This window comes from Bradyrhizobium hipponense (assembly GCF_008123965.1).
Taxonomy (GTDB): domain Bacteria; phylum Pseudomonadota; class Alphaproteobacteria; order Rhizobiales; family Xanthobacteraceae; genus Bradyrhizobium; species Bradyrhizobium hipponense.
Map to the genome: position 1 here is coordinate 1 of NZ_VSTH01000094.1, position 57,671 is coordinate 57,671.

A 57,671-nucleotide genomic window follows, 5' to 3' on the forward strand; every position below is an offset into this window, starting at 1 on the left:
CGTCATGCCCGGGCTCGTCCCGGGCATCCACGTTCTTGGGGCAGCGAACGAAGGCGTGGATGGCCGGGACGAGCCCGGCCATGATGGGTTCGCTGCGTAAAACGGCCAAATCGGGCCCCGCCGACCTGTCCGCCGAAGCTTCAGCAAACGCGGATTGACAGCCCCCGATCCCCTTCCTTATATGCCGCGCATTCGCGAGATCGGCCATTGCGCCCCCGCGAGCCCTGTGGCGGGGTAGCTCAGCTGGTTAGAGCACGGGAATCATAATCCTGGGGTCGGGGGTTCGAGTCCCTCTCCCGCTACCACCTTTCCCCACACTCCTTTGACCTGATTTGGATAAGCCTTTTCCCCGAGCAGGGCATTTAGTCGGCCTGCTATCTCCACGGCTACACCACCTCGGCGCCCCGGATCACGGAAAACAGTGACCGTCTCGACCAGGTCTCTGATGGCCTCTGCGGCCTCACCGTCTCCCGAACTCACACCTTTCCCTAGTGCTTCTTCAATCCGACCGAGTTGCTCCTCATAGCGCTTGAGGATGGCCGGATGCAGCGCGACTTCCTTCGGAGCGGGCGGTTGACTTTGCAACTCCTCAAATATCCGCTTGCGTTCAGCATTTAAGGCAGTTGATCTCGGTCCGAGAACGGATGGATCGCCATGTCCTTTTGCGATCGCATCCACCAGTCGTTCGATCTCCCGGCTTAATTGCCCAAGCTGCTGCTCAAGGCGCTGCCGTTTTGCATTTGATGTAGCTGCCAGGCGCTTCCGCTCCTCGAGATACGTGCGTACGTACTCCGAAATGACCTTCGGCGCGCGCAATTCGGCCTTTAGCCCGCTGAGGACTGCGCTCTCGACGGCGTCTAAATAAAAAGTCTTGGCGTCAGGACACGTGCCGCTCTCCGTGGCCGCCGAGCAGCGAATGCGAACGCGCCCCGATTTGTCCCTCCCATTAGTTGCCATGCCGGAGCCGCATGAACCGCAACGGAGCAGGCCAGATAGCATCCGACGAGGACGACGTTCATGGCTTGGGTGGACGTGACCGCGCTTCTCTTTGCGCTGCTGAGCGGCTGTGAACAGCTCTGGACTGACAATTGCTAGATGCGGCACTTCAGCAACCTGCCAATCACTCTTTGGATTTGGTCGAGACAGACGCTTTCCCGAATCGGGATCTTTCACCATTCTGACTTTGTTCCAGACGAGGCGCCCTACATAAAGCTCGTTCTGCAGAATGCCGGCACCCCTCTCGAGGTTGCCATTAATTGTTGAGGCGTTCCATGTCCGCCCTCGGGGAGGTGATATCTTCTCTTTGTTGAGATCGTGCGCGATTTCACGAGGCGTTCGACCGTTGACGTATTCCTGAAAGATGCGCCGGATCACTTGTGCCTCGGCCTCGACGATGACTCGTTCGCCGCTCCTCCCGGCGACCGCGGTATATCCGTATGTCAGGCCACCTCCAGCCAAGCCCTGCTTGACCCGCCCTGCTTGGCCACGACGCACCTTGTGCGCGTTGTCCTCACGATAGAGTTGTCCGACTAGGCCGCGAAGGCCGACCAGCACGGTATTAACGACGCCTTCGTGGACCGCCCGGATCTCGATCCCGAGAAAAGATAGCCGCTTATGGATGCCTGCGAGATCCTCCATGTCGCGAGAGAGGCGATCAAGCGCTTCAACGATCACGACGTCGAAGGATCTCGCCCGCGCTTGGTCCAACATCCGGAGAAGGCCTTCGCGTCCCATCACCGAGGCGCCTGAACGAGCCCGATCTTCATAGGTGCTGATAACGGTTAAGCCTTCACGCTCGGCATAGCTTTGGCAAAGTGAAAGCTGATCTTCGATCGATCGCTCATTCTGAAGATCGGTGGAGAAACGAGCATAGATCGTCGCTCTCTTCCCTGTCGGTTCGGTTGGCGAGCTCACTTTCATGATCTTCCCTCGCGGCTAGACGAGCAAGTACGCGCGCGAGGCGTAAGATCGCCTTGTCTGGATTCGTCTGCAAGGACAATTTGTGATGCGCGTCCCGCAACGATCGAACCTCTAGGTCATGGCGCAAGTCAACGACCTGCACGCACCTGCGCTGGCGACAATCCACAAAATGTCAGCGGTGGTGATCATACCGAGCATTATGCTCGAGTGGTGCGTAAGCGGAACGGCCGCTATGAGCTCGTCGTGCAATCGGATGCCGCGGCGAAGAAACCGATGGAGCCTGAAGGGCTTCGCTCGCTGAAGTGCTAGTGCTAGGAAGCGGTCGGCCGGCTCGTTAGCAACTGATACTGGGGCCAGCTTCCGGGACTATTACCAAAGAGATTCTGACCATCTATCGATTCCGTGGCTAGTTTGACCTGAAACGAACCTGCAGCCCGACCTTATGAACCATAATCCTTAGGTCCAAGGCTGTTGGTCTGCGAAACCATCCGGAATGGGACATCGGCTGGAACTCCGCTTTTTCGCGTCCTGGCCGAAAATTGGCCGCGGCTAATGTCAACCGGGATATGACAGTTGGCGCCCTTTCAGCACGCTGCCTTCGGCGAGGTTGCACCGCAATGTCAAAGAAGTCTCTCTTCCTTCCAATGCGGCCCGAGAACGAGTTGCATCCGCAATTTCGTGGTCTCGCGACCAGCTCCTGGTCGGGCGATGATGCAGGCGGTCTTCGCTGACTTCCATGACGCCGACGGAAATTTCGTGGAACAATTCCAGACGATTGGATTCGACGCTCGCATTTTTGAGCTCTACCTGCATGCTCTGGAAGAGCTAACCGAAGCTTGGCAAGCTTTTGTGCCAGTGTGAAACGCCGGTTCGCGCTTGTGCCCTCGCCATCCGGAATAGGTAGGCTGGAAGTGATAGAGGCGGTTATCGAGCGACACGCGCAGATAGTGTGGACGCGCCGACGCCGGGCGCGATCGATGAACTGCGCCCGGCAATGGGGAACCCACGGCGGTCGACAGCGCGGCCGGACCCAGGCTGATCGAGCAGAAAGACGGCGCATCACAAGGGTCAAACGCTGCCAATCGCCATGGTTGCAATGCTAAAAGTCCCTCGCCGACTGACGGGGGCAACATGGTTAAGGCATTTCGCAACACAGTCATGGCACTTACTTTTGTAGGAGTTGCCGGCTGCAACATTTTATGGAACTTCATGAATGACTATGTAGTCTGCGGCCTTGCGCTGGCGGCTTCAGTTACAGCCGGCTTTTGCGTTGAGCGCATATTCATCGTGCGTTCCCGTCGGGAGATGATCCGCCTCCACGGCGCGGACTGGCATTCGGCGGAGAACCGACAGCTCGACTCATGAACGTCACCCGTCGCACGCTCGTCATTTTCATCATCCGATTGTTCGCATTCGAGCCGAGGCGCTTGGTCCGATGGTCAAACCGGTCCATCCATTCCGGTTCGCTCGCATTGAGCGCCTGCGAGAGCTGCTTGAATGAGACTACGGAATGGCAGTTGATCCGAATGCGGGCGTGAGCACCACGAAACTGGTGAGACCCGATCCGCAGCTGCTCGATGCAGGTTTGGTACTCGGTCCTGATCCAGGAGGGTGCGAGCGGGTCCTTCGTTGCGATGCCGAAAGCGAACTCCCGGCTCCGTGGTCCTTACCGCTTTACGATGTTGCCATACGGATCTCATCGTAGTCGGTCACCATCGCGGCCAGCGAGGTAGTCAAGAGGGGCGATCCGAACCAACTCAAACGCGAGGCTAAACGGCAACAGCTGGCCGAGAAGCGGTGCACGAGCTAGCAACCGGATCATTGAAGGCTAGTCGCGCACCGCATCGACGCGATAGAGCGGGCGGCCATCCACGTAACGCCATTTCAGCGGGCGGTTCGGATCGCGCCGCCACTGCTACAGCGCTCCGGGCGTGCGCCGGATAACCGTGGCCGCCTCTAATGCGGTGAAATTAGAGCTCCCCGGCAGCGTTTCGATATCGAAGGACGCGGGTGGCGGCATGCCAAGGTTCTTGCGACGGCGCTTGGTTGCAAGAGGCGTTTTCCGATCACTTGGAGACGCTAGCGCCTCGATCGGAGGCGTTTCGTCCTTGCCGCTCATGCCTCCGCCCCAACTATGATCGGTGTGAGGCAATAAGGCGTAAGCTGCTGCAGCAAGAAAGAAAGAGGCGAATGCAGCGCGTCTCATGATTGGATTGGGACGGCTCTCGGTCGGATCGGTCGGCCGTCGTGATGTCGCATATGCATGAAATTCCGTTTGTTGCTGCGTGCAGTTGAGGCATTCGAGGCCGACCATGCGGTTCGGACAAGGCGGGAGACCTGATGCGCTATATCCGCTCGAAGACCGCAACGCTGCTCTGGTTGGAGAGCTTTGTCGCGCGCATGACGCCGGGGGGCCACTCACTCTAGGATCCGTTCGCCGGCACATGCACCGTGTCCAGGCATTTCAAGCGACTGGGCTATCGCATCTTCACCGGGGACGCTTCGAGTCTGTCCCACGCTATGCAGGTAGCAACCGTCCGTCTGAACAGGCGGCCCCGACTTCCGCTGATTTTGTCGACGCTTCGCGCCATCCGCTCACGTCGCGAGCCCACGACGCTCCAGCGCGTCTTCGCCTATCCGCCGCTGGCGTACCATTTCAGCTCTCGTTTTGAATTCAACGCTGGTTCGGCCCGGCGTGAAGTTGTGCGTGCGTTCGAGGCCTGCCGATCGCGAAACCTTCACGTCCTTGTCAGCTACAGTGGCATGGGATTATTCCGATCGCAGATCCCGCGGGACGCATGAAGGAAGTCTTCGCGGAGGTGACGGTTTTGACTAAGCGCATTCGACATCATTCCCAATGAGTGAGTGTGGGCGATCAGGGGCAAGTGACTGAAATTGTGCTCGTTGCGCGTCCATAGACCTTCACTGGATTATCCGGGCTCTCAATCCTCATTTGGTCATGTGGGGTCATCCTGGCCAGTGAGCCGCTTCTCGTAAAAGATCACTGCATATCCGTGCAACATCCCTTCCCTGCAGCGAACATAGCCAGCGGTCTCATAAAGTCTTTGAGCCCCCACTTGGATCGTTGTTGTGTCGAGCACTATCCACTTGAAACCGAGAGCAACAGCTCGCGACTCCAATTCACGAAGGACCCTCCTTCCAAGCCCTCGCCGCTGAAAGACGGGATCGACCCGCATACGTTTGAGTTCTGCGACATCATCATCAACAGGTTTCAGCCCACCCATGGCACCGAGTCGGGCACCAATATGCGCAACGACGAAGTCTCCGCCCGACCCGACGTACACTTCCTCGATATGGCGTAAATCATCCTCCCAGGCCCCTTCGGGGCCACACACACCAACATCCTGCGATGCGGTTCTGTGCAGATGCCATACACCATCGCTATCCCCGGACTCGAAGCGACGAAGGATCAGTTCGTCTTGAGACATCGACTAACACCTCTCGACCGATGTCGGACGCCTGCGCCTCTGGCATCGTTGGCTGCTTTTAGCCAGGCAGAGACCACCGTCAGTTCACCGACGCTCCTCTGTCAACAGCCGCTGAGAAAGGACAGCCTCAACATTCTCCGATACTTCAACTCCGACGATTGGACGACCCGGCTCAACGGTATACTTTAACGCCGTACTACGGTGCATTCGGGTAAACCGATCCCGTGCACAAATACAGGACGTGCGCAGCATTCCGATTTCGCCGCCATGATGCTCCATGACTGGCGAAATGGTCGCAATCCTAGGAAAGTCCGCTTTCCCTTCCAGCCAACCCGGCTTGAGCGGTGCACTCCCCTTGTCGGACGATAGCCAGCGGAATACCTCGCGGATGCATCTCTGCGGATAATATTCGGAAAGTCGATATAGATCCCTATAAAATTGCGGTTTCTGGTGGAAGAGTTGTTCACCGATCAGTAGCACCGAGACTGCCACGATACGTGCCGAGAAGCGGCCGCTTGGACCAAGCGTATTCTTGTAGGGATTCTTTCCGTAAAACACACGAAATTGGCCAAATAAGTCCGGCGACATATGTTCATAAAAGCGCGTCAGAACATAGTTTGCTGACTCAAGGCGCGCCAGGCATAGCGCAAGACATTGCCCCGCATCCGCGTCGGCCACATCACGCAAATTAAGCAGAGCGTCCATTGCTGACTGCAATTCGCTCTCGATGATCTGATGGCCCAAGCAAAAATCTCGCTCCTCGACCCCGGCCGCGCCGAGGCAGTATACGCGCGGATCGTTCTTCGAGGAACAGCTGGTAGGTCGCGTCGATTCCTGCGATCCGTTTGATGTCTGCGCCAGACACTGACGAGCGGTCAGTCTCGAACTTTCTTTCATTAACGAAGAAGTGAAGCCATTTTGCCACGTTCGACAAGTCCCAGAGAGGACTGTCGGATGTCACTCGGGGTTTGCCTCGCTTGCCTTGCGATTAGTTCGTCACAGCAGCGCGGGTGAGACCCGTACGCGAGGCTACCCGAGCTACTCCATTGCCGTTCAGAAAGTGAAGGCGGCATTCCGAGCGCATATTCGGTCTTCGACAAGATCGCGTTCTTTCTCAATGACTACGCGAAGCTAAATATCAATCCGAAGCAGATCTATTTCAAACGATTTGGTACAGCAACCAGGATTGGAAGCGAGGCATCCGCAAGGAATTCCTAAACTCCCGGAATTGGCCGCTGCATGGGCTCTGCTGGTTTTCCAGGGATCTCTTCGATCCGGAGCTTCAAGCGACGGCCGAACCCTAACGCAAGAGCTTTACATTGTTCGGAATTGCCTCGAACACAGCTGCCTCAAGGTCTATGAAACACTGATTTCGCCACCTCGCGCGGCTCTACTGCTGCGATGATGCGCAGCGCTAGAACTTTGGCGCTGGCAAGCTTTCGTCGGATGAGGCGAGCCGCATCGGTAAGGCAATCGCCCGAATTGCTGATGCGCCGAGGCTTCTATCGGGGGCGTGATGGATGCCGTGATGCGAGCGCAGAGGCGGTGGCCGTACGCCGGCTACTGAGCGCTTCGCCATCAATCATTGCGCGCGGCCGGCCAGTTGCGCCGTCGAACAGCATGTAAAGTGAGGAAACGGCAGGATTCGTCACGCCGTTCCCTGGAAAACGGTGACCAGCTTCACGCCGAGTGCCTTGCCCCGCTGCCAGGCCGGCATGGCCAAGAGGTGACCAGGCAATGCAACTGGACCGACGTCGTAGCTGTGCCGAACTCCGCCGCACCGCAATGTCTCGCTTAGGGCATCGATCAGCTTGGGATAATTAATGCCGACGTTAACCCTCCGCGGCAGAGAAGGACTGTCACATAATTTCCTCGTTCGTTCGGTCGGTCAAACATACATGTCGTCGATGGCTTCGGTCCTCAGACCAGGGCATCGTTCCATACTGCTGCGAACAAAGAGTGCCAACCGAGTTGCTCGGGTGATCAGAACCAGGAATCCATCAGGTGAACAAGCTGGGAGCCCGCCGTATAAAAGGCTTCCTGCGCTGCACGAAAACGCTGGCGTTCAACGGCAGTGACCGGCAACGGCAGACCGTTCTCCGGTATCTGCCCCAATACGTACGAAGCCAAAACACTGCCAAACACTGTGCCTGGTGCGATTCCGCGGCCGTTATAGCCACTGAAGCTGATGACGTTGCGGTCCAGCTTGTGAAGCCGGGGCAAGTTGTCCGAGGTCATTCCAATCATGCCAAACCAACCGGTTTCAAACTGGACGCCCCGAAGTCCTGGAAAAAACTTGTGCAACGATCTTTGGGCCCAGGCCTGGTGAATAGATTGCCCAATCCCCTCAAGCGCACCAACACTGCCAAACACGAGTCGGCCGGAGCGATCGAGGCGAAATGAAGAGAGGACCTCTCGAGTGTCCCAGACACCTTGCCGCTCAGGCAGGATCGACTTTCTCAGATCGTCGGGCAGAGAAGGCGTGGCAAAGTTGAAATAGGGCAGTCGAACTTGTTCCTGCCGTACCTCAGACCAAAGTCCTTTGCTATAAGCATCCGTCGCGACGACCACCCAGTCGGCCTCTACAGATCCGCTTTCGGTGCCGACTCTCCAGCGCAAACCGTTGTGTTGCGCCATGACTGCCTCGCTTTGCGTAAATATCCTGGCTCCCATCGCAAGCGCGGCCCGCGCTAACCCTCGCACATAGGCCAATGGCTGTATGGTGCCGGCGCGTTTATCGAGCAGCGCGCCGGTGTAGTCGCCACCGCCTACTTTCCTGCGTGTTGCCTCCGCATTTAGCACCAAAACGGGCGCTCCACGCTTCTGCCACTGTTCGGCACGGGTCTCAATCTCCTCCAAGCCCTTACGTCCGACCGCACAATGCAAGGTGCCGGCTCGTTCCACTTCACATTCGATGTCGTGCTTTTCGATGAGTTCAAACACCTTCTGCGGTCCGTTGCCGAGTTGTTCAAGCAACCGTTCTCCAAACGGCGCGCGGAGCGCGTCCGCAAGCGCGTCAGGCATGAGCCACATGCCCGCATTCACGAGCCCAACGTTCCGCCCGGAGCCGCCGAATCCTATTTCAGACGCCTCCAACAGCGCGACACGCGCTCCTCCTTCAGCAAGATGAAGGGCCGCCGAGAACCCGGTATATCCACCGCCAATCACGACGATATCCACTGCAGTTTCACCGGTGAGGGGAGCCGTTTCTGGCGCTGGTGGCGCAGTCAGCGCCCACAATCCGTGTGATCGTCGATTGTTTCGCATCCGCCAATCCCCTTACAACTAGCTTTTTGATCGGCCCGAGGTCCAGCGGTAGTCGCCAATACCGGTACGCTCTAGCGGACCTCTCTAGTCTGCAAGACTGACGCCGGCCAATCGCTTGTTGCTCATTACATCATGCTCGGGCGCGATGAATAGCCGACATCCGGCCAAATCGCGGAGGAGAAACGTCGGTGGGGAGAAAGCGGTCAGGCGTCGAGATTGTGCAGACGCTGGCGGTTGCGCAGCACGATCTGGCGGGCGCCGGAGAAGCCTAAGATGCCTTGCGCGTGAAGCTGTGACAGTGCGCGCGACACGGTCTCCAGCGTGAGGCCGAGATAGTCGCCGATGTCGCGCCGGCACATCGGCAGCGCCATCATGCTGGCGACGGCCAAGCGGCGGTCCATTTCGAGCAGGAAGGTTGCAACGCGCTCCATTGCGGTCTTGCGTCCGAGCAGAAGCATGTGATCCTCGGCATGGCGCAGCTCACCGGCCGTCATGGTCCACAGCTTGCGAGCGACCAGGACGTCGGTGCCTGCTGCCTTCTCGAGGCTCGAACGCTTTACCAGCCGTACGGTGGTGTCGATGATGGCTTCGGCTGCAAGGCGGTGAGCAGGGCCGGATTCGAGGCCGAACACGTCGCCGGGAAGATGGAAGGAGCCGATCTGGCGGCGGCCGTCGGAGAGGAGCTTGTAGCTGCGCACGGCGCCGGAGACCACCTGGTAGACATACTCTGCCGGCTCGTCCTCGCCGTAAATCTCCTCGTCCTTGCGATAGGAGAATTCGGTGGCGATGAGACCGACATAGCCGGCGATCTCGCCGAACTGGTCGGAGACGGGATGGACCGGGGCGATCTTGCTGCCGTTGATCTGGGTCTTGATCGCCCGGGTGTTGAACGTCTGGGTCAGCATCTGCGCCATCTCCGTTGTGATGGCGCATTGCTACGCGGGATTGTGGGGCCTGAAAATTTCGAGCGATATCTTAGGGAGGTGCCCTTACGGAGAATCCCGTAGGTCAGTTTTCGTGCCGGTCCTGGATCGCGCGGCGGATGCGCTTGATCAGGTTTTCATCGAGAAGCGGCTTTAAAATCACGTCTTTCACGCCTGCCGCCGCCGCCCGGGTGGAGATATTCCCGTGGGGATAGCCGGTGATCAGGATCACGGGCGTGTCGCCGTCGGATTGGCGCAGACGGCGGGCCAACTCGATGCCGTTGATGTCGGGCATCTTGTAGTCGATCACGTAACAGTCGGCGCGGGGCGGGCTCGCCGCATTGAGCAGCGCCGTGGCATTCCTGAAGGTCCGCACGACAAAACCGTCGGTTTCCAACAGGAACCGCAGGGAGCCCAGCACGGCGGCATCGTCATCGACCACGTAGACGGTTGGCTTTGCCGACGACGCCGTTGCGAGCTGCTGATGCTGCGAGCCGATCTCGATCATGCTGACTGGCTAGCACAGGCCGGCGCAAGGGCTTTGACCTGTCTCAAAGGGCTCTAACCTGTCTCAATCCTTGATCAGGCCGGCGAGCATCGCGAGCCGCACCAGCTCCGAAAGGCTGCTCGCCTGCATCTTGGTCATCACATTGGCCCGGTAGACCTCGATCGTGCGCGGGCTGATATCGTATTCGCGGGCGATCAGCTTGTTGGAGAGACCTGCGACCAGCCCCTCCATGACCTGGTGCTCGCGCGGGCTCAACGAGGCGACACGGGCGGCAATATCCTGGGCGATGGCCTCGTTCTTGGCGACCGGTTCGGCTTGGCGGATCGCGGCTTCGATCATAGTGACGAGGCCGTCGTCCTCGAACGGCTTTTCCAGGAAGTCGACCGCACCAAGCTTCATCGCCTCGACTGCAAGCGGCACGTCGCCGTGACCAGTCATGATCAGGATCGGAAACGGACTGTTCTGCGCCTTCATGCGCTTGAGAAGCTCGATTCCATCAAGGCCCGGCATGCGGATGTCCGAGACGACGCAGCCGAAGGCGAGGCCGCGCAGGGCGTTGAGGAAGCCTTGCGCGTCGTCGAACAGCGTGACGCCAAAGCCGGACGAATCCAGCAGGAAGTTCAGCGAGTCCCGCATCGCCTCGTCGTCGTCGATGACGTAGATCATTCCCTTGGTCGTCATGGATCAGTTCTCGTCGGCTGCCGGCAGGGTGAAGCGGAATGTCGCGCCGCCCGATGCGTTGCTCTCGGCCCACATGCGGCCGCCGTGAGCCTCGATGATCGAGCGGCTGATCGACAGTCCCACACCCATGCCGGTGTCCTTGGTGGTGAAGAAGGTTTGAAACAGGTTTGGAATCACGTCGTCCTGGAAACCGGACCCGGTGTCTGACACCTCGACCTCGATCATGTCGTCGGCGACGGGCATGTTGGTGAGGATCAGTTCGCGTCGCGGCGACTGCGCCATCGCTTCCAGCGCGTTGCGGAACAGATTGACCAGCACCTGCTGGATCTGCACCCGGTCGGCGAGCACGAGGTCGGCGTTCGGATTGAGGCTGAAGCGGAGCTGCACGTTCTGATCGCGCGCGCCGGCAAGCCCGAGCGCGCCGGCCTCCTCGATCAGCTTGGAGAGGCTCTCGACCCGCTTCTCCGATTCGCCGCGGGAGACGAAGTCGCGCAGGCGCCGGATGATCTGGCCGGCGCGCAACGCCTGCTCGGCGGCGCGGTCCAGTGCACTCTCGATCTTCGCCGTGTTCGGATCGCTGCTGCCCGCGAGCAGCCGCCGCGATCCTTTCATGTAATTGCTGATCGCCGCCAGCGGCTGGTTGAGCTCGTGGGCGAGCGCGGAGGCCATTTCGCCCATGGCGGTCAGCCGCGAGACGTGAACGAGCTCGGACTGCAATTCCTGGAGCCGCGCCTGGGTCTGTTGATGCTCGGTGAGGTCGCGGATGAAGCCGGTGAAGTAAGGCTCGCCGCCTGACTGCATCTCGCCGATCGCCAGATGCATCGGGAAAGTGGTTCCGTCGCGGCGCTTGCCGGTCACGATGCGTCCGATGCCGATGATGTGCGGATCGCCGGTGGTGCGGTAGCGGGCGATGTAGCTGTCATGGCGGGATCGGTCCGGCTCCGGCATCATGATGCTGACATTCTGGCCGATGGCCTCATGCTCAGGCCAGCCGAACAGGCGCTCAGCCGCCGTGCTGAAGAGTTGGATGATGCCGCGGCCGTCGATGACGATCATCGCATCGGGAATCGTCTGGAGGATCGACTGGAGGTGCGTCTCGCGGGTGCGCAGCGCTTCCTCGACCTGTTTCTCCTCGTTGACGTCGAGAAAAATGCCACTGAGATGGCGGGCGGTACCGGCCTCGTCCCGGATGAGACCTGCCCGGCCGCGAATCCAGCTCCACACGCCTGAGGCATTGACAACTCTGAAGGAGACGTCGAAGCCGCCGCCGCGCTCGACGACGTGCTTGATCGCGCTCTCCACTCGCTCGCGCTCCGCAGGACCAAGACGCGAGAGAAGGAGTTCATAGCTTGCCGGTTGATCCCCTTCGATGCCGAGCAACATTCTGGCGGTGGCCGACCACTCCAGCTCGCGGGTCCTGAGGTCGAGATCCCAGGTGCCGACGCCAAAGCCTTCAATCCGGAAGCGAAAATGCTCGTCGCGAGCGTCGTCTGGCGGATGCGTTACGCGGCTCGGCGACAAGCTATTGCACCCATTCTCCCGCAGCGGGTCCCCGTGCCACGAGGGTGGCGGCAATTTCGCCCAAGGCCGGGCCGGAGGCAAGTTCGGATGTCCGACTCCATTGGCGGATTTCTCGCAGCATGGTGCGAGGACATTTGATCTATCTCATCCTGCCTTGCGTCGGTGCGGCTAGATTTCCATAGCAACGCACTGCCCGGAGGCTACCGATGACATACGCGACCGTGACGGTCAGCCTGGCGCTCGATCAGCCCAACGAGGCGCGTCTTCAGGTCGCGAGCGAGTTCGCCGAGCGGTTCGAGGCGAGCATCGTCGGCATCGCCGCGGCGCAGTTCGCGCCGCCGATCTATTTCACCGACGGCGCCGAGGCCCAGAGCCTGATCGACCAGGGTGAGGCCTCCGTCAAGCGGCGCCTTGCCGATCTGGAAGCGCAATTCCGCGCCGCGACGAGGGCGCGCGGCGGACATGCGCAATGGCGCAGCGCCATGGATTTTCCCACGCGGTTTGTCCTGGCGCAGCTGCGGTGCGCCGATATCGTCGTCAGCGGCGGGCACAGCCGGCCTTTTCCAATGCCTTTTTGCTCGCAAGCCCGAAGGATCTGGTGATGCAGGCCGGCCGGCCGCTCCTGATCGTGCCCGACGGGGCCAACTGGCTCGATCTGCGCAGCGTGCTCGTGGCCTGGAAAGGCGCGCCCGAGGCGCGGCGGGCGCTCGCCGATGCATTGCCGATGCTGCGCAAGGCGAGGGACATCACCATCATCGAGATTCCGGAAGGCGATGACGACGGCTCGGCGGCGACGGCGCGCGCCACGGATGTTGCCGCATGGCTCGCTCGTCACGGCGTCGCTGCGACCGCGCGCATCCCCGAGGCCGCGACAGACCAAACCGCCGCCGCGCAATTGGAGAAGATCGCCGATGAGGCAGGCGCCGGCCTCATCGTCGCCGGCGCCTACGGTCATTTGCGCTTCCGCGAGCTGATCCTCGGCGACGTCACGCAGCATCTGGTGACGCAATCCGCCCGCTGCGTGTTGCTGTCGCATTGACGGCCGGGCCGCCACAGAACCAATCGATGAGGACGCGCCATGTACAAGTTTCTTGAGCAGACCGTCGACAGCTACATGACGCGCAACGTCCGGACGGTGAAGCGCGATCTCGACATGCTCGAACTCAGCGAGATGTTCGAGCAGGACGATTTCAACAGCTATCCAGTCGAGGACGACGAGCAAGTCGTCGGCATCGTCACCAAATTCGACATCCTGAAGAGCTTCGCCTTCACGCCGAGCCAGATGCTGCCGCGTTATCACGAACTGATGAGGCGCAAGGTCGGCGATGTCATGACGCCCGAGTTCATCTATGTCAGTCCCGAGACCAGGTTGACGCGCGTGCTCCAGATCATGGTCGATCACCGCATCAGGAGCGTCATCGTGCTCAACAGCCGCCAGAAGCTGGTCGGCATCATCGCCCGCGAGGACGTCATCGCGCCCCTCAAGGCGACCGCGCGCGACTGACAGGGCGTCCGCAAATCCGTCGACTTGAGCTCCGTGATTTCACGAAAGCGGTGGTTGCCGCGCGCACTGCGCGGAGCGCGAGCGCTCCGATTAGTGACCGCTTCACATTAACAGAAACTCACTCACCTTGATTTCAATCAAGTCCCCGCGAGGTCGATGCGCCCGGCTTTGCCTTCGTTGTGGGCTCCATGACCAATCGATTTTCTAAAACCGGCGGTCTTGGATGACCTTCTTGACGTCGTCACAGTCCCGCAAGAGGTGAGGGGCGCGTCGATTGCCTTGCTGCAGGAATGCAGGCGCGGAGACCCTTGTCGCGGCGCGTGTAGTCGCCCACGCCCTCGCTCTGCCGCGCGGTCGCGACAAGGGCGTGAGCTGGTTGCCGATGTACCATGAGATGGGCCTGATCGGGTTTGTCCTGACGCCGCTGATCGGCGGCGTCACGGCCGTGTTCTTGCCGACACGGCGGTTCGTCTCGGAGCCCGGCTCGTGGCTAGCAACGATTAGCCGTCAAGCGCGACGATCACGTTTGCGCCGAACTTCGCACTGGCGCTTGCGACGAAGTGGACGCCAGCGACCATCGCGCAGCGCCTCGATCTGTCTTGTTTGCGCGTCGTGGGCTGTGGTGCCGACCCGCTCGACGCCCTCGCCGCCGTCCCGCGACGGGTCCAGCCGGTCGACCGGCGATCTTGCCCGGACTAGCGCGATGTCCGAACCCTTCCGGGTCGCGTACCACCAGTCTATCCAGTAGTCGGATGCGCTCAGTGTTCGACGGCCTCTTTGCATGGCGCATCGGGCCCCAATGTCCCCGCACGACCGTCCACGTCGGTTCAATACCTCCGCCGCGTCGGCGAACCCAAAGGCTGCCGAGCTTTTTGTGCAAGCTTTCCGACCGAGCCAGACGCCTCCCGAATTTCCACACCGCCTGCGCCAGGTCACTCTGGCGCGCGCCGCAGGCGATTCGAGCAGCAGGTTCTCGTCCTCTGATAGCCGGCGAGACAGTCGCGCAGAAGGATTCACGAAACCGACCAGCGTGCCCGGTATGGTGACGGAGTCGTCCTCCGGCAGCGGCAGCGACTCTTCGAAGTCCTTCGGTCCGTCGCTCTCGCCCGTATTTGGCGCAGAGTGGCGATGCATTCCGGCCGATTTAGAACATGGCTACCTTTTTGGACATCCTTGCAGTTGCATCGCACCATTTAGCTTGACTTTGGCGTGGGTGAGTGCTTACTCACTCGCATGAGCTCACTGCGAATGACCAGCGACCTGAGGCGTCAATTGATCCTCAGTGCCGCAAAGCGCTGCTTTGCCCGACACGGCTATACCGGCACCACGACCAAGAGCGTGGCGGCCGCCGCTGCCATTTCCGAGGCGCTGCTGTTCAAGCATTTCCCGTCCAAGGCGGCGCTCTACGCTGAGATTCTCAGCGACGAGTGCGAGGCCGACCCGGCGCTGATGGAGCTGCTGGAACGGGAGCCCTCGACCGTCACCTTGGTCGAGCTGATCCGCGGCATGGTCCAGCATTTCCTTCATATCGCCGACGGCCCCGACCAGGAAGAGGCCCAGCGCCTGCGACTAACGGCCACGAGCCAGTTGGATGATGGCGAATTCGCGCGTTTGCTATATGCAAAGGTCGAGAAGCTGATCGGAGCGGCCTTCGTCGCCTCGCACGAGCGCGCGGTCGCCGCCGGCGACGCGCGGCCGTGCACCGGCGACCCGCTCAATCTGTTCTGGTTTGCGCATCATTCGCTGGTGATGGCGGCGCTGACCAGGCTGCCGGCCACGCCCTGCCTCGACTACGGCAAGGCAAGCGATCTGGAGCGCCAGCTCTGTGAGTTTCTCCTGAGAGGTATCGGACTTAACGACGCCGCAATTGCTCCGCATCTGGGCCGCGCCCCGGATCTCGGCAAGACGGCGAGTGCAGAAAGTGCATGACATGAACATCGTAACCGAACACAAGATATCGGGCGAACCGATCGACAAGGCGCCGGAGCGCCCGGTTCGGCCGCTGCTGTGGTTCATCATCGTCGGCTCGCTGCTGGCTGTGCTCGTCGGTGGTCTCGTCTGGTTCAATTATTTTCGCGGCCAGATGATCAAGCAGTTCTTCGCCAACAACAAGCCGCCGCCGGTTGCGGTGAGCGTGGCCGAGGCGAAGTCGGAGGTAGTGCCGAACCTATTGACCGCGGTCGGCGGGCTTGCCGCCGTGCACCAGGTCGACGTCACCACCGACGTCAACGGCCGCGTCACCGAGATCAAGTTCGAGCCGGGCACGCATGTCGAGGCCGGCACGCCGCTGGTGCAGCTGTTCGACGCGCCGGAGCAGGGCGACCTCGCCAATTTCAAGGCGCAGGCAACCGTCGCGCAGCTGTCGCTCGACCGCGCCAAGCAGTTGGCGTCGCGCCAATTCGGTCCGCAGGCAACCGTCGACCAGGCACAGGCGGCCTACGACCAGGCGCAGGCCGGCATCGCCAAGACCGAGGCGCTGATCTCGCAGAAGCTGGTGCGCGCGCCGTTCTCCGGCGATCTCGGCGTCCGCAAGGTCGAGGTCGGGCAGTATCTGACGGCCGGCACGGCCATCGTATCGCTGACCGATCTGTCGGAGCTGTGGGCCAACTTCACGGTGACGGAAAAGGATTCGGGCAACCTCAAGGTCGGCCAATCGGTTCGGCTGAGGGTCGACGCCTATCCGGGCCGCACCTTCGACGCCAAGATCACCACGATCGAGCCGCAGATTTCGGCCGACACCCGCAACATCCGCGTGCAGGCCACCGTCGCCAATCCGGAGAAGATCCTGAAGCCCGGCATGTTCGTGACCACCACTGTGGTGCTGCCGGATAAGCCCGCGGTGATCACCGTGCCGGAGACGGCGGTCGATTACACGCTGTACGGCGACTCGGTGTTCGTGATCACCGAGAAGAAGGAAGAAGACGGCAAGACCAGTCTGAGTGCGGTGCGCACCTTCGTGCAGACCGGCAGCCGGGTCGAGGGTCGCGTTGAAATCCTCAAAGGTGTGAAGCCGGGCGACAAGGTCGTCGCCGTCGGCCAGCTCAAGCTGCAATCGGGCGCGCCGGTGTCGATTTCCGCCGATCCGGCCCCGCAGATCCCGGCGCAACCGCCGCGCTACTAACCATACAATTGCGTGATCCGGCCCGGCCGGATCACGCTTCTTGAGACATAGAAATCGAGATCGCCGCGATGGCCCTTACCGATATTTTCATCAAGCGTCCGGTCCTGTCGGTCGTCGTCAGCCTGCTGATCCTGCTGATCGGCCTGCGCGCTGCGATGGTGCTGCCGATCCGGCAATATCCGAAGCTTTCGAACACGGTCATCAACATCACGACCGTCTATCCCGGCGCGTCGGCCGACCTGATCCAGGGCTTCATCACCACGCCGATCGAGCAGGCGGTCGCTTCCGCCGAGGGCGTCGACTACATCACCTCGTCCTCCGTGCTCGGCACCTCGACGATCCAGGTCTACATCAAGCTGAACTTCGATCCGAACCAGGCACTCACCGAGGTGCTGGCCAAGACGAACTCGGTCAAATATCTGATCCCGAAGGAATCCAACGACCCGATCGTCACCAAGACGACGGGCCAGACCACGGCCGTGATGTATCTCGGCTTCTCCTCGGAGGAGCTGTCGGGCTCGGCGATCTCCGACTATCTGACGCGCGTGGTGCAGCCGGTGCTGTCGACCGTCGACGGCGTTGCGTCGGCCGACATCCTCGGCGGCCAGACCTTTGCGATGCGGCTGTGGCTCGACCCGACGAAGATGGCGGGCCGCAACGTATCCCCGGCTGACGTCTCGGCCGCGATCGCCGCCAACAACTTCCAGTCCGCCGCGGGCCAGACCAAGGGCTACCTCATCGTCTCGAACATCTCGACGAACACGGGTCTCACCGACGTCAACCAGTTCAAGAAGTTGATCGTCAAAGCCAAGGACGGCGGCTTCGTGCGGATGGAGGACATCGCCACCGTCGAGCTTGCCGCCCAAAGCACGGATGCGAGCGTTGCCTTCAACGGCGAGCACGCGATCTTCATCGGCGTGCAGGCGACCCCGCAGGGCAACCCGCTGACGCTGGTCAAGGGCGTGCGCGCGCTGTTCCCCGAACTCGAGCGCAATTTGCCGCCGTCGATGAAGATGAAGGTCGCCTACGATTCGACCAAGTTCATCCAATCGTCGATCGACGAGGTGGAGAAGACGCTGGGCGAGGCCGTGATCATCGTGATCGTGGTGATCTTCCTGTTCCTGGCGTCGTTCCGTTCGGTCATCATTCCCGTCGTCACCATCCCGTTGTCGATGATCGGCGTCTGCACGCTGATGCTGGCGCTGGGCTTCAGTTTCAACCTGCTGACCCTGCTCGCCATGGTGCTCGCGATCGGTCTCGTCGTCGACGACGCCATCGTCGTGGTGGAGAACATCCATCGGCATCTGGAAGAGGGCAAGACGCCGGTCCAGGCATCGCTGCAGGGCGCGCGCGAAATCGTCGGTCCCGTCATTTCGATGACGATTACGCTGGCCGCCGTGTATGCCCCGATCGGCTTCCTCGGCGGCCTCACCGGCTCGCTGTTCCGCGAATTCGCCTTCACCCTCGCGGGTTCGGTGATCGTGTCCGGCGTGATCGCGCTGACGCTGTCCCCGATGATGTGCTCGGTGCTGCTGAAGAACACCGAGGAGGGCCGGTTCGCCAAGCTCGTCAATAAAGTGTTCGGCGCGCTGACGCGCTGGTACGGCCGCAGGCTCGACCGCTCGCTCGACTACAAGGCCATCACCGGTTTGTTCGCGGTGACGATCCTCGGGCTGGTTGGATTCCTCTACATGCACACCTCGAAGGAGCTGGCGCCGGAGGAAGACCAGGGCATCGTGTTCGCGGTGACCAAGGCGCCGAAATACGCCAACATCGACTATGTAGATTTCTACGGTGAGAAGCTCGACAAGGAATTCGAGAAGTTCCCCGAAACCGATCTGCGCTTCGTGCTGAACGGCATCAGTGGCCCGCAGGGCGGCATCGCCGGCATGCTGCTCAAGCCCTGGGACGAAAGGAAGCGCTCCTCTATTCAGCTGAAGCCGCTGGTGCAGGCCGAGCTCTCCAAGATCGAGGGCGTGCAGGCCTTCGCGTTCAACCTGCCGCCGCTGCCCGGCGGACCGGGCGGCCTGCCTGTGCAGATGGTGATCAATTCCACCGCGGGATTCCAGACGGTGTATGAGCAGATGGAGAAGCTGAAGGACGCGGCGCGCAAGAGCGGCATGTTCATCGTCTCCGACAGCGATCTCGCCTACAATCAGCCGACAGTGACGGTGAAGGTCGACCGCACCAAGGCCCAGGATCTCGGTATCAACATGCAGAACGTCGGCAGCGCGCTCGCGGTGCTGCTCGGCGGCAACTATGTCAACCGCTTCAACCTCGAGGGCCGTTCCTACCAGGTGATCCCGCAGGTGCCGCGCGGCAAGCGGCTCTCGCCGGAATCGCTCGGCGGCTTCTACGTGACGACCAACACCGGCCAGCAGCTTCCGCTGTCGACGGTGGTATCGATCGAGACGAAGACTGCCCCGAATTCGCTGACCCGCTACAATCAGCTCAATTCGGCGACCTTCTCGGCGGTGCCGATGCCCGGCGTGACCGTCGGTGCGGCGGTCGACTTCCTCGAAGGCGAGGCCAAGAAGCTGCCGCAGGGCTTCAGCCACGACTATCTCGCCGACAGCAGGCAGTATGTTCAGGAAGGCAACCAGCTCGCGGTCACCTTCGGCTTCGCACTGGTCATCATCTTCCTGGTGCTGGCGGCCCAGTTCGAGAGCCTGCGCGACCCGCTCGTGATCATGATCTCGGTGCCGATGGCGATCGTGGGTGCCCTGATCCCGCTGTTCTTCGGCATGGCGACGATGAACATCTATACCCAGGTCGGTCTCCTCACCCTCGTCGGCCTGATCACCAAACATGGCATCCTGATGGTGGAGTTCGCCAACGAGCTCCAGGTCAACGAGCGGCTCGACCGCCGCTCGGCCATCGAGATGTCCGCACGCATCCGCCTGCGGCCGATCCTGATGACCACGGCGGCGATGGTGACAGGCCTGATCCCGCTCCTGACCGCGACCGGTGCGGGCGCGGCCAGCCGCTTCTCGATCGGCCTCGTGGTCGTCGCCGGCATGTCGATCGGCACGCTGTTCACGCTGTTCGTGCTGCCCGCGGTCTACGTGGTGCTGGCGACCGACCATCGCGCGGTTGCCGATTCCGAGCGGAACACGCAGGTCGCCGACCTCGACATCGCCGGCAAGGCGCTGCGGCCGACCTAGATTTTGGCGAAATTCTAACGCTTTACTAGGCGGGCCTTGTCCAAGTCCAGCGACGCGGCGACAGTCGCCATCGGCAATTGCTCCGCGTCGCTTGATGGACGCCGGTATCGCGTCTCCTTCGAGAAATCTACTCCGACAATGTGATTTTCCTCAAGCCAGCAGGTACTAGATGTCTTCCGCCTTGCCGAGCATTCGGCGACGGAAAATTGGAGCGCCGGGCCGTCAGCTACTTTCCGGCGCAAAATTCGGCGGCCTTGTGAGGCAGCCAGAATCGCTTGGTGTGGCGAAAACTGCAAGGTCGAACGGATTGGCGTTGACTTGAAGCGGCAGCATTGATTCATTCTTATGAATGATTCGTGAGCGAGCCCTTCAAACGCGCGAGAAGCTTGTCGGCAAGCTGCCGGTCACCGGCGAGCTGCTGCGCGGCTCGCTGCTGGAGCGCACCGTTCGTCACAAGAGCGGCTGCCCGAAATGCGCGCGCGGCGAAGGGCACCAGGTGCATGTCCTGACGGTGAGCTATGCGGGTGGACGCGTGCGCCAGTTCAGTGTGCGGCGTGAGCGCGTTGCCGAGGTGCGCCGCTGGCTGGAGAATTACCAGAAGCTGAAAGACGCGATCGAGGCGATCTGCGAGTTCAATCACGACCTGTTGCGCCCTGATGCGGCTGTGCCGCGGGGGAGGAAGAAACGTGATTGAGATGCGCAGAGCGCAACTGAGCTTCGGCGACGGCTTGATCGCCGGGGAAGTGAGCGATCTTCGCGAAGGTTGGATGACCCATGCTGACCGGGTTCTGGCGGATGAACAGATCGTCCGTGCGGTGTACGAGGCGCTGGCGAGACGACATCCCAAGAGCCGCAGTCGTGGTCGGCTGGGCGCGCCGGCCGAGGTGGTGTTGCGGTTGTTGATCCTGAAGCATGTTCGCAACTGGAGCTATCACGTGCTGGAACGCGCGTGAAGCGGGCCAGGGGCATCTTGAAACGGCTGGCGCTGCAAGGCTTGCGGCAGGAGCTGGAAGCGATGATGCCGCTGGTGCGGCAGGTGATGCGGCAGACCCGGCAACGCATCTTCCACGGCAACACGCGGACAGAGGACAAGCTCTTCAGCGTGTTCGAGCCCTCGACGGAGATCATTCGCAAGGGCAAGGCCGGCAAGCCCAACGAGTTCGGCAAGATGGTCAAGCTGCAGGAAGCCGAAAACCAGATCGTGATCGACTACGAAGTCTATGATCGGCGGCCGAGCGATTCGGACCTGTTGATCCCTGGCCATCGAAATCCATCAAGCCAAGCTCGGTCGCACGCCACGTCTGGTCGCGGCAGATGCCGGGTTCTATTCCGCCAGGAATGAAGCCGCGGCGAAGGCGAGCGGCGTCAAGCGCGTCTGCATCCCCAATCGTTCCACCAAGAGCGTCGCCCGCAAGCGCGAGCAGAAGAAGCGTTGGTTCCGCAACGGCCAGAAATGGCGGACCGGATGCGAGGGGCGCATCAGCGTCGCCAAACGGCGGCACGGGCTCGATCGCTGCCGCTACAAAGGCAGCGCCGGAATGAAGCGCTGGGTCGGGCTCGGCGTTGTCGCCGACAACCTCATCAGCATCGGTCGCATGATGGAACAGCAGTCACTCCAAAGGTAGTCCACTTCCAGCGCAATCTTGGCCTCACATCGCCCCGCCGCCCCCCGCGGGGGCTTCTTATTGTCTTGCATGGTTGACCGCGTCCTTCAAAACCGCGATTTTGCGCCGGAAAGTAGCTAGGGGCGCGCTCGGCTCCGTCCGGCGGTCGTTTTCCAGGCGGGTCCGCAGGCGCTTGGATGTCCGGATGGCGCCGAAACATCACCCCAGGCCGCTCTCGGGCAGCGACCGCAAGGCTCTGACAAAGGGGCTTGGTAAATCCAGTCGCTGTCTATATGGGCTACTCGCCGGCATCGCGCAGCGTCACCATCCTGCGGCCGTCGACCTCAATCGGGTCCTCGAAAGGCCGCACCCAGCCCGCCTTCATCACGTTCGCTTCACACGGTCCGCAATTACGCGTTCAACTGCGAGATCCGTCAGGTGATCGGCCAACCTCGTGAAAAGCTCTCGTTTCTGCGGGTCGGTGGCCAAGTCGCGGATGAGGGCGCACTCGGCCGCATCCGTGCGGAGCTTTTCCAACTGAGCCTGCATGTCTTTCATTGCGGCTACTCCGTTCCTTGAGCGGAACCGTATAGCCAAGGTGTGGATGCGAGCTGAGTGTCGAATTTTCTAGGCTCAGGTCGCCGGACCTACGCAAGGTCCGAACGCCTCCAGCGGCCCCGGCCTCTAAGACTCTAAAAGCCCCCATGGCCGGGGCCGTTCTTAAAGGTCCTTCGATAGACCCATGCCATCGATAGACCCTTCGACGTTCCAATTGAAATTCGGCCGAACCCCCGCCCTGCCAAACGAACCGCGGCTCCATTCCGACATGGTCCTCACTTAAGAACTGCGATCAACTGAGCCACAAGCTTTTCGCGATCTGCGGCACGCAGCTTATCAAGATTGATCTGCTTCCATCGGACTGCGGGAAGCTCTGCCGCTCCATCGACGCCCAACAGAGCCCAATCTGGCTTCCCGCACTTGAATCCGATCAGAAATTCCCGATGCTCCTTCGGCATCTTTCCAGATACCGCGGCGATCAAGTCCTCGCGGGCCTTCAATAGCTCATCGAGCGAGACCGGATCTGCAGTCATACCCTCGAAGCCGTGCTCGAATTCCTGGCGGATATCCTTTCGCCGCGGCACCACAACCTCCGAAATGGGCCGGTCATGGCTGATGAGATAGACGATGAAAGCGCGCCTCAGGTCGTCGCTAATGCCCTCGTTCGCCAGAAGATCGCGGATGTCAAAAAGATCGCGAGGATGTTGGCGGTCAAGGGCGGCGACGATTTTTCCCGCGTAGAGGTCGGAAAACGAGACGACTTGTGTCTCCGCAAAACCAAAGCTCTCCTCGACGTTCGAAAGCACGGATCGCATCTCGGGATCGAAGACGCAGCCGCGAAGGACGGGAGTGACTTCGATCTTGATCTGGGTGTCGGTCCTCTGAAGTATCAGCTTGGTAACGATGCCTTCCGCGCGGTTCACGACCTCATTCACCTTGACCCCCGGAATTCCCTTGCCAATGGCGACAGCCATTCTTTTCATGCCCGCATCGATCGCGGCCAGCGATTCCGGTCGGCCGGCGACGGGCAGGTAGGTCAGGTCGATGTCGACTGACAAACGCGGCATATCGCGCACGAATAGATTGATCGCAGTCCCGCCTTTGAGAGCGAAGTCCGTTTCCGCCGCAACGAATGGCAAGGTCTCGATCAGCAGCGCAACCTGATGCCGATAGCGTTCAGATAGGGGCACTGAGATCCTCCGGCACGGTGATCAAATATTTCGGATCGAGCCTTCCACCTTTCACCAGCATGCGCTTTCCTTTCCCCAAATCGACCTTGTCACGGTTTATTTGCTTCAGCCATGAATGGTTGTGCCGGTCGGCAAACCAGAAGAGCAGCCTTTTGACTTTTACGCTTCTGCAATCGTCCAGCAGCTTTTGCAGCTTGCGGGGACTGAGGTTGCGCAAGCCCTCAACAAGCATGTCGACCTGGTGGAAGCTCTCGCTATGCGGCAGCTCGTCGAGCAGTTCAAGCAACGCCCGTTCGGGCGATGAGATGGTGAGTGGCCATTCGCCCTCGCCCCATATCTGCTTGAATGGTCCTGCCTGGAATTCATCGGCAGCTGCGCCGGTATTGTTCTGGACATTCCACGCGTCGTTCTTGAGCTCCTTCGTCACTGGATCGGCTTTGAAGAGCGTTGTGCTCTTGCGGAAGGTGAAACGCTCTTTGAGCGGAAGCTTGGAGAGCCATCCGGGCGGAGCATCGGGACCATACAGATAGACGACGGGCGGCCCTTCAGCCCGGAGGTAGTGCGAAAAACCTTGCAATTCGAGCGCGGTTCGCCCTCCGACGACCAGTGGGTGCTCAAGCAGCGTCTGAAGCGATATGACCGCCTTCTGCCATGTCAGGGTGCCGAGCGGGCGTTTGAAAGTTCCACGCGTTGGCTGAACCAGCCAGCCAGCCGAGACATATTGGCTGCGCAAGCCTGTCGAATAGCCGTGCTTCGTCATCCACCCGGCATCGACCAACAGACCTTCCGGGAGGGTGTGTTCAAGGAAGTTTAGCTTTCCGCCAGAATACTTAGCCATACTGAGCAATATAGCACTATGTCAAACCCCCCTACAAGTTTATAGATTGGTAAATTTGCTAAGCCAGACTATGTAGAAAGCTCATAATCAAAACCTGCCCGCCAGGTCACGCCAATCACATTCGATCTCCAATCCGCCACCATGGGTGAAGCGAAGCGAAACAGGGAAGCCGTCTTAAACGGGCCGTGTCCATGCGGTTCGCAGAAGACGTCGCGTCTCTGTTGCTTCAACGGGCAGGGCTGGCACAAGCCGCCCGCTGCCCTCGGACTTAAAGCGCTGCCTGCCACGGGACAGGTCGAAAAATGCTACATGAAGGAGCTGGGATCCTGCGTTGCACCCATCTCGGCCGAACACATCATTTCGGATTCCGTCTGTCGCGTATTGATGGGTGACGGTGAGTTTTCGATCTCGGGCGTTCCGTGGCTGGAGGCGGGCGAAACGAAGATCATGGCGCCACCTCAGGCAAAATGCCTTTGTACCAAGCACAACAGCGTACTGAGCCCGCTCGATGCCTCCGCCCATTACTTCTTTGTGTCGCTCAAATCGTATTTCGACCATGATGCCGGTTCACGACACGCCATTCTATCCGGGCATGACCTCGAACGCTGGGTTTTGAGAACCGCCAAAGCAGCAGCCGTGTCCCGGAACCTGGCACGCGGAAGACAACGACTGTCGGGTGCGTTCTCGCGGGATGAGGCAATTCTCGACATGCTTGACGACCACCCGGCATTGGCCGGAAGGGGCAGGGCTCTACTGCACCATGAACACGGGCGACATCGCGGAAAACATACCGCGCTTTCAGTTCCAGCCCGCTGACAGATGACCGTGACGAAATCAAAGCCTTGGCGATTAACATCATGGGCTTTCGCTTCGAGTTGCTGCTCGAAGCGCCTGATCTGAGCAAGCATCCATCCTTGATCGGTGCAAGATATCGACCGAGCCGAATCCTGATCTCGTATCCAACATCAACAAATTGGGTGACACTGAGCTGGGAGGACGGCAAAAAACATGAGGAATTGACCGTCCGATGGCTTCAACGGCGCCGCGAGCCGCAGACCCGACACTTGGCCGAGAAGGTCGCCGAGAGATGATGTGCTTCTTGCAATTCGTCGGTCAAAAGCTCATTCACGACGCTTGGCTATAGGATGACTGCTTCCCCGCGAGCATGAGGATGAAGAGCTCGTCGAACGTGTTGTAATACGCCCGGTCCATGAACTGCCGGACCGTGAACTTCACCTTCTCGAGCGTCGTCGACGACGTCACCTGGAACGCCACTCGGTCGTGGTCGTCGCCGAGATCAATACCGGGAAAGTTCTTCTGCTTCCGATTCGGATTGGTAAGGTGCGCGAGGTTGTAGACTGATTTCAGGATGGGGATGAAGGCGTCCTCCAGCGCCAGGTTGATGTCAGTCCGCCCCTGGGAGGTCGCAAGCTCAACCTGAAAGATGATTCGGCTGACCACGTCCCGGAGCTCGTTCTCAACCTCGAGCTGCCTCATTCGCGCACCCCATCTGCAAACGGCCGTCTTTAGTGATGGGAACGCAGGGGGAACATTTCAGGGGCCACGGGCCAGCCATCCCGTCGACAAGTTCTCTTCGCTGGCAGTATTCCCCCTCAGACGCGGCCCTTGTGCACGAACGTGCGGAATTGGTCGAACTATGCTGCCAGCCTCTGTATCCGGTTCTCTATCAATTTCAGGAACGCGCCAAACCCGAGCGGCGACATCGTCCTGGGAATAGGTGCGACGGCGCGCGGCAACGAACGCGGTGCGTTTGGAGATAGGCACGATCGGTTCGTTGCCACCGCTGAGGCTACGATTGATCATGAATCCTGAGCACACAAGCGACGCTGACGGTACCCTACTGCAAGAATGCAGGCGCAGAGACGATCTTTTGGTAACAGCCCGGGTACGCGTGGCATTTATCTCGGGTAGAAAGGCGCAGCGCGTTCCCAAGTCCCTGCGGCTCGCTATAAAGGGGCATAGGCAATATAACTCTCGTCACGCTGCAGCTTTCCAGCGCCCCAATGGAATCAATCGGTTAGTCTCCTGCTGCTGCGATATCGTCAAATCAGAGTTCCCCGCGCTTTCATACGACGCGGCATTCTGCTTTGTCCCATAGCGACCGGGCCTACTCCACGGCCCCACCATCCAAGTGCTTTCAGTCAGGCGGAAGATGAAGAACCGCTGATTGGCCATCAGGTCCTTATGGATTTGACCCGTGCGCTCCGTAGCCGTCGCAGTCTGAGCGCGGCCTCTGATCTATTAGGCCCGCAGAACGATAAACGTCGAGGTCAGCCGTCCGGAAGAGTTATCGAAACAGCAAGAGCTGCACCGATAGGTCCAGTTCTTCGTTCAAGAAAATAGCGCACCTGTTCGTCTCGGGAAGTGTCGAATTGCTCTCCGACCTGGCATGTGAGCAAGAGATCGGCCGCCCAAGTTTCCAACCGCCAATGCCGCTTGCGCTCTTCACTTCGGCGACTGGCTGCGCAGTGAAGGCGCTGAAGCAGGTGGCATAGACGAGGCACGGATAGATCGCTTCCTCACCGGTCACCTGCCTAATTAGCGCTGAGAACCGGATTCGCAGCAATGTCGAGGCTCTCCCGCATTGCCCACTTGAGCATTGAGGATAGGGCTGTACGGGCAGCGGGCTGCTGGGACCGCTCCATGAGCTGATGCGAGGTCAGCGATACGAGCCGAGATATGGCGGCGGGTGATCTGGAAAACTGAGACGGGATGCAGGGGTCTCCAACTGGCCAACAAATAGCGTTCTATTTCCGAATTGGTCGGGGCTTCAGCCTTTGTTTGGGGTTCCGGAGATATTGATCCGCGATTGCCGGAGTGGGTCGGCCGCCTGCAGGCGCGCCTTGGCTTTCTCGTCGACCGGGTCTTTGCCATTGGCAACCAGGCCCAAAAGCCGCTTGGCCTCCTTGCGTGCAAGCTCTGGTGTCCAAGGGGCGCCGTGAGGACCGATGGTGACGAAGCGCTGCCGACCGAACACTCGGTACTTGAGAACGTATGTCGCTTTTGTCGCGTTGACGTTTACGGCGGGAAACAGCACGCCTTGATCATCCGCATGGGGCAATACCGGATACGGTTGATGACGAAGACCAAAGGCATGTCTAAAGTCTGGACGTATATGCGTCGTACGATGCTGTTGGGCAGTAGCTTCTTGGGTAGCGCGTTGTTCGGGGGCGTTACGCTGCCTACACCCAATCGGCCGCAGCGCAAGGTTGCCATGGTGTTGAAGGCGGCCGACTCTTCCTTCGTCGTTGGGTGCACACAAGACGGCATTACCTCGTTGCGTTATCGTAACGATACGTATGACACGGATTATATCCTGCCTGGAGCCGTGCTGGGGAGGGCTCACGCTAGAGTTCGGCGTGCCGGATCCGAGTGGCATACGCTTCGAACCGGCGTTGATGCAACGAAGCCGATGCATAGCGCGGCCCTTGAACTAGCAGCCCGCGATGCCGGCGTCCTTCTCACGACCCGCCTCGCAGTCGACGAGGCTGGATTGACGTGGGAGATCCTGCTGCGGAACGACGGCATGGCGAGCGTGGAGGTTGGCGACCTCTATTTGCCTATGCCGATGAACACCGAATTTCCGGCAGGGCAACCGGTGTCGGTGGCTGTTTTGAAGCACAGCTTCGTCTCGGGGCATGGATCGCACATCTTCTGGATTCGCGGCAACAGCGCCGGTCCCTTCCTCATGCTCTTACCGGAAGCGGACACGTCACTGGAATATTGGAATGTCCACAAGGATTCGGCCGAAGCCAGTGGGACGTGGTGCGCCTACATCTTGGGCGGGGCGGCCGCCGGCGACGCAGTGGCGGGCGGGACTCGCTGGCGACAGCCGACCCATTTCCTGTCCCTGTCGCCGGCCGAGGAACGGCGTTACCGTCTCCGCTTCCAGTGGGTTGCCGATTATGAGGCGGCGCGCAGGGCTATCGCGGACGCCGGTCTGGTGGACGTGGAGGTAATGCCGGGCATGACGGTTCCCAACGACCTGCATGTCGACATCGCGCTCGCGTCCTCCATTCCGGTGGAGCGAATCGAAGCGGAATTTACCGGCGACACGATGGCGCAACGGTTGCCGGATCGGGCTGGCAGGCGACTATGGCGGGTCCGGTTTTCGCGATTGGGCGAGAACCGGCTGACCCTGCACCAGCCGGGTGCGCGCCAGACCTTTCTTGAATTCTTCGCTACCGAACCCGTCGAGACGATGATGAAGAAGCGCGCAGCCTTCATCGTGAAGCGGCAGCATCGTGACCCGTCCAAATGGTACGACGGTTTGTTCGGCGAGTGGAACATGGAGACGCAGGTCCTGCTTGGCCCGGACAATTACGACCGGATCAAGGGCGGGCGCATCTACGAGGTGACGTGCGACGATCCCGGGCTGAGCAAGCCCGCTTACCTCGCGACCAAGAATGCCGAGCATCCTGATGCGGCGGAAGTGGCGGCGCTGGACCGGTATATCGATACGTTCGTCTGGGGCGGGCTGCAACGTACCACACAGGAGGCACACCCCTACGGCCTCTACGGCATACCCGATTGGAAGCAGAACCGGGAAAGCAGCAATCCCGGCCCAAAGGGCCGCCTGCATATCTGGCGGCCTTATGACTATCCGCACATCTTCGCGATGTATTTGGCCATGCACCGCATCGCGCGTGACCATCCCGCGATACCCACCCGCCAGAGCGCACGAGATTATTTGGTACGCGCCTACGGTACGGCGCTGGCCATGTTCACGGTGCCGATGCGCGTGATGATGTGGTCTGCCTACCGCACCGGCTTCTACAACGAATGTGTGATCCCCGAACTTCTTTCGGCGCTCACGACGGCGGGCTTGATGCGCGAGGCGGCGACGCTGGAGGCGCACTGGGCGCGTAAGGTGCGCGCCTTCGTCGATCCGAAGGCGGACCTGTTCGGGTCGGAATATCCGTTCGATTCCACAGGCTTCGAATCAACGCAGGCACTGGCGCGCTCGGCCCTTGACGACCCTGTCGCCATGGGGGTTTCGAAGGCGGCAGCCCGTGCCTTCGCGGAGCGTCAGATCGCTGCAAACCTGTTCTGCCGTGGCTGGCTGGAACCTGCTTATTACTACCTGGGCAGCGATTATCGCGGGACTGCGGGCGACGCCTATACGCTGACCTACATGGCGCAGATGGGCGGCTGGGCGCTGCTTGATCATGCGCTGAACGATGCAGACGACCCGCATCCGCTCCTTCGTCTGGGCTATGCGTCACAACTCAGCGCGTGGGCCTTGCTGAACAGCGGCCCTGCGTCGGCCGGTCATGGCTATTGGTATCCGGGCGAGGAGAATGACGGCGCGGCCGGTGGCGGCTTCGAGCCGGCGCCGAGCGGGACCACATGGCTCGGTCAGCCGCATCACCGTGGAACGTGGTATTACTCGTGCGAGATCGACCTGGGATTTTGTGGGGCGGTCCGCGCTGCTGCGACGATCGTTGCCGACGATCCCATCTTTGGGCAGGTTTGTCAGGGTGGCATCGTGGAGACGTTCGCTCACACCCTGCGTATCTGGCCACGTGATGGCGTGCGGCGACGGCTCAACGTGCGGCTCCAGTCTCTCCGATTGGACCTGGTGCTGCTTGACGCCCGATTCCGGGCGGATGGACCGATCATTCTGAATTTGGGGGAGGGGTGGATCAGCCTTACGCCTGAGCCCTTTGCCCCATCTGCATCGGGAGTGACGTTCGAATTGCGGTACGATGACGGGAGGAAGCGCAAGGAAGTCGTCGACATCACGGACAGCCAGATTGTCGTCCGCTTGCCTGCGGCGCGCTTACCGCGGGTTCAGGTTCGCTAGTGTTGCCGATTATCGGGTGCGATCGGCACTTATGGCCTGCTGTTCCACGCGGCTTCCGAGGCGATGACGATCATCGCCGCAAATCCCGGGCATCTCGGCGCACGTATCCGCGTCACCGCGGTGCTGCATACCTCGGGTTCGGCGATGACCCACCATCCGCACATCCACATGATCGTGCCGGGTGGGCATCGGCGGCAAATTCAATAATCGTTGAAATATGGAAAAAGTGAATGCCGTGGCCGCGCTGGCCGCGCTCTCCCGGGAGAATCGCCTCTAGCGCGACGACGGCAAGCGAATAGAGGCCCGTCTCACCGTTGGCAGAGGCCGAAAAGCCAAAGAGGTGAATCTGGAGCCTTTGCGCCGAGGGCATAGGATATCTCCTTGCCGGGCGCATGAGATCACCCGGCGGTTTTACGCCCTAGGGCGATCTCTGGTTACGCAGTCATTCTACCGCTGCTATGGGCGATTAGTCCGCCCCTCAGGAATCGTATGTAACTCCAAATAGCCCGGACTCACGGCTCTGTTTGCGAACTACTCGAACTCGCATGGGTGAAGGCCTACGGAGAAAGCTCACGCGCCTGGCAATGAACTCGACGACAGATAGCGGAAGCAGCACCGCCGCGACGACCATCACTGCAAAATCGCATTGGCCGGTGCGACCTGCCCCGCGTGGCATAGCGTGTCAGCCGCGTTCGCTACGGCCAGCCCTTTAGGCAACTGGAAACTGGGATTCAGGCAATACAGCTTTCACCATGGTCATCGAAGCGCGGCAAGGGCCAGGCGTTCCGTCTGAATCATCCGGTGCCGATTCCCGCTTGACCGCCAAGATCATGGTTCGCCTGGTTTCGAGAACCGACCGGGTAGCTTTTTCCAGCTCGGCGGATTGGAGGATGGTCGTGCCAACCCAGGAGTTGGTTAAGAGGGCGCCCGGGAACGTGGCAGTGATAGCGACGCCGGCAAAATTTCATTGACGGCGGGCTACTTTGCCGAGTGCCCCCGGCGAGGAGCTCCGCATCCTTCTGCGCGAGGGATCGAAGCCGGATGGCGTGCGCCGTTGTGGCGTGGAGAAGAAGGGAGTGTTCGAAAGAATGGAGCCTGCTGGTTATGGCTCTTACTTGCCCGGCTTACTGGTGTCGGAAACGACTGAGACTCCGAAAGGAGAACGGGAGCAGAGCATGCCGGGAAACGCCTCGAAGTCGGGCGCCGGAGGCCGGTGGAGAGCACAGAGTAAGGTGTGACGGTTTTTGGAGAAAAGCGTCATGCCTAAAAGGGCGGCGCTGTTCAGGTAGGGCGTATACTCTACGTCCGCGATGAGTACCGAACACCACGTCTGCAGTTCGATCAATGAAGAATTTTCAGATCAGGAGAAACCGATTCGTGCAGTTGGGAGGGTGTGGGCTGAACGTGTAGCGGGGCAAGATGCTCGGCGAAGTGTCGCTCCTGGAGGATGGAACGCCACAGGAGGGGTGCGCCTGAGATCTGGACGAGGCTTCCGAAAGAACTATGCCAGACTACGTCGTGGACTTCCGTATCTTCATTCTATCAGCGCCGCGCGCAAGCGTTCTTGGTTTGGGCTGCTTGGCTCTCGATCGCTTGGCCCGGGGGCGCCGGGGGAAGAACAGTCTCTTCCAATTACTCGCATGGTGATCGCCCGTGCCAAAGTGTCAGGGGTTTCGAAGCGAGCTATTCCACGGCGAATGCGAGCCCTCTCAGAAAACGACATGGTTCGTTTTACTTTCCCGTCGGTCGACAGTAGCACGTAATCGAGCACCGACCTGTTATGCTCAGACAACCTGGTAGCGGCAATCCAGCCGTGAGGCAGGCGTGCCTCACGCTTGATGGACCAGTACGGCGCGCGGTTTTGTCTTCCGCACCAGAGCGCCACTCGAATTGAGATCTTGATGGATCCATTCACGCGCAAGTAAGCCGTGCCGTCGCAAGAGGCAGTGCGGCCACCGGCCTTCCTGATAGCCATGGCAATTTGCAAGCCGAGCTTGGCATTTTGCTCGGCCCACTGCGGGCGCGAGTCAAGAAACTCATAACTTCGCTTGGGAGTGTAGCCGATCAGCCGATACACGTTCCTCAGACTGCCAAAGTGATTTTGATAGGTCGACGTGCAGGGGAGGCCAATAGTGCCGTCTACGATAGCGGAGGTAATGTGTCCTTCCTTGAGGAGCGTTCGGCGCAGACGCGAAAGCATCTCCTCGTCAGTGAGGTCGACACGTCGCTCCTCAATGATCCTGTTAACCTTCAGGAAAGCGTCACGTTCGATGATCGGCTCGATACATCCCTCGCTGGTAATCCAAACCTCGGGCGGATTGTCGGTGTAAGTCTGGCGCAACTTACGGGATCGCCGGTTAAAGGTGAGGTTCCCAACGTAATTCTCGTTTCTCAGGACTCTGTTAACTGCGGCGCGCGTCCATCGTATCCCAGTGCTCGTCGGTACGTCCTTCCGGTTCAGCTCCCCAGCGATCACGGCTTCGGACCTTACCTCCAGGAACCGCTGAAAGACCAACCTCACTACGGCGACTTCCTCGGGAATGCCGGGCCGTACTCGGATGTGATCGCTGGTGAGATACTTCCGATCGCCCTTCTTCAGCACGCCTCGCGACTGCTGCCTCGCATCGATAAGCTCGCGCAACAGGGCGTAACCAGGGCGTCCTCCGAGCTTGAAGCCAAGTCGCGCGAGGCGGCACTGCCCAGCGTGAACTTTGGCCGAAAGCTCACGACTGTATTCCGCAGCCATTACTCGCTTGATGTTTTTGATCATGCTGGAGATCATGCTGCCATCATTGTCAAATTGCTCGGCACAATACGCAACTTTGATGCCTGCCTTCTTACAGACAAACTCGTAATGCGCGCTCTCATCGATATCCTGAAAGCGGCCCCACCGGCTTACGTCATAAACCAGGACGTGAGCAAAATCGGCTTCTCCGGTTTGGACATCCTCGATAAGCTGCATGAGACCGGCCCTGTTCTTGATCAGCAGACCGCTCTCACCTTCATCGCAATAGGTGCGAACGATCGTCAAATTATGGGCGTGGGCGTATGCCGCAATCACCGCAGCTTGGTTTTGTATCGAGTATTGCTGCCGAACTGTCGACATACGGAGATATTGTGCCGCTCGGATCGCAAGCTGCGATTTCAGTTGATGAGGGTGGTAGGCGACGGGTAGGTTGGCCATCGATCGAACTCCGATGCTATACGGGAGTGACAAATCAAGCCGTGTAGGAGCGGCCCCTCATGTCGGCTGACTTGACGTCCCGAGTGCCACGCAAGGCACAGGAGAGCGACTATTGGTACTAAATTTGGACGGCTCGATCAGCGGCGGCCACCACCATATGCAGGTCCGGGTCTATTTTGAAGATACGGACTTAGTGGTTTTATCGCACTTGGCCAGATAGTCACGGACCGCATCGACACGATAGAGCGGCCGGCCATCGACGTAGCGCCATTTCAGCGGGTGGGTTGGATCGCGCCGCCACTGCTCCAGCGCTCCGGGCGTGCGCCGAATGACAGCGGCCGCCTCCAATGGCGTCAAATTCGAGCTGCCTGGCAGCGTATCGATGTCGAATGTCGCGGGCGGCGGGATGCCGCGGTTCTTGCGAGGGCGCTTCGTGGCGCGAGGCATTTTCCGACCACTAGGCGAAGCTAATGCTTCGATTGGAGTCTTTTCGTCCTTACCGCTCATACCTCCGCCCCGCACCATGATCCGACTGAGACAATAAGATCGTACTTCGGCAACAAAGAAGCCGGTATGGCTGCTGGGTAGCTGTGGCGTACAAATAGGACGAACCGTTCGAATGGCCGCGGCGCGCCAGGAACAGGCTTTCAGTCCGACCTTCAGCCTCACAACCTGAAGGTCATGTCAAAAATCGTATTCCCGCAACCGCCGATGCTTGCGATAGCAAGCCATCCAGAGCCCAGGCCTCCGATATTGGGATCTCGGTCGAGACCTTGGCCTTGTTCGTTCGCCCTGGCTGACGACGACACCACCACTCCCCGAGCCGGCTGCAAAGGCGGCGAGGGCGCAGGCGGCCGTGCGCTACGACAATTTCGTCGCGGCACTAGGGCGACGGCTCAGCCAAGTGCCGAAGCTGCGACAGGAGATCCCGGACGATATTCAGGAGGCCGAGCCGACGTGAGGGTAGGGCTTAAGAGTCTGATGATCGCTCACCGCGTGGACGAAAATCCAGCCGCGGCGGAGATTCAAGACCGTGCATCGCAAGCAGTTCCTGAGCAAGAACCGACAGCGCACAGCCGATCTCTTCAACGCACGGGGATGCATCGTTCTCAACATCGGCTGGAGAGAATGCAAGGACAGGAATCCCAGAGACGATCATTGTCCGGGCTCGAACTCGGGTGTGAAGATCCTCGGGCAGCGTGCGATTGGGGCATGGCACTCAGCTGCCAGCCACCGGTAATCACCCTTCACGCATGCAAGGAGCGGATCATCCGCTTGCTCGGTTGCGAGGAAAAGGTCGTCACCGAATCGCTCAAGAAACCGTCGCGCGACCCGAATATTCGCAATCACAGTGTCGGTATCGTCGTGGCCTGCGGCAATTGCTTCCGAAATATGCTCGGTGGACTGCCACATCGCAGGCGGACACTAGCGGACATTCAACGGCGCAGGTAGGCATGTCGCCCTCCTGGCCGAGTATGTGGATATCGCGCGTTGCCTTTGTCCAAACGGGCCAGGCGTGGAAACAAGATGGCCACTCGCCGGGGTACCATGCATGGAAAACTCGAAACAGGCCTGTAAAGCAGCACTACGTGACACCTCTCCGGAAGCTGCGAACGTCAGACCGTTCGGGCTGAAAGGCCTCAACTAGAACTGGCACGGCGCTCGCAGGATCGCCTTCGCCACATACGAAAACATCAGCGGCCGCGTAGGACCTCTCAGGCCAAGTATGCAAGGTAATGTGCGATTCAGCCAACAATGCGATTGCGGAGACGCCGTGACCCGGACAAAACTTATGAACATGAAGGTGGAGTAATGTCGCACTCGCCGCACGGATGGCTTTTCGAATTGCGTCTTCCGCAATGGCCGGATCGTCGAGATTCTTCGCTCCCCATAGTTCGATGAGTATATGCGTCGCACCGGTGGACAGAGCCGGTGGGGCTTCCTTCTCGTTATCAATAGTCATTAAGAAATCTCCATTGAATTATCGGCCCAATAAGCTGAGCTAATCGGGATTTAGGTGACGACGTGATCAGGCGCTTGGTTTGCCGGCACTTGGATGATCTCAATGCTGCCGTTGAATCCGACAATTGCGACGACCTGCGGCAATTGTGCCTTTGAGCCGCCGCCAGATCCTTGATGCGGCGATCACCAGCTTGAACACCATCGGCCTGGCGGTGTTGGCGACAAGGAGCCCTTTCGTCCGCACGGTCCCGTATCGCCCGGTGGCGAACACGCGCTCGATGGGATTTGTGGTGCGCAAGTGATCCCCAACGTTCGGCCAAGAAAATCGTAGAAGGCCAGCGGTGCTTCGCGATCCTTGACCAGGCATTCGACCGCCCGGCCGTACTTGGCGCAATACTTCTCGCCGAAGACGTCGGTCGCCGCTTCGGCGGACGCTCGGTTCGCGCCCGCTAGACCTCGCGCAAATCCTTCATGGTGGCCTGCACCGAGAGTCGGACCTTGTCCGGGACGTTCACGGTCTTGTGCACCCAGCATCATGGTGGCGTGTGCCGGGAAAGACCTCGTCGAGCACCTTGTAGAAGTCGAGCGCGCCGTCGCCGACATTGGCCAAACTCCTTGCTAATGGTCACGGCGCCTCAATTGTTTTGCCAAGCCACGCCTCTCTTGAAGTAGGCGAGCGTGTGGCCCTGCGCGCCAAAGGCGTAACCGAGGCGACCGGCTCCGCGGACAAAGTCGCTTGGACTCGCCTTGCAGTTTGCGCTCAGTACTATGCCGGAGGCGGCGAGGCGGGTATTTGTACCGTTGGACACAGCACTGCTGGCCTCGAGTTTGAGGCCAAACACCCAGCTATTCTTCTGCCAGTTGTAGTCGATCTGGCCGCCTGCCAGGAACACAGGAGTATCGACGCCGCCGCCATAGACTGACGGACCGCAGGGATTACTGAAGGATTTTTGGCCGTAACCACCGCCGGCGTGCCCGCCAATATATCCTCCGGACCAGATCCACAGAGCCGGTGGCAGTTGTACTGCTGGCTCAAGGTCCGCCGAATTGGCTGCACCGCTTGCGACCAGCGTAATCGTTGTCGCTCCCCAAAAACGAACTCCAGATCGCATCAAATACTCCGCGGCGCTTTCCCGATCCACAACCGAGCGCCTTCGAGCTGGCATCGGTGATGGCACCGCGAATGAAGCAAGCAGCGTGCCGCTTGGAAATTGAGGGGGCTCCAATTGCTTCGTACCGGGTGCATGCGTCAAGTTGTGGACAATGGTCTTAAAGCTGACATCGCGGCTGTAGCGTCCGACAGTATGCTGCGCAGCAGGAATTGTTGGCCTGGACAGATTTTCGATCTATCGAGGCACATGCGAAACGGTGAAACGCAACGGATATTGCCGGCGAGCGAAGCCGGCCATAGCGCTGGACCCGTCTACCCCACACAGGGATCGCACCGGCTACGCTGCGGTTATCGAAATCCGGCTCGTGGGAAAAATCGTGACGAGCGATCAGTCACGCAACGCGGCACGCGCAGGAAAGGCTCATCATCAGCGTCTTCCAGCTTACCACGAATACCCGCGCGATAATAACAGTCCGGCTCCGGCTTCGCCGTAGTGCTAAGCGGCTTTGTCGCAACATTATTCGTATCGGTTCTGCTGTAGGCGCCGAGACGGAAGCTTCTTTGACGCGTGAAGAGAAGTTGCCGAGCATGCATCTCGTGAAGGCTAAGCGAAGGCGCTACCCGCAATTTCAATTCCGGTTCGGAAAGCCGTATCGGAACGCCCTTTGGCGTAGACTGGACGTCGCCTGCGCGTCCACAGCAAACGTTTCTGAGCGCGTTTTCGTGTGCACCAAGGCGGACCACTGCGAACATCAGCAGACCAAGGACTTCGCGGCGGATGGTTCTGTACGCTCACGGCTCGTTACGCTGCCCATAGCTATCTCGTTATAGCCACGAACGTCAAAATGTATGAGCGCTCAACGACTGTCCTTCAGCGGCTATGCAAACAACGCCGGCCTCGTGTAAAACGGTAACACACCTCTGTGTTGGTTCTTGCACAATCGATGTCATCGCTTGGGCGCCGCAGGCGACCTGCAGCCCGCCGGGCGCCAAGTTCGCTTTCATGAGGAGAGCACAAATGCAAGAGACCACAAGCCGGAACGAGTCTCTGGGCGCGTTGGTTGCGGGTGCCATGCAGACTATCGCGTGTCTACTACAAGATCCGGTAGATGCCAACGCCGACTTGAGGCCCTAGCGTCCGGTCGTGCTGCCGATCATCAAGGGAATCGAAGTGAACGCAAAGGACGAGAAGCTAAGAACGGGCAAAACGGCACAATATGACTGGCAGAACCAGGGCGGCTACGCAATGCACACCTCGATCAGGATCCTCTGTGTTCTGATTTGAGGGCCGCAGAAGGCGACGAATGGCGGGACGCGTATGCCTACGGAAAATCGATCAGGCAAAAATCAGCTTGTGGAACGTCAGCCGATCGACGCGATCACGGCGATCGATCGCCTTGCAAGATCGGATCCGGAGAGGGTTGCGCTGAGGTGCGGCGCAGACGAACTCACCTATAAGGCGCTGCGATTAAGATCAGATGCCCTCGCAAGGACGTTACGAGAGCAGGGCGCTCAGGGCGCGGTGGTCGGCTATTGGGGTGAGCGAGACCTCGACTGGGCGACGGCGATAGTCGCAATTCTTAAGGCTGGATCAACGTACCTTCCGCTCGACCCATCGTTACCGGCTTCGCGTACATCATTCATGATCGAGCAGAGTCGCTGCGCTCTGATTATTGGCCCAGACCAGCTGGATTCGCTCAGCCTATTCCAGGCGACCAGCAAAGGCACCACGCAATTCATGGCGATAGAGGCGGCGCTGCGCGAGGGCCAGACATCGTCTGTTGTGCCATCATCGAGCGAGGATGGACTCGCCTACATTCTGTTTACGTCTGGTTCAACGGGCCAGCCTAAGGGCGCAATGATCGAGCGCGCAGCCCTAAACAATCATTTGGTGGCAAAGATTGATGCCCTAACCCTCACTCGAACCGATTGCATCGCGCAGACGGCGTCGCACTGCTTTGACATCTCGCTGTGGCAGCTTCTGGCAGGGCTTTGCGTCGGAGGCTGTATCACGATCATTGACGATGCGACACTGAAATCGCCGGTATCGCTTCTCAAAGCGATTCAGGGACACGGCGTGACGGTAGTTCAACTCGTTCCGTCGATGCTTGCAGTATTTGTTGAATATTTGCAGCCGCTTGCGGCGGCTGATCGAGCTCTGGACGGTTTGCGGATTATTTCGACGGTCGGAGAACCTTTGACACCCGCACTGGCGCGCGCGTGGCTTGCCTTATATCCGCGGGTCCCCATTCTCAACCACTACGGGCCGACCGAGTGCGCGGACGGCGTCACGCATCATCTGGTTTCCGCACCGCCTGCGCTGGCTGACGCTTATGTGCCGATCGGCAAGCCGATTTCTAATCTTGAGGTTTATATCGCCGACGGGCCGCGGCTGTGCAAGGCGGGAGAGGTCGGCGAAATCTGCGTTAGCGGCGTTGGCGTCGCTGCTGGTTACGTCAATGACGACGTCCGCACCAAGGATGCTTTTGGGCCAAACTCGTTCTCAAACGTTCCGTCCTTCCAGCGCCTATACAGGACAGGCGATCTCGGGCGCGTTCGTTCCGATGGTCTTTTGGAATGTCTCGGTCGACGGGACCGTCAGGTCAAAATCCGCGGGCATAGAATTGAGCTAGGAGAAATCGAGGCTCGTCTCTCCGCTCATCATTCGGTGCGTGGCGCCGTCGCGGTCGCCTCCGTCCGCGCAGGCGTAAAGCTTATGGCGAGAGACATAACCAGGGCCGAGGGGGAAAGCGGGACGAGACGACTCATCTCGTATGTGTCCGCTCCAGCTGAGGTAACGGAAGGCGAGCTTCAGAACTTCCTTGCTGAAGCGCTGCCCATCTACATGCTCCCAGAAAGAATCATCCACATCGACGGTATTCCGCTGACCAGTAATGGAAAGGTCGATTTTGGAGCATTGCCGGACCCGACCAGTGTTCGCCCTCCATTGCCGACGCCATTTGAGGAGCCGCAAACAGACCTCGAAGCCCAGCTGTGTCAAATTTGGTCCGGTGTTCTGCGTATTGAGAACATTGGCGTGAACGACCAGTTCATAAGTCTCGGCGGAGACTCGCTCCGGGCAATGCTCATATTGGGCCAGTTGCAGACCCAGCTCGGAGTGAGAACGGATTTCAGGCTGGTCCTGAATGGAACGATCCGATCTCTTGCGGCTTCGATCTCGGCGCGAGCCGAATCTACACCGTGCATAGCACCGGCTTGCGGAAAGCTTACACGATCGCCTCTGACGCGAGTTCAAGAGCACCTGTGGTTTCTTTCGCAGCTCGATCCATCTGCCAGGAACTACATCATTCAGGGCGGCCTGCGAATGCGGGGCATCATCGATCTGGCCGCGTTCAATCGCGCCTGGACCGATGTCGTTCATTCCCATCAGGCACTTTCGGCACGCTTTATCGACGAGGACGGTCCGGTTCAGCTTTTTGATGCTCCGCACCGCGCAAGTCTTGAATTGACCGATGCATCTCATCTCACGGCGCAGGAAGCTGAGGAGCTGATCGCAGAGTTACGGCGAACCGAGCTGAACGGCAGCTTTGATCTCAGCCAAGGCCAGCTGTTTCGCGCGCGCATGATCAGTTTTGGACCTGACAACCATCTCATACTGATCACCGCTCACGAAATTATCATCGATGCCTGGTCGATCTCTGTTCTGCTCAGGGACCTTCGACAAAGGTACGTAGATGCCGCGGCGTTTTTACCAGAGAACCGCGCGTCACTCTCGACCTACGCAGTCTGGGAAACACAACACGCTACTCCAGAGGCGCTGGCCAACCAATGTAGCTATTGGCGTCGTCAGATTGGTGATGATCCGCCGGTGCTTTCGCTTGGAACGGGACGAGCGCGGCCGCAGACAAATTCCTACCGCGGCGCCTCGCATGCGGTGGCGCTTGGCAGCGAGCTCTCCAATCAGGTACGGGAGTTTGCGCGCCGACATAGGTGCACCACGTCGACAACACTCCTCGCATGCTTCAAGCTGCTGCTGCGGATGTATAGCGGTCAGGACGAAATTATCGTTGGCATACCGCATGTCGTACGAGATCAACCTGGCAGCGCCGAAATTGTTGGCTTTTTCTTGAATATGCTGCCAATCCGCACCGCGGTCGAGGTCGACCAGTCCTTTGCGGTTCATGCCTTGCGCATCCAGGGCCTGGTCAGCGATGCCATCGCAAATTCGGCATATCCGTTCGGCTGGATGGTAAGGGATACCAGGCTACATCGCGAAGCGGGACGATCACCGATCTTCCAAGTTATGTTCAACATGTACTCCGAGGCCGCGGAGCCACTTGGCCAACATGAGTTGGATCTGACATTCCGCGAATACGAGACCGGCTACGTAAAATTCGATCTGACATTGTACGCACAAGATCAGGGCGATGAAATTGCCCTCCAGCTTGCGTACGCGGAAGACCTATTTTCCAGCGATCTGATTATCCGCATGGCCGACAATCTGCGCCGTCTGATTGCAGCCTGCATTGAGAAGCCGCTTACGCCCATTCAAGATCTGAGCTGCCTCAGCGAGTCAGACGTCACTATGCTGGACGCGCTAGAGGGTTCGGCGCAATCATATGAGACCGAATGTCCGCTTGTCGAAGCGTTCGAGCAAATCAGCGTCTCTAATCGCAGCCAGGTGGCATATTTTGGTGATTTCGGTGAGATCACATTCGGCCACCTGCGTGAGCGCGTAACAGCTATCAGGTCGTTACTGCGGGCTTCTGACGTGGGGGCTGGCGATATGGTCGCCATGCTGGTCGACCGATCGCCTGACGTTGCCGCTGTTATCCTTGCGGCACGAGCGTTGCAGTCCATTGTTGTTCCTATATCGCCGGATTATCCGCGTGATCGGATCGAACATATCCTGCGAGATAGTCAGGCAAAGCTTTTGGTTCACGCAAATACCTCTGACTTTGGGTTTGACATGCCGTCGATTTGTCTGTTGACCCTAGAAGGGTACGGCGCGCCCGCGCAGGAGTTTGGGTGCAGCGACAAACCATCAGATCAGGGAATTGCGAGCCTTATATACACGTCGTCCTCAACCGGGAAGGCGAAGGGGGTTCTTATACCGGAATCGGCAATTCTCAATCGACTGAACTGGATGTGGCGATGCTTTCCCTTCGATAGTACGGACGTGATGGTTGTCCAGAAGTCCGCATCAATTGTTGCGTCCGCTTGGGAGTACTTTGGAGGCCTTCTGAGAGGCGTGCCCGCGCTGATCCTGACCCAAGAGCAGTTGCTGGATCCAGATCTGTTGTTGTGCACGTTGGCGAGACATCGCGTGACACACTTGTTTGCCTCGCCGCCACTCCTGTCCGGCCTCATTGCTTCCCAAGAACGGCACTCGCGACCGACCGCCTTGCGGTTGGTCACAAGCAGCGCCGAACCGATGCCTTCCTCGCTCCCTGTTCGCTGGCGTGAGTATTTCCCCGACGTGCCGTTGTGGAACTTCTATGGTGCTACGGAATGTGCATCCAATGCGGCAGTCTACGAAACATCGGATGCCTGCGACGGCTCGTCGCACGTCCCCGTTGGACGCCCAATCGATAACGTCAAACTCTACGTGCTCGATGCCCAGTTGAAGAGAGTCCCCGTCGGAGCCGCCGGCGAACTCTGCATCGCGGGACGCTGCGTGAGCGCTGGGTACTGGCGGGATCAAGATCGGACCAACCGCTGTTTCGTGCCGAATCCGTATGACGGCGGGCAATACAGCGTTCTTTATCGAAGTGGCGATATCGCGCGCATCTCAACAAGCGGCCTTCTCGAGATTTGCGGCCGATCGGACAACCAGATTAAAGTACGGGGCTTTCGCATCGAGCTGGAGGAGGTCGAAGCGGCCATTGAGTCTCATCCGGCAATCGCAAAGGCCGCGGTCGTCGCAGAAGACATCGATGACCATCGTCGCTTGACGGCCAGCATGGTTCCGGCTCGCGACGGTCTAAGCTCTGCAGATATTGTCACCCACTTGCGCCACACATTGCCGTCCTACATGATTCCCGCCGCCTTCCGGTTGGTTGACAGTATCCCCCTTACGGCGAGCGGAAAGATAGATCGTGCTTGCCAGTCGTCCGTTCCTTACCGCGAGGTCGAGCCTGTTCCATCTGCTGAGCTCCGCACGAGGAAGGAGCGTATTCTCGCTGGGATCTGGCAGGATCTATTAGGCGCCAAGTGGGTCGGGCTCGATCAAAGCTTCTTTGATATCGGCGGCGACTCTCTTCTGAGCGTGCGCTGCGTCACGCTGGCGCGCAAAGCCGGGCTGAATCTCACTGTCGACCAACTCTATCGAACACCGACCATCAGGGAATTGGCGGCAGACGGAGCGGCAGTTACAATCGATACCTTCCCTTCCGCGGATGGCTCATTGCCAGTTCCCCCCGCAATCTCATCTTGGAACCGTCTTGTCGGCTTCGATGAGCATTTCAACATCGGCGATCTGTTCTTCTTGCCCGGCGGCGTCCTGAATATCCGAATGCTGGAGCGCGCCCTTGCCCATGTCATGGATAGGCACGAAGGCCTCAGACTCCGTATTGCCCGAACCGACGATGGTCTACGTCTGACAATCGGGCCTTCCGTGGCCGAACGCCTCGTGGAGGAGATCGATCTTGTCGGAATGACCGACCTACAGCAGCGTAAGGCAATCGAGAGTATCTCAGCAAGACGTCAACACATGTTTCGGTTTGACGGCCAGACGCCTCTTGTTAACGTCACGGTGTTCCGCACATCGGAAAGCGGCGATTACTATCTGCTGGTCCTGATGCATCATTTTGTAGCGGACGGGATAGGCTATCGACTGTTCCTGGAAGCATTGGATGCGGCGTACGCCCTGGCCTCAGGCCACGCCGTGAGTGGTCCCGAGAACATACAAATGCTCTCTGCATGGTTGAAGCGCCTTGAGCACTACGCGAACAGCGAAGCGCCAGCCGAACTCAACTACTGGGAGAGGATTGACTACAATCAGCTCAATTTGCACGTCAGCGCCACCTCATCGGGCGGCGCGAGCTTTTCGAAAATGACCGCGAGAGAGCTTCACTATGCACGCCTTGAAGGTCGCATGGATGAAGCGAATTGCCGATCCCTTTGGGAAGATCAGGGCAAGTACCATCTTGAGATCGACGAAGAAGCGACAGCTGATCTCCTCAATATTTCAGCCAGATTGGCGCATTGTCAGGACTTTGATGTGTTTCTTGCCGCCATTTCTGGCGCCTTTGGACGCGTTTTCGGCAACTATTCGCTCTGGATTGATAGCCTTACCTCGACCCGAGGTCGGCTGTTTGACGATCTCGATCCATCTCAGATCATCGGCCATATCAGCGAGCTCGTTCCGATTCCCTTGAGTCTCACCGGAACGGAACCCCGTCCCGATCGTGCTCGTTCAATATACCGCCAGCGCAATGCCCTGCCGCGCAGAGGAATAGGCCTTCGGGCCATGAAATTCCTAAACCGAGATCCAGCCGTGCGGAGCCGGATCGATCGCCTGCCCTTACCCAGAATTGGATTGAATTATCGAGCGGGTTTGCAGCGCCATTTTCCACGCCGTCTCCTAGCCAAGGAACCTTCTCCACTTTGGATCGGCGAAGACATGGATGAAGGGGCCGTGATTCACCTCTTCTGGTTCGATGTCGGATATCAAGCCGGCCATCTACAGATCGAAACGAGGTATGATCCAACACAGGTCGGTTATGAGGTGACCCGTAATCTTTGTATGGTGTTGCAACAGGAGCTGTTGCAGACGATCAGCGAATTCGGAAGAGCTGGGGACACCGTCATCCATGAATGAGCCGGATGCGATTTCGCCATCGAGAGCGATCGCGATGTGATGCCAAAGAAGAAGCAGCACATCGATCTATCGGATCCCAATCTCTCGAGCCTTATCCTGCGGCTCGCCATTCCGTCTGTTGTTGGCTTATCGATCCACGCGTTACAGCAGGTCGTCAACGCGATCTTTGTTGGCGCACTTGGCGCGCAGGCGATCGCAGCTGTCAGCATGACCTTGCCGATTGTGGTCCTGCTCGCGGCAGTCGGACAGGGGATCGGTGTTGGAACAGCGTCGTTCATATCTCGTCATCTTGGCGCTGGTGAGTACCTGGAGGCGAGTCGAGGCGCGAGTACTGCACTCGCGCTCGCCGCCCCGATCGGTATCATAGTTACCGTCGCTCTGCTTCTAAACCTGCGAGGGATCTTCGTAACGCTCGGGGCAAGTCCAACCATCATGCCCGTGGCGCTCGACTACGCGGCGACGCTTTTGTTCGGGTACACCCTGATGCTTCTAAACATTGTCAACGGCTTCATCGTCAGAGCCGAAGGCAACACACGATTCAGCATGTGGACGATGATTACCGCCTTCGTACTGAACGCTGTGCTTGATCCCGTCTTCATATTCTTACTTGACCTTGGCGTGCGAGGCGCAGCCCTCGCAACGCTGGTATCTCAGATCGCTGCTGTTGGACTCTATATCGCGTATTTTACGAAGCTTGGCGGGACAGTTCTCGTCCGGATATCTCACATCTCGTTGCGAGCAGATCGCATCAGGCAGCTCGCGTTGGTAGGCGCGCCGGCGACAATGACGAGTATCTTATCTGCTATTGCCGTTATGCTCTTGTACGGAGCTGCTGCGCCGTTCGGCGACGATTCCATCGCGGCCGTGGGAATAGCTGTGCGAATCTTGACGATGGGCGCACTACCTATCACCGGCTTCTGCATAGGCTCTCAAGCTGTCCTGGGTTTCGGTTGGGGCGCACGCGACTTTGCTCGTGTATTGAAGGCTGCGAGGTTCATGCTCTCCATGACTGTCGCTCTTTCCGTTGCGTATTCTGTGGCCGTTGTGATTTTTGCGCGGCCTTTGGTCAGGCTGTTCAGCGATAGCGATAAGGTCACGGAAATTGCCGTCTCGACATGCATCGTCTTCCATCTCTTTTTTGGACTGTTTGGTGTTGAGAGTTTCGTGGCGACGATGCTTCAGTCGTTCGGCAGAGCACGCCTCAGTGCGGTTGTGTCCTGGGCAAGGCAGGGCTATCTCTTCATACCGGCCGTACTGTTATTCCCGGTCATATCGGGTTTCAACGGACTGTTGGCCAGTCAAGCAATCGCTGAGCTGGGCGCCGGAATGATCGCGCTGTTTGTCATGTTCCACCAGTTCGCTGAGCTCAGACGAGCGCTCCGGCATCCTACTTCAAGAGCGATCGGGATCGCGGGTTGACCTGACAAGGGACATCATCGGAGCTCAGAGCATTAGGCCTACATAGCCGGGGAGGTGTTGCGCTCCAAGAAAATTGTTATTCGGCCTGCAATATTGGCTCTGACTCATATGTGGAACGGCCCGGGCTACAACATCTTTCTCTGGTTGAACAGGGGATGACGGTGCGGTCATATGTTCGGCCTGTAAACGCGGCGCCCGGCCGCTCGCCACGATGATATCCGCGGAAGCAATCGCCCAATCAATTTCTCGCGCGCGAAGCGCAGTGACTCAGACGGTCTGATCGCTACCGGGAATGTTGTCGTTCGGGGTTCATCCAGATTTGCACCTTGCCTCCTCGGCAGCTTTCTTCTTCCGCCGGAGAGCTCTTAAGATTAGGTTTTCAGCACTGCAGCCGGCGCCTGATAGATGCCGCCTGCTGACCAGCAAGGCCCAGATGGTGCCGCAATCTTATTGGCGAGCGCCACCGCTACGACCTTGACCGGCCGTCTTTGCAGCATGGTCCGTATCCAGAGCAGGACTTTCAAGCCTCGCTTAGCAAGCTTGATGATTGAGGTCGCACCAACGATCAAGAGCGTCCTTAGTTGCCGATTTCCACGCTTTGATATCGCCCTTTCCCGCCGCTCGACTGTGCCCTCGGTGTTAACCCCGTCCAAGCCGCAAAATCTCGTCCAGTCGCAAAACCGCGAGCATCCACGACCGATGTCCGAACGGTAGCGGCGATGAGGGGACCGACACCCGGAATGCTCATCAGGCGCCCGGCATCGGGGTGGTGGGTCTTTCTCGATACGTATCGAACGTTGTGCATTGCGCCGACCCCAGAAGTTCGTGAACTTTTCGAGAGATTACGAACATTTCCACTAGTTCAAGAGTGGGCCGGCGGCTTAATCGGATCAGCCTGTAGATCTGTTCTAGGGCCTTGATCTGAGTGGCGTATTTTTGCTTGTGTCGTACCTATCATTCTTGGTACCCGCTGCCTTTTATCAGCTAGCCTCCGGACGTGAGCCGGTTCGCGAGTGGCTGAAGCTTCTGCCGGAGACAGACCGCAAGATTGTCGGTGAAGACATCAAGGATGTGGAGTTTTCCTGGCCGATCGGCATGCCGGCTTTGCGGGGCCTTAGGAAAAGGTCTGTGGGAGGTCCGCAGCGAGCTTGAGGGCAATCGTATCGCGCGGGTACTGTTTTGTGTTCACGAAGGCCGGATGGTTTTGCTGCACGCTTCTATAAAGAAGACGCAGAAGATACCCCAAGCTGAACTTGACTTGGCACAAAAGCGCCGAAAGGAGATCACATGAAAAAGAAAGGTCGCATCGGATCATCCATTGACGATTTTCTGAAGGAAGAGAATATCTATGAAGAGGTGACGGCACGTGCCATCAAGCGCGTCATTGCGCGTCAGCTTGATGCCCTCATGCAGGACGAGGGGCTAACCAAATCCGCTCTCGCCGAACGCATGCAGACCAGCCGTGCGCAGCTCGACCGGCTCCTGGATCCCAACAATGAATCCGTGACGCTCGCAACCCTGACGCGCCGCGCAGGCCGTGGGCCGCCATCTGAGGATGGAATTGGATTAGGCCCACCATTCGCTTGGAGTGGGGCGACGATTTCACTCGATATGGCTATTTCAACGTTCGCTGAAAGTGTTTATCTCAGTGAAAATTCCGCAAACGCCCAGTCCAGAGAGTTGCGCAGCTCGCTCAGATTTGTACCGTACCCAAGATCAACCTATCGCACTATTAATTTGGTTCGGCCAAGCTACCGACGAGTATCTCGCGTAACGGGCATCGACCTCTTCTTGCAGGAGGCGCACGCGCCGCGATCGGCAAACCATTGTCAGGCAGGTGTGCAAACTGGCGGGCGAGAGAAGCTGAGCTTCTTCGATCATGTCGAAGACATGCAGCACGCCGCGAACCTCGATACCGATCTCGATTCCAAGCTCCCGCATATCGCGCGCTCCCGCGAGTATGGTGTGACCGCCGTCGGCGGCAAGCGCCAGCGCATAGGCATCGTGAACAGAAAGGCTCGGACATTCACCTTGACGCCCGGAATTCCCTTGCCAATGGCGACAGCCATTCTTTTCATGCCCGCATCGATCGCGGCCAGCGATTCCGGCCGGCCGGTGACGGGTTCAGGTCGATATCGACTGACAAACGCGGCATATCGCGCACGAATAGATTGATCGCAGTCCCGCCTTTGGAGCAAAATCCTTTACCGCCGCAACGAATGGCAAGGTCTCGATCAGCAGCGCAACCAGAGCTGGTCCCGGTTATCTGAACAGATTCACCGGGTTGATAAGTGGAGCGTCTGCCGGGGTTAGGCCGCCAAGCGGAATGACGGCTGGTTGAAGATATCGACCGATCGAGTGGCGCGCCTCGCTGGCGTGCTCGCCAGCAACGCCATCGCCATCAGCATGGACGACAACCGGTGCCGAATTTATGGTGATGAAGGCTATCTGGCCGGTTGCCTTTAGGCACCCTACAAGGGTTAGCAGGCGGCTAACTCATCAAGCTTAGGTATCCTAGCGGCCTCGTCGCAAAATGCGGGGACATGCCAGACGAAGGAGATCGCAGATTGCCGACTTTACCGACGTGCAGTCGGCGGGCGATTCAGTTACTGCGGCCCCGCCGATCGACTTGTTCCTCGCCAGCTTGCGAACGGCTTGGAAAGAGGGCGCATCTCGACCAACGGACCGGCCGATCCTAAAAGCGAAGCGAGCTCATCGTCGCCCTGACCCTTCGAATTTGTCGGTCAGCGGGCACCATCGGGTTTCTCACGCGCCTCCCTACTGGCGCAGCGCGGCTCACGGATGCGCATTCGCATGACGATCTGCGGCACGAAGGGGGCGATGCGTGCCCGAAATCCGACGCCGACGCAAAGCATGTCAGGTTACCTACAGGGGACCTTACTGGGCGTGTGGATGAAAGCTTTGTCATGTGCTTAGTGCGCGCGGACAGCCTGGCACGGTGATTGCTAATTCGGGTGAAGCGACAAGGTCGCGAGTAACTTTGGAGAAGATCATCATGCTATGCTTGGCGTCCCCGGCTCCTTCGCTCAAAGTCGAGAACTGGCTGCGTGGCGAGCCCCTCACGAACTTCGAGCCAGGGAAATTGTACATCGTCGAATTTTGGGCAACTTGGTGCGGCCCATGTGTGGGGATGATGCCCCATCTGATAGAGCTGCAAGCAAAATACAAAGACGAAGGGCTTGAGGTCGTCGGAATCGCAGATAGGGAAGAAGCACCAACGGCGGATGAGGCTCGCGCCAAGTTGGACGCATGGTTGACTGAAAAGTTCTCAAATCTGAACTATCGAATCGGGTTCGACAGTACAGGCGAAATGAAGAAGCTTTGGATGGATGCCAGCTCTTCTCTTGGGGTTCCGACATCGTTCGTCGTCGACCGCGACGGCCACATTGCCTTTATCGGTCATGCGATCCACATCGACGACGTCTTGCCGAAAATTATCAACTGCACTTGGCGCAGCAGCGATGAAGCTAAAGCCGCCGATGCGAAACGGATTGCGGAGAACCAACGCGTGGCGCGCGAACTCTCAATCCGCCGGACAATTCGACTGGCGATAAAAGCAAAGGATTGGCCGGCAGCGCTCTCAGCGGTCGAAGGGGGCATTGCCACGATGCCGGACAATCTCGCGTTCCGCGAGATTCATGCGGATCTGTTGCTTCACAAAATGCGCGACACGGCGACCGGCTTCCAGGTCTTGCGCCAACTGGTTCGAGATGCGATTGGGAAACAGTCGGAGGCTGTGTATGGGCTGAATATCGTGATGAGGCAACTCTTTGATCCGGATAACGATAGGGCCTACCTTCCGCGTGCGGAGCGCTTTGCGATCGCCAGAGACGTGTCGGAACATATCCTCAATTCAGTGCAAGCCAGCGGTGGCCTCAACTTTGCTTCTTATAGGGTGGTCGCTCAGTATTACTACGAGAGTGGTGACAAGCAACGCGCGATCGAGCTGATCGAGCGGGCAATGACGTACCTAGACGATCCGAAAGTGCCGGACGCTATGAAAAAGCATTATATGCCGCAGTTGCTCCAAACCTTGGCCAACTACAGGGGCGAGAAGGTTTGTTGCAGCGGGTCTTGTTCGATTTCGCAGGAAAAGTCTCCTGGAGCTCCCAAAGTGCAGCCGCAGGAGGAGACATGAAGAGAGATGTTAATCGAAGATGCACGATCGGGGCTATGTAAGCGCCTTCGAAGCACTCGCGACCAGCGGAACGTCTAGGATCATTTAGGCGATTGCGACACGCAAGTCACAAGGAAAGCCTAGCCCACAACAAGCGATGCGACGCCCTGCGGCCCTTCTTTGCTGGGTGTCTAGTTAGTCGTTCGTGAAGAACCGTCCAAGCGGTTGATCAAGAATCGATTTTCCGGGCGAGATTGGCTTTGAGATTGCAAGCTTTCGGGCTTTGACTGCCCAAAAGCTTGCAATTTCATCTTTGAGGATTGAACGAAGCCGCTGGCGCGGCAATTGAGGAGAGATGGTAACGGCCGCCTCCTGTCTGCGAGAATCGAGGGTTTCAGAGCCCAACCCTTCAGACAGGAGGTTTTCCGATGGCCCAGGTGAGCTCTCGGCCGCCTCGGGATTGTTCTGCAGTTCGACGAAGGTATCGGCCATGGCGGCGAGGCCGAGGGCGCGCAAGCGATCGACGGTGGGGTGAATGAGCATGCTGATCTCTCCTGATCAATTGTAGTAATTGCGGCCACGGATGTTGGTGTGGAAGAGGATGGGCGCCTCCTCGGCGGGAGGAGCGGTTCTGTCGGTGCCGTTCTTGAGGATGGCGGCGACCGATTTGTACGAACGGGCGTTGAGCAGCAGCGCCCGGGCGCAGGCGGCATCGACGCGTTCCTGGCCATAGCGCTTGACCAGCCCGAGAATGCCGATGGCCGAGCGGAAGCCCTGTTCCGGATGCGGCCGCGACCGCAGGATGACATCGATCAGCGTCTCGGCATCGGAGCCGACCTTGGCCGCTTCGGAACGAATGCGCTCATGCGTCCAGTCGCGATAGCGGCGATGTGAGCTCGGCATATGTTCGGGAATCGTCGTCGGGCGATGCGGCAAGGTGCTGCGCAGATGCGACGCCACCCGCTTGCCGCGGAGAAATATCTCGACGGTCTTTTGGGTGATGCGGGCCTCGACCTCTTGACGCACGAGGTTGTGCGGGACGCTGTAGTAATGCTTGGCGATCTCGACGTGATAATCGAGGTTGACCCGGCAGCGCTTCCACTCGGCATACTCGTACGGTTCGTCCGGCAAGGGGGTGAGCGCCGGATGATCGAGCTCCTCGAACAGGTCGCGCCGACTTCGCCCCCAGCTCCGGAGAGGTCGATCATTCAGCTCGACAAGGAGCGCGTGGATCGCCTGGTTGAGGGCGGCGAGCGAGAAGAAGCGGCGGTTGCGCAAGCGCGCCAGAATCCATCGCCCGACGATTTGGACCCCGACTTCGACCTTGGCTTTGTCGCGCGGCCGATACGGCCGCGCCGGCACGATGGCGGTGCGGTAATGGCGGGCGAGATCGGCATAGGTCCGGTTGACCATCGGCTCGTGAAAGCAGGCCCGGGTGACGCCGGCCTTCAGATTGTCGCTCACCGTCTGCCGGGCCGTGCCGCCGAAATAGGAAAATGCCCGAACGTGCGAGGCGATCCAGTCCGGCAGGCTCTGGCTGAGGCTGGCTTCGGCGTAGGTGTAGTTCGAGGCGCCGAGCACGGCGACGAAGATCTGCATGCTGCGCACCTCGCCGCTGAGCCCGTCAACCACCTCCATCGTGTGGCCGGAATAGTCGACGAACAGCTTCTCGCCGGCGACATGGACTTGGCGCAGGGTCGGCTTGAGGCGGCCGGCCCATTCCTTGTAACGCTCGCAGAACCACGAATAGCTGAAGCTGTCGGAGCTTGCATCGCAATACTCCTCCCACAACAGCATCAGCGTGACGTTCGGGCGCCGCAGCTCGCGATGCACGAGCGCCCAATCGGGCTGCGGACGCTCGTCGCTGGGCCGATCGGAGGGTGGCGGATATAGGCGGTTCTCGAGCCGGAGATCGTCATCCAACTCCGGCGGCAACGGCCAAGTCAGGCCGGCGCGGCGGGCTCGGTTCAGGTACTTGCTGACCGTGCCTTGGGCCAAGCCCAGGCTGCGGGCAACGCCGCATTGCGACATGCCGACGCTGTAGTGCAGGCGTAGAACTTCACGAATGTGGCGCATGGACAGTCTCTCTGTCGGCATCTCGATCCTCTGCGGTTAGGCAAAAGACCAAGCTACCCGGGTTGCAGACTGTCAGCGGTGCGCGCCTCCTGATTGCCCCCCGATCGCGATCGCTGGAAATAGCGATCACGATCGGCTGGAAACGGTGATCACGATGCTCTGGAATGAGTGATCACGATGGCCTGGAATCGGTGATCACGATCGGCTGGAACGCGCAGATATCGACAGTCAGCGGATGGTGATCCGGGTCGAACAAGGCAAAGGCGGCAGGGACCGTTACGTCATGCTCTCGCCGCAGCTTCTGAAGATTCTGAGGGCCTATTGGCGGCTAACCCGACCGACACGCTGGCTGTTTCCCGGCGGCGACAGTGAGCGGCCGCTTGATGCAACCGTGCTGCACGCGGCATGCCGCTCGGCCCACATCGCAGCCGGTCTGACAAGCGCGTGACGGTGCACACACTACGGCACAGTTTTGCGACCCACCTTCTCGAGAACGGCGCCGACATTCGTGTGATCCAGGTGCTGCTCGGCCATGCCAGCCTGCAGAGCACGGCGCGCTACGCCCAGGTTGCCACCAAAACGATCAGCCAGACCCCGAGTCCGCTTGACCGGTTGTCGATTGGAGATCATTCCGCCCGGCTGATCGGGCATCATGGGTCCGGCTTTGGAGCTGGCGGACATATTCCGCCGCCACGGCGAAGCTTTTCGACAGGCGCACGCCGGTCACCTCGGCCGCGTCGAGCGACGCGTCATGGGCGCCATCACCGCGTGTCGGACGGCCGTGCTCGGTGGCCACGTCGAGCAATGCGACGACTGCGGTGCGACGCGCGTCGCCTACAACTCCTGTCTTATGGGCAAAGCCGGTAATGGGGAGCTGGCGGCAACTTGATCGCGTTCCTGTACTAATCACCGCTAACCCCGCTCTCCATTACGAGGTACGCCTGAGGAGTTCGATCAGCTTGTCGGTGGGCTGGAAGACGCCGCGCCGCAGGTGGGGCGGCACGATCGCCTGCATCGCATCGAGCTTCTCGGTCGGATCGCCGCGCGTGTAGACCTCGGTGGTCGTCAGCGTAGCGTGGCCCAGCCATAGCGACACCTTCCGGATGTCCCCGGTCGCTTGCAGAACGACCATCGCGCAGGTGTGCCTGAGTACATGGGGCGAGACGCGTTTCTTGGCGAGACCAGGCTGCTTGCGAGCCGCAGTCGCGGCGTGCTGCCTGAGCAGATAGGCAAAGCCCCATCGGCTCAGCGGCTCACCACGGGCGTTGACGAACACCTCAGGTGTCGTGACCTGCCCACGGATGGCGAGCCAGGCGCGCAGTGCAGCGGCCGCCGGCTTCCACAACGGCAGGGTCCGCTCCCGGCGTCCCTTGCCGAGCACAAGGATGCTCATCGAAGGCAGGTCGATGTCATCGACCTTGAGGCCCGTCAGCTCGGAGACGCGCAGCCCTGCGCAGACGGCCACGTGCAGCATTGCGCGATCGCGGATGCCATCGCGTGTCGCCGGATCGGGAGCGTCGAGCACGGCTTGGAGCTCTTCGCGCAGAAGGTAGGGCACCAGGCGCGTGTCAGTTTTCTTGAACGGGATCGCCAGTAGACGGCGGATCTGCTCGAGCGCTGCCGGCTGCCGGTACTCGAGGAAGCGGAAGAACGACTTGATCGCCGCCAGGCGAACGTTGCGCGTCACGGCCGCGTTTTTGCGCTCGTCCTCAAGATGCTCGAGGAAGGCGCTGACGAGCCCGGCATCGATCTGCTCGAGCGTCAGCGCCGATGGTTTGACCTTGAGCCGGTCGGCGGCGAACACGAACAGCAGCTGGAAGCTCGAGGCATAGGAGTCGCTCGTGTGCCAGCTGGCGCCCCGCTGGCGAGCTAGTGTGTCGCGCAGGAACGTCTCGATGAGGGGAGCGATCGGCGTCATGCGGACCTCCCTTCGACATGAACGCTTCGCCGGCCGTGGCGACATCGCGCAAGAGGTCGGGCGTGGCCTCGAGATACCAGTAGGTCGCGTAGATGTTGACGTGACCCATATAGGTCGCGAGTGCCGCCATGTGCGCCCCGCAGCGGCCTCGGCCGGTAGGGCTGCCTTGCAGCGCGCGCACCGCAAACGTGTGCCGCAGATCGTGCAGGCGAGGACGGTGAGCCGACCTCGATCTAATGCCAGCCTTGTCGACCAGCCTGTCGAAGGTCTCCTTGACGGCAATGTAGCGCAGCGGCCGACCGCGCTTGTCGATGAACATCGGATCATCGTCCGCGCCGGGCCCGCGACGTGCCAGGTATCGCTGCAAGCCGGCGGCTGCCGTGTCGTGCAGCGGCACCAGTCGCGTCTTGCGGAACTTGGTCTCGCGGATCAGCAGACCGTCGCGGGTCACGTCAGCGATCGTCAGCTTCAGGGCTTCGGAGATCCTGAGCCCGGTGGCTGAGAGCAGCGCGATCAAGGTCGCTTGCGTGTGCGGGCGCAAGCCGCGCATTGGCCGAAGCCGCAGCGCAGCTTCAACCAGCCGACTGATCTCGTCTGTCGTGTAGATGTGCGGCGTGCGACGCTTCTTGCGGGCGCCGAAGTGATTTGCCGGCGGCAGCTCGTGCCCGACGTCCTCCACCCGGACGTGGCGTACGAAGCGACAGACGGCTCTGAGCCGTGCATCGCGTTGCGCGACGGATGGTCCGAGCGCGGCCCAGTCGATCGCTGTTTTTGTCTCGACGTACGTTTGTCCGCGCTCGGCCGCGAAGGCGGCAAAGCTCTTCAGCAGGTACTCCGCGGTCGACATCGCGAAGCCCGTAGCGCGGCGCAGCGCGAGATAGGTCTCGATGGCGTCGAGCATCAGAGCGCCTCCGGCCAGGGCTGAGCAACCTGCTTCAGCAGCGACGTCGGCCTTTGCGTAATAGGCCGTCGTGTCGATGCCGCGATGCCGAAGGACGAGTCCGATCTTGTCGAGCGGCACGCCATGGCGCAGCATCTCGGTCGCCGCGGTGGCGTGGGCCCCTTTGACCGGCGCCACGATGTCGGCCCGCTTCATGATGCGCTTCACCACCGACGAGATGCCGTCGCCTCGTCGGAATGGCCGGCACGGCGCGATCGTGCGCAGGAACAAGAGATCGTTCCGGCGGGTAGACGGCCGGCATTCGAGGTAGGCGGCGATCGCATCCCCGACGTCTTGCGGTAGCGGCAGCCGGACCTCGTAGCGCGACTTGCCGCAGACCCGCAGCGACCCTGTTTGCCACTCGATATCGGTGAGGCGCAGTGCGCCACGTCACCGGCCCGCAGGCCGAGGCGCACCAACAAAAGAACGATCGCACGATCACGCCGGCGCGCGCCGGCGTCGCCGTCACAGGCAGCGATCAGCCGGTCGACCTGCTCGGTCGACAGATACCGGGGCATGTCGGCAAGCTGCCAATGAGCGTAGGCCGGAACGGTGCCGTCGAGACCTGCCTGACAACGGCCTGCGACTGCGAGATACCGCAGGAAAGCCCGCAGGCTCGTCGTCATCTTCTCGATCGTGCCACTCCCGCTATTGCTCGTCCGCTCCAGGAAGTAACTGCGGACATCGTTCGGCCTCCAGCCGGCCGGGTCAGATCGAAGCTCCATCATCAGGCCCGCGGCGTCGCGGGCGTAGAGCCTGACGGTGGGATCGGATGCGCCGCGATGCTTGCGCAGCCACGTCTTGAAGTCGGCGACCAGCTGCGGCTCGGCGGATGCTGCCCCCACGGCCGCGGACCGGCAAACGCCGAGCTCGACGAGGTGCCGACGAAAGAGCCTGGCACCGTAGATGGTGTGGTGGTTGCGCCGGCCGCCTTTGGCGCGTGGACACCGGCAGGTGCGCAGGTGCTCGCCGAACGCGGCGAGATCAACGTCCGTTAGGCCCGCGCCTTGCTCGGTGATGACATGGCCGATGTGAGCCGCCGCTCGCAAATAGCGTACCGCTGTCTCGGGGCAATAGCCTTGCTGCTCCAGTGCCGCTGCAAACCCGTCAAGGTAAGGCCCGCTCGGCCCGCTGCGCAAATGCCCCAGCATCTTCGCCGCCGAAAAGTACGTCTCCAACATGTTCGTCCCCGTATGTGACCGGCCATCAGTGGCCGACCCGACGGGGCCGCACAGGCGACTTGTAATGGAGAGCTCGAGAGCGGCAATACACAGGAAAATACGGTGATAGCGATTGCCAGCTCCCCATTACCGGCTTTGCCCATAAGACAGGTAATGGGCGACGCCCATTACCTGCCGCAATCGGCACTGTCCGAAGTGCCAGGGCGCGGCACGCGCACAGTGGCTCGCCGAGCGGCAAGCCGAACTTCTTCCCGTGCCGTATTTCCACGTGGTCTTCACCTTGCCGGCGCAGGCCGGAGAGATTGCTTTCCAGAACAAGGCGGTGGTCTATGCCATCCTGTTCCGCTGCGCGGCGGAGACGCTCACCACCATCGCGGCCGATCCCAAGCATCTCGGTGCCCAGGTCGGCGTGACCGCCGTCCTCCATACCTGGGGCCAGACCCTGCAACACCATCCGCATGTCCACTGTGTCGTGCCTGGTGGTGGACCTTCGCTCGACGGCACACTCTGGTTCGCTTGCCGGCCCGGTTTCTTCCTGCCGGTGCGCGTCCTCTCCCGGCTATTCCGCCGCCTGTTTCTGCAAGAGCTGCAAGCCGCGTTCGCGGCTGGCCAGTTGGGTTTTTTTGGTAATCTCGCCGATCCCGCCGTGTTCACCCAGCGCCTCGATCAGCTCCGACGGACCGACTGGGTCGTCTACGCCAAGCCGCCTTTCGGCGGGCCCGAACAGGTGCTGGCTTATCTTGGCCGCTATACCCATCGCGTCGCCATCGCCAATAGTCGACTGATCTCACTCGCCGACGGCAAGGTAAGCTTTTCCTGGAAGGACTATCGGCAGAATCGCAAAGCCAAGGTGATGACGCTTGATGCCGGCGAGTTCATGCGTCGCTTTCTCCTGCACACCCTGCCGGATGGCTTCCACCGCATCCGCCACTATGGCTTCCTCGCCAATGGCGGACGTAGTGATAAAATCGCCCTGTGCCGCCAACTCCTTGCTGTCCGCCATCTTCCGCCAGATCCAGAAGCCGGCACCGATCCCCTCGTCAAATGCGAGATCCCCGTCTGCCCACATTGCGGCGGCACCATGCGGCGCGTCGACGTCGTCCCGCGAGCCGGCGCGCGGGGCCATCCGTTTCGTTGTGATACGTCATGAGCCATGCCTGCACCATCCACCCCTTCCGTGATCACTTTCTCGGTGGCAACGTCCGATGTCGCCGTGGCCGCGTTCGTCACCAAACATCCCGCCAATCGTTCGGCCACGCATCCCAGCGCAGCAAATCCCCCGCTGGATCGGCCCCATTGCCCGATCAATGGGGCCGCTCACATCAGCTGAATGTCTCGCCGACGCGCTACGACCACAGGCGCGCCTTCTCGGCAGCCGCACTGGCTGCACTATCCCCATAGCGCCCACAACTCCGCGGCTTCGTTCAATCCGGCTTCTATGAGGTCGCAGGCTACGCCAGAGCGCGCGGCTGGCCTTTGCCCCGCGACCTCACAGAACCCTCAAGATTCCGTCGAATCGCGCGTCGTGATTCCGTGATCGCATCGGAGGGAGCGATGCAACCAAGGGAACGACGAGAGACGGGACAAAGCGATCTCCTGCGCTCACGGCTGGACGCGATCATCGACGTCGGCCACCCACTGGTGAAGCTGGCACAGACGAGAGACTGGTCGTTCCTGGAGCAGCGGTTCGGAGAGAGGGCTATCGCGGCCACAACGCCCCGGCCGATTACAAGTTCAGGGTGTTCATCTCAGGACAGAAGCGGCGGGTGACGCCACAGATCAAGCGCGAGCTGCGACGGCGCTCCGCCGTCGAGCCGGTCATCGGCCACCTCAAATCCGAGCACCGCATCGGCCACAACTACCTCTGGCATCGCCAAGGTGACG

40 protein-coding genes, 1 tRNA gene and 13 pseudogenes (1 of these 54 running past the window's edge) are annotated in these 57,671 nt (G+C 59.9%); 27 read left to right on the forward strand and 27 right to left on the reverse strand.

The window, feature by feature from the left end:
* Positions 1-228 precede the first annotated feature (228 nt).
* Positions 229-305: transfer RNA gene (locus FXV83_RS26030), tRNA-Met, on the forward strand.
* Here FXV83_RS26030 and FXV83_RS26035 read toward each other — a convergent pair.
* Positions 262-1,920 (reverse strand): recombinase family protein, encoded by a 1,659-nt coding sequence (locus tag FXV83_RS26035; protein ID WP_148742497.1) that lies wholly within the window; start codon positions 1,918-1,920, stop codon positions 262-264. The two genes, FXV83_RS26030 and FXV83_RS26035, sit on opposite strands and share 44 nt — an antisense overlap.
* 708 nt (positions 1,921-2,628) lie before the next feature.
* Here FXV83_RS26035 and FXV83_RS43020 point away from each other — a divergent pair.
* Both FXV83_RS43020 and FXV83_RS26040 read left to right on the forward strand, forming a co-directional pair.
* Entirely contained in the window at positions 2,629-2,781 is a 153-nt protein-coding gene (locus FXV83_RS43020; RefSeq protein ID WP_187436169.1) for a hypothetical protein, read from the forward strand.
* A gap of 270 nt (positions 2,782-3,051) precedes the next feature.
* A complete protein-coding gene (locus FXV83_RS26040) occupies positions 3,052-3,285 on the forward strand; it encodes a hypothetical protein (protein WP_148742468.1) in 234 nt (77 codons plus the stop codon).
* A 550-nt stretch (positions 3,286-3,835) separates the two neighbouring features.
* Here FXV83_RS26040 and FXV83_RS44240 read toward each other — a convergent pair.
* The 3 genes from FXV83_RS44240 to FXV83_RS26055 form a co-directional block, all read right to left on the reverse strand.
* Complete coding sequence (locus tag FXV83_RS44240; RefSeq protein WP_235940179.1) at positions 3,836-4,234, reverse strand: hypothetical protein; 399 nt, start codon at positions 4,232-4,234, stop codon at positions 3,836-3,838.
* A 643-nt stretch (positions 4,235-4,877) separates the two neighbouring features.
* On the reverse strand, positions 4,878-5,369 hold the full coding sequence (locus tag FXV83_RS26050; RefSeq protein WP_148742469.1) for a GNAT family N-acetyltransferase: 492 nt from the start codon (positions 5,367-5,369) through the stop codon (positions 4,878-4,880).
* Between the two features lie 84 nt (positions 5,370-5,453).
* Positions 5,454-6,113 carry a hypothetical protein gene (locus FXV83_RS26055; RefSeq protein ID WP_235940181.1) on the reverse strand — a complete coding sequence of 220 codons (660 nt, stop codon included), beginning with the start codon at positions 6,111-6,113 and terminating at the stop codon, positions 5,454-5,456.
* Between the two features lie 327 nt (positions 6,114-6,440).
* On the opposite strand from FXV83_RS26055, the pseudogene FXV83_RS45485 reads away from it, so the two are divergent.
* Positions 6,441-6,673, forward strand: a pseudogene (locus FXV83_RS45485) (LA2681 family HEPN domain-containing protein).
* Positions 6,674-6,871: 198 nt separating this feature from the next.
* Here the strand turns inward: FXV83_RS45485 and FXV83_RS45490 are convergent.
* From FXV83_RS45490 to fixL, 6 genes are all read right to left on the reverse strand, one after another.
* Positions 6,872-7,150, reverse strand: coding sequence for a hypothetical protein (locus tag FXV83_RS45490; RefSeq protein WP_430648949.1), 279 nt, complete (start codon positions 7,148-7,150; stop codon positions 6,872-6,874).
* Positions 7,151-7,352: 202 nt separating this feature from the next.
* Complete coding sequence (locus FXV83_RS26070) at positions 7,353-8,636, reverse strand: NAD(P)/FAD-dependent oxidoreductase (protein ID WP_148742472.1); 1,284 nt, start codon at positions 8,634-8,636, stop codon at positions 7,353-7,355.
* 203 nt (positions 8,637-8,839) lie between these two features.
* The gene (locus tag FXV83_RS26075; protein ID WP_187436159.1) at positions 8,840-9,541 is read right to left on the reverse strand and encodes a helix-turn-helix domain-containing protein; all 702 of its coding nucleotides are present in this window, start codon (positions 9,539-9,541) and stop codon (positions 8,840-8,842) included.
* Positions 9,542-9,644: 103 nt separating this feature from the next.
* On the reverse strand, positions 9,645-10,067 hold the full coding sequence (locus FXV83_RS26080) for a response regulator (protein ID WP_148742474.1): 423 nt from the start codon (positions 10,065-10,067) through the stop codon (positions 9,645-9,647).
* Between the two features lie 63 nt (positions 10,068-10,130).
* Positions 10,131-10,748, reverse strand: a complete 618-nt coding sequence (gene fixJ, locus FXV83_RS26085) for a response regulator FixJ (RefSeq protein ID WP_148742475.1) — start codon at positions 10,746-10,748, stop codon at positions 10,131-10,133.
* Positions 10,749-10,751: 3 nt separating this feature from the next.
* Positions 10,752-12,269, reverse strand: a complete 1,518-nt coding sequence (gene fixL, locus FXV83_RS26090) for a sensor protein FixL (RefSeq protein WP_148742476.1) — start codon at positions 12,267-12,269, stop codon at positions 10,752-10,754.
* 206 nt (positions 12,270-12,475) lie between these two features.
* On the opposite strand from fixL, the pseudogene FXV83_RS26095 reads away from it, so the two are divergent.
* The 8 genes and pseudogenes from FXV83_RS26095 to FXV83_RS26135 all read left to right on the forward strand — a co-directional run bounded on the left by FXV83_RS26095 (position 12,476) and on the right by FXV83_RS26135 (position 21,683).
* Positions 12,476-13,308 (forward strand): annotated as a pseudogene (locus tag FXV83_RS26095) (universal stress protein).
* Between the two features lie 39 nt (positions 13,309-13,347).
* The gene (locus FXV83_RS26100; RefSeq protein ID WP_148742477.1) at positions 13,348-13,773 is read left to right on the forward strand and encodes a CBS domain-containing protein; all 426 of its coding nucleotides are present in this window, start codon (positions 13,348-13,350) and stop codon (positions 13,771-13,773) included.
* Positions 13,774-13,928: 155 nt separating this feature from the next.
* Positions 13,929-14,079 (forward strand): annotated as a pseudogene (locus FXV83_RS44245) (acyl-CoA thioesterase); the annotation flags it as partial.
* A 927-nt stretch (positions 14,080-15,006) separates the two neighbouring features.
* Complete coding sequence (locus FXV83_RS26115) at positions 15,007-15,702, forward strand: TetR/AcrR family transcriptional regulator (RefSeq protein WP_148742478.1); 696 nt, start codon at positions 15,007-15,009, stop codon at positions 15,700-15,702.
* Position 15,703: 1 nt separating this feature from the next.
* Complete coding sequence (locus FXV83_RS26120) at positions 15,704-16,894, forward strand: efflux RND transporter periplasmic adaptor subunit (protein WP_148742479.1); 1,191 nt, start codon at positions 15,704-15,706, stop codon at positions 16,892-16,894.
* Positions 16,895-16,962: 68 nt separating this feature from the next.
* Positions 16,963-20,058, forward strand: a complete 3,096-nt coding sequence (locus FXV83_RS26125; RefSeq protein WP_148742480.1) for a multidrug efflux RND transporter permease subunit — start codon at positions 16,963-16,965, stop codon at positions 20,056-20,058.
* A 349-nt stretch (positions 20,059-20,407) separates the two neighbouring features.
* The gene (locus FXV83_RS26130; protein WP_148742481.1) at positions 20,408-20,752 is read left to right on the forward strand and encodes a DUF6788 family protein; all 345 of its coding nucleotides are present in this window, start codon (positions 20,408-20,410) and stop codon (positions 20,750-20,752) included.
* A gap of 1 nt (position 20,753) precedes the next feature.
* Positions 20,754-21,683, forward strand: a pseudogene (locus FXV83_RS26135) (transposase).
* 363 nt (positions 21,684-22,046) lie between these two features.
* Here the strand turns inward: FXV83_RS26135 and FXV83_RS43035 are convergent.
* The 3 genes from FXV83_RS43035 to FXV83_RS26145 form a co-directional block, all read right to left on the reverse strand.
* Entirely contained in the window at positions 22,047-22,220 is a 174-nt protein-coding gene (locus tag FXV83_RS43035; protein ID WP_187436160.1) for a hypothetical protein, read from the reverse strand.
* A 275-nt stretch (positions 22,221-22,495) separates the two neighbouring features.
* Positions 22,496-23,410: a nucleotidyl transferase AbiEii/AbiGii toxin family protein gene (locus tag FXV83_RS26140; protein ID WP_148742482.1), complete on the reverse strand. Its 915-nt coding sequence runs from the start codon at positions 23,408-23,410 to the stop codon at positions 22,496-22,498.
* Positions 23,397-24,248 (reverse strand): type IV toxin-antitoxin system AbiEi family antitoxin domain-containing protein, encoded by an 852-nt coding sequence (locus tag FXV83_RS26145; RefSeq protein WP_148742483.1) that lies wholly within the window; start codon positions 24,246-24,248, stop codon positions 23,397-23,399. The genes FXV83_RS26140 and FXV83_RS26145 overlap by 14 nt, the downstream gene beginning before the upstream one ends.
* A gap of 309 nt (positions 24,249-24,557) precedes the next feature.
* On the opposite strand from FXV83_RS26145, the gene FXV83_RS26150 reads away from it, so the two are divergent.
* On the forward strand, positions 24,558-25,064 hold the full coding sequence (locus tag FXV83_RS26150) for a hypothetical protein (protein WP_148742484.1): 507 nt from the start codon (positions 24,558-24,560) through the stop codon (positions 25,062-25,064).
* Positions 25,065-25,090: 26 nt separating this feature from the next.
* Positions 25,091-25,339, forward strand: a complete 249-nt coding sequence (locus FXV83_RS43545) for a hypothetical protein (RefSeq protein ID WP_210250760.1) — start codon at positions 25,091-25,093, stop codon at positions 25,337-25,339.
* A 34-nt stretch (positions 25,340-25,373) separates the two neighbouring features.
* Here the strand turns inward: FXV83_RS43545 and FXV83_RS26155 are convergent, their stop codons facing one another.
* Together FXV83_RS26155 and FXV83_RS44255 are read right to left on the reverse strand one after the other, a co-directional pair.
* Positions 25,374-25,745 (reverse strand): SMEK domain-containing protein, encoded by a 372-nt coding sequence (locus tag FXV83_RS26155; RefSeq protein ID WP_210250761.1) that lies wholly within the window; start codon positions 25,743-25,745, stop codon positions 25,374-25,376.
* 1,294 nt (positions 25,746-27,039) lie between these two features.
* Positions 27,040-27,306, reverse strand: coding sequence for an Arm DNA-binding domain-containing protein (locus FXV83_RS44255; protein ID WP_235940182.1), 267 nt, complete (start codon positions 27,304-27,306; stop codon positions 27,040-27,042).
* Positions 27,307-27,345: 39 nt separating this feature from the next.
* Between FXV83_RS44255 and FXV83_RS26170 the strand changes: the two genes are divergently transcribed.
* Positions 27,346-30,075: a DUF5695 domain-containing protein gene (locus tag FXV83_RS26170; protein WP_235940184.1), complete on the forward strand. Its 2,730-nt coding sequence runs from the start codon at positions 27,346-27,348 to the stop codon at positions 30,073-30,075.
* 75 nt (positions 30,076-30,150) lie between these two features.
* A pseudogene (locus FXV83_RS26175) lies at positions 30,151-30,261 on the forward strand (transposase); the annotation flags it as partial.
* A gap of 1,348 nt (positions 30,262-31,609) precedes the next feature.
* Here the strand turns inward: FXV83_RS26175 and FXV83_RS26180 are convergent.
* Together FXV83_RS26180 and FXV83_RS26185 are read right to left on the reverse strand one after the other, a co-directional pair.
* Positions 31,610-33,259, reverse strand: coding sequence for a recombinase family protein (locus FXV83_RS26180; protein ID WP_148742486.1), 1,650 nt, complete (start codon positions 33,257-33,259; stop codon positions 31,610-31,612).
* 171 nt (positions 33,260-33,430) lie between these two features.
* Positions 33,431-33,766, reverse strand: coding sequence for a hypothetical protein (locus tag FXV83_RS26185; protein ID WP_148742487.1), 336 nt, complete (start codon positions 33,764-33,766; stop codon positions 33,431-33,433).
* A gap of 242 nt (positions 33,767-34,008) precedes the next feature.
* Between FXV83_RS26185 and FXV83_RS44260 the strand changes: the two are divergent.
* Positions 34,009-34,220: pseudogene (locus FXV83_RS44260) on the forward strand (CopG family transcriptional regulator); the annotation flags it as partial.
* Between the two features lie 624 nt (positions 34,221-34,844).
* Here FXV83_RS44260 and speD read toward each other — a convergent pair.
* The 3 genes and pseudogenes from speD to FXV83_RS26205 form a co-directional block, all read right to left on the reverse strand.
* Positions 34,845-35,222, reverse strand: coding sequence for an adenosylmethionine decarboxylase (speD, locus tag FXV83_RS26195; protein WP_148742488.1), 378 nt, complete (start codon positions 35,220-35,222; stop codon positions 34,845-34,847).
* A gap of 50 nt (positions 35,223-35,272) precedes the next feature.
* Positions 35,273-35,822, reverse strand: a pseudogene (locus FXV83_RS44265) (transposase); the annotation flags it as partial.
* Between the two features lie 34 nt (positions 35,823-35,856).
* A complete protein-coding gene (locus tag FXV83_RS26205) occupies positions 35,857-36,333 on the reverse strand; it encodes an outer membrane protein (protein WP_235940186.1) in 477 nt (158 codons plus the stop codon).
* A 1,143-nt stretch (positions 36,334-37,476) separates the two neighbouring features.
* Here FXV83_RS26205 and FXV83_RS43045 point away from each other — a divergent pair.
* From FXV83_RS43045 to FXV83_RS26215, 3 genes are read left to right on the forward strand one after another with little or no spacing between them, the layout of a single operon-like run.
* On the forward strand, positions 37,477-37,617 hold the full coding sequence (locus FXV83_RS43045; RefSeq protein ID WP_187436162.1) for a hypothetical protein: 141 nt from the start codon (positions 37,477-37,479) through the stop codon (positions 37,615-37,617).
* A 33-nt stretch (positions 37,618-37,650) separates the two neighbouring features.
* Complete coding sequence (locus FXV83_RS26210; RefSeq protein WP_148742489.1) at positions 37,651-44,115, forward strand: non-ribosomal peptide synthetase; 6,465 nt, start codon at positions 37,651-37,653, stop codon at positions 44,113-44,115.
* 39 nt (positions 44,116-44,154) lie between these two features.
* Positions 44,155-45,534 carry an MATE family efflux transporter gene (locus tag FXV83_RS26215; RefSeq protein ID WP_148742490.1) on the forward strand — a complete coding sequence of 460 codons (1,380 nt, stop codon included), beginning with the start codon at positions 44,155-44,157 and terminating at the stop codon, positions 45,532-45,534.
* Positions 45,535-45,905: 371 nt separating this feature from the next.
* On the opposite strand, the pseudogene FXV83_RS26220 reads toward FXV83_RS26215, so the two are convergent.
* Positions 45,906-46,294 (reverse strand): annotated as a pseudogene (locus tag FXV83_RS26220) (transposase); the annotation flags it as partial.
* A gap of 309 nt (positions 46,295-46,603) precedes the next feature.
* Here FXV83_RS26220 and FXV83_RS26225 point away from each other — a divergent pair.
* On the forward strand, positions 46,604-46,825 hold the full coding sequence (locus FXV83_RS26225; protein ID WP_342760696.1) for a type II toxin-antitoxin system RelE/ParE family toxin: 222 nt from the start codon (positions 46,604-46,606) through the stop codon (positions 46,823-46,825).
* Between the two features lie 425 nt (positions 46,826-47,250).
* On the opposite strand, the gene FXV83_RS45675 is transcribed toward FXV83_RS26225, so the two are convergent.
* Both FXV83_RS45675 and FXV83_RS45495 read right to left on the reverse strand, forming a co-directional pair.
* Entirely contained in the window at positions 47,251-47,475 is a 225-nt protein-coding gene (locus tag FXV83_RS45675) for a hypothetical protein (RefSeq protein WP_488226264.1), read from the reverse strand.
* A 133-nt stretch (positions 47,476-47,608) separates the two neighbouring features.
* Positions 47,609-47,698 carry a hypothetical protein gene (locus FXV83_RS45495; RefSeq protein ID WP_430648950.1) on the reverse strand — a complete coding sequence of 30 codons (90 nt, stop codon included), beginning with the start codon at positions 47,696-47,698 and terminating at the stop codon, positions 47,609-47,611.
* Between the two features lie 173 nt (positions 47,699-47,871).
* On the opposite strand from FXV83_RS45495, the gene FXV83_RS44970 reads away from it, so the two are divergent.
* Together FXV83_RS44970 and FXV83_RS26245 are read left to right on the forward strand one after the other, a co-directional pair.
* Positions 47,872-48,000, forward strand: coding sequence for a hypothetical protein (locus tag FXV83_RS44970; protein WP_275199829.1), 129 nt, complete (start codon positions 47,872-47,874; stop codon positions 47,998-48,000).
* 550 nt (positions 48,001-48,550) lie between these two features.
* Positions 48,551-49,693 carry a TlpA disulfide reductase family protein gene (locus FXV83_RS26245; protein ID WP_148742498.1) on the forward strand — a complete coding sequence of 381 codons (1,143 nt, stop codon included), beginning with the start codon at positions 48,551-48,553 and terminating at the stop codon, positions 49,691-49,693.
* Positions 49,694-49,867: 174 nt separating this feature from the next.
* Here FXV83_RS26245 and FXV83_RS43055 read toward each other — a convergent pair whose 3' ends face one another.
* Positions 49,868-50,215, reverse strand: a complete 348-nt coding sequence (locus tag FXV83_RS43055) for a hypothetical protein (RefSeq protein WP_187436163.1) — start codon at positions 50,213-50,215, stop codon at positions 49,868-49,870.
* Positions 50,216-50,230: 15 nt separating this feature from the next.
* Positions 50,231-51,769 carry an IS21 family transposase gene (gene istA, locus FXV83_RS26255; RefSeq protein ID WP_187436164.1) on the reverse strand — a complete coding sequence of 513 codons (1,539 nt, stop codon included), beginning with the start codon at positions 51,767-51,769 and terminating at the stop codon, positions 50,231-50,233.
* Positions 51,770-51,953: 184 nt separating this feature from the next.
* Here istA and FXV83_RS44275 point away from each other — a divergent pair.
* Both FXV83_RS44275 and FXV83_RS26265 read left to right on the forward strand, forming a co-directional pair.
* Positions 51,954-52,391, forward strand: a pseudogene (locus tag FXV83_RS44275) (tyrosine-type recombinase/integrase); the annotation flags it as partial.
* A gap of 9 nt (positions 52,392-52,400) precedes the next feature.
* Positions 52,401-52,595: pseudogene (locus FXV83_RS26265) on the forward strand (transposase zinc-binding domain-containing protein); the annotation flags it as partial.
* A gap of 81 nt (positions 52,596-52,676) precedes the next feature.
* On the opposite strand, the gene FXV83_RS26270 reads toward FXV83_RS26265, so the two are convergent.
* Positions 52,677-53,711 (reverse strand): tyrosine-type recombinase/integrase, encoded by a 1,035-nt coding sequence (locus tag FXV83_RS26270; protein WP_347341085.1) that lies wholly within the window; start codon positions 53,709-53,711, stop codon positions 52,677-52,679.
* Between the two features lie 28 nt (positions 53,712-53,739).
* Positions 53,740-54,987 (reverse strand): annotated as a pseudogene (locus tag FXV83_RS26275) (tyrosine-type recombinase/integrase); the annotation flags it as partial.
* Positions 54,988-55,956: 969 nt separating this feature from the next.
* Here FXV83_RS26275 and FXV83_RS26285 point away from each other — a divergent pair.
* Positions 55,957-56,937 (forward strand): annotated as a pseudogene (locus FXV83_RS26285) (IS91 family transposase); the annotation flags it as partial.
* 547 nt (positions 56,938-57,484) lie between these two features.
* Positions 57,485-57,671, forward strand: a pseudogene (locus FXV83_RS26290) (hypothetical protein); its annotated part runs 146 nt beyond the window's last position; the annotation flags it as partial.

Coding starts and splice junctions, on each gene's coding strand:
- FXV83_RS26050 (WP_148742469.1), bottom strand. CDS start 5,369: ATGTCTCAAGACGAACTGATCCTTCGTCGCTTCGAGTCCGGGGATAGC.
- FXV83_RS26155 (WP_210250761.1), bottom strand. CDS start 25,745: ATGAGGCAGCTCGAGGTTGAGAACGAGCTCCGGGACGTGGTCAGCCGA.
- FXV83_RS26080 (WP_148742474.1), bottom strand. CDS start 10,067: ATGATCGAGATCGGCTCGCAGCATCAGCAGCTCGCAACGGCGTCGTCG.
- FXV83_RS43035 (WP_187436160.1), bottom strand. CDS start 22,220: ATGAAAGACATGCAGGCTCAGTTGGAAAAGCTCCGCACGGATGCGGCC.
- FXV83_RS26205 (WP_235940186.1), bottom strand. CDS start 36,333: ATGCGATCTGGAGTTCGTTTTTGGGGAGCGACAACGATTACGCTGGTC.
- FXV83_RS45675 (WP_488226264.1), bottom strand. CDS start 47,475: ATGCGGGAGCTTGGAATCGAGATCGGTATCGAGGTTCGCGGCGTGCTG.
- FXV83_RS26185 (WP_148742487.1), bottom strand. CDS start 33,766: ATGAGCGGTAAGGACGAAAAGACTCCAATCGAAGCATTAGCTTCGCCT.
- FXV83_RS26040 (WP_148742468.1), top strand. CDS start 3,052: ATGGTTAAGGCATTTCGCAACACAGTCATGGCACTTACTTTTGTAGGA.
- FXV83_RS26125 (WP_148742480.1), top strand. CDS start 16,963: ATGGCCCTTACCGATATTTTCATCAAGCGTCCGGTCCTGTCGGTCGTC.
- FXV83_RS26075 (WP_187436159.1), bottom strand. CDS start 9,541: ATGCTGACCCAGACGTTCAACACCCGGGCGATCAAGACCCAGATCAAC.
- FXV83_RS26170 (WP_235940184.1), top strand. CDS start 27,346: ATGACGAAGACCAAAGGCATGTCTAAAGTCTGGACGTATATGCGTCGT.
- FXV83_RS26070 (WP_148742472.1), bottom strand. CDS start 8,636: ATGCGAAACAATCGACGATCACACGGATTGTGGGCGCTGACTGCGCCA.
- FXV83_RS26225 (WP_342760696.1), top strand. CDS start 46,604: ATGTGGAGTTTTCCTGGCCGATCGGCATGCCGGCTTTGCGGGGCCTTA.
- speD (WP_148742488.1), bottom strand. CDS start 35,222: ATGACTATTGATAACGAGAAGGAAGCCCCACCGGCTCTGTCCACCGGT.
- FXV83_RS26210 (WP_148742489.1), top strand. CDS start 37,651: ATGCCTACGGAAAATCGATCAGGCAAAAATCAGCTTGTGGAACGTCAG.
- FXV83_RS26035 (WP_148742497.1), bottom strand. CDS start 1,920: ATGAAAGTGAGCTCGCCAACCGAACCGACAGGGAAGAGAGCGACGATC.
- FXV83_RS26245 (WP_148742498.1), top strand. CDS start 48,551: ATGCTATGCTTGGCGTCCCCGGCTCCTTCGCTCAAAGTCGAGAACTGG.
- FXV83_RS26150 (WP_148742484.1), top strand. CDS start 24,558: ATGAAGGAGCTGGGATCCTGCGTTGCACCCATCTCGGCCGAACACATC.
- FXV83_RS26145 (WP_148742483.1), bottom strand. CDS start 24,248: ATGGCTAAGTATTCTGGCGGAAAGCTAAACTTCCTTGAACACACCCTC.
- FXV83_RS26270 (WP_347341085.1), bottom strand. CDS start 53,711: ATGTCGCCACGGCCGGCGAAGCGTTCATGTCGAAGGGAGGTCCGCATG.
- FXV83_RS26130 (WP_148742481.1), top strand. CDS start 20,408: ATGATTCGTGAGCGAGCCCTTCAAACGCGCGAGAAGCTTGTCGGCAAG.
- FXV83_RS26100 (WP_148742477.1), top strand. CDS start 13,348: ATGTACAAGTTTCTTGAGCAGACCGTCGACAGCTACATGACGCGCAAC.
- FXV83_RS26215 (WP_148742490.1), top strand. CDS start 44,155: ATGCCAAAGAAGAAGCAGCACATCGATCTATCGGATCCCAATCTCTCG.
- FXV83_RS26115 (WP_148742478.1), top strand. CDS start 15,007: ATGAGCTCACTGCGAATGACCAGCGACCTGAGGCGTCAATTGATCCTC.
- fixJ (WP_148742475.1), bottom strand. CDS start 10,748: ATGACGACCAAGGGAATGATCTACGTCATCGACGACGACGAGGCGATG.
- FXV83_RS43055 (WP_187436163.1), bottom strand. CDS start 50,215: ATGCTCATTCACCCCACCGTCGATCGCTTGCGCGCCCTCGGCCTCGCC.
- FXV83_RS44240 (WP_235940179.1), bottom strand. CDS start 4,234: ATGGTCGGCCTCGAATGCCTCAACTGCACGCAGCAACAAACGGAATTT.
- FXV83_RS43020 (WP_187436169.1), top strand. CDS start 2,629: ATGATGCAGGCGGTCTTCGCTGACTTCCATGACGCCGACGGAAATTTC.
- istA (WP_187436164.1), bottom strand. CDS start 51,769: ATGCCGACAGAGAGACTGTCCATGCGCCACATTCGTGAAGTTCTACGC.
- FXV83_RS26120 (WP_148742479.1), top strand. CDS start 15,704: ATGAACATCGTAACCGAACACAAGATATCGGGCGAACCGATCGACAAG.
- FXV83_RS26180 (WP_148742486.1), bottom strand. CDS start 33,259: ATGGCCAACCTACCCGTCGCCTACCACCCTCATCAACTGAAATCGCAG.